Here is a 40,891-nt window from a genome sequence, read left to right on the forward strand (position 1 = left end):
CTCTTTTGGGAGGTGCGATCGCACCTCTTTTTTTTTACTTGCAATTGGGGATTCAGTGTAATGAATTTCTTTGCTTCTATTGCCATGAGTCGATAATCTCTGTATAGATTTTAGGCGGTTGCGGTGCGATCGCATCTTCTTTGCGCCTAACGTACTTCGTACTTCGCTTCGCTGATGCGCGAACTAATATAATCTCAAACAAACAGAGAAAAACTAAACATCAGCCACTATGCAAAAAAAGTAAAAAATGACAAGACCTTATCAAATTATACTAGATACCAACGTACTCCTAGCTGGTCTACGCTCAAAACGTGGTGCATCTTACAAGCTGTTAAGCATACTCAACGATACTCGCTGGCAATTAAATATTTCTACAACCTTAATTTTTGAGTACGAAGAAATACTTAAACGACAAAAAAATCAGTTAACCCTAAATGATCAAGATATTGATAATATTATAGAAGCTATTTGTGCCATATCTAACCAATGTAGCATTTTTTATTTATGGCGACCGATTGCACGCGACCCAGATGATGATTTTTTAATAGATTTAGCTATGGAATGCCAAGCAGACTTTATTATCACTTATAATCAGAAAGATTTACAAACAGCAGATAAATTTGGCATCAAAGTATTAACTCCTAAAGAATTTTTACAACAAATAGGAGAAATATCATGAGTAACTTAAACGTACAAATCCCCGAATCCTTATATAAGCAAATTGAAACCTTAGCAGCCAAAGAGAATATATCCTTAGAACAACTTGTAGCTATTGCACTATCAGCACAAGTTTCCGCATGGATGACCAAAGATTATATCGAAGAAAAAGCCAAACGCGGTAGTTGGGATAAATTCGGGCAGGTTTTAGCTAAAGTTCCTGATGTAGAACCAGAAGATTATGACATTTTACATTAAGAGTGAAAAACATTTCTATTTCTCTAAACAGTTCTGTCAAATTATTTTGTATATATGTAGTAAAGTTAAATTCAATAAAAATTAAATTCTTGTATTTTACTCCTGTTTATTTGATTTTTCGGTTAATAATTTCTCTTCTTCAAGCAAAAAACAGTCATTAGAAGCGAGTTTTGCTAACTCTGAGCGCAAATATTTACGTAACTTACTTTGTTGTCCTTTAGTTAGTCCATCAGGTAATGATTTCTCAAATAATCCTCCAGTGATTCCGGAATGTCCTTTTGCTCCAGGACACTTATTTCTAACAGATTCTTCAAGAAATACCCATATAACATTTAATATCCCTGGGTAAGTTTTTTCTTTGTCAGCAATCCCTACAATTTTACGAATTTCACTAACTGGCAAACGAATAACTAATTTTTTGTCTGAATTAGGTTTATTTTTTAGCAAGAAATTATATGCTTGCTTTGGTGTTGTAAGGAATTCAACCCAAACACTAAGATGGGGAGGAATTGCTCTTCTGTCGTCTGATGAAGGAATAAATATTTCATCTAATTGAATTGGTAAAATTTTCTTTTTTTCTGAAAAATCTTTTGGCGGACGAGCAAGACGTATAACGTAGCAATGTTCTGGGACTGAAGCTGAATTTTTAACACAATTCAGCTTCATAGATAAGTTACCAAGTAAACAATGCAACCTTTTCAATAATTGCGGTAGAGAACTCTTGTCCAACTTTTATATCTTCTCCCCAAACATCATTATTAGTACGGTAAAAGAACTCCACTTCTCCACTGCCAAAGATTTCGCACTCAAGATAGTGTTCTCCTTTTGACCAAGTATACATGAAATTATCGTTGTATCCAGGACAAGCATCAGGTACTTCCAAGCATTTATTTTGAGAAGAAAAGACACTTCTTAAGTTATCCCAAACCTGCTCTGCCTTTTTGAGGACTGACAGTGTAAACTCGGTTTCCTCACCAGCGATTGCTTCCGAGTGCAGAGATTGAATATAATCTAGAAGTTTTTGATGTCTTTGTTGATTCTCCTCTTCAAAGGTATTTAATAATCTCTGAATTGATTCATCACTTTTTAAGTTTTCTGTTACTTGATTAATTTGATCGCTTAACTGCTTTCCCTCTCGCCCCTCAAGTGTAAGTGTTTTTTTGGCTAGATTGCGAACAAATGAGCTATTGGTTGGCGCAAAAGTGAATGTAGCCATTATTTTAACAACTCCCTAGTTTTATCAGTGATACAACCTTCAAATATTTCGTTTTTACGAATACGAAAGGTTTCTAGTAACCTCCAGTGGTCATGCCTATTGCTATCAAAATCAACATCAGCAAATAAATTGATATCCAATAATACAGAAATCATATTATCGGAAGGCGGAATAATTGCTTCTGTCAGGACTAGCATTGCTTCCACATCTTCTTGAGGAATTTGTAATTGCATAAAATAATCACTAAGTCCTTGAGATATCTTAGGAGAGATTTCTGGAACTGTTAGTAAATATTCTTTGAAGTCATTGAAAGGTAATGGTAAATCTAACCGATTAATGTAACGGACAGTTACTCTACTAACTGTTTTTGAATCAGTAGCAATTTGGTATATATCCCATAGTCGTTGTGCCTCATCTCGAAATGGTTCCCATTTTTGATAAGGTGCAAGCCTACTGAATGAAAATCCATCTAAGCGGGCTTGAACAATTTGCTTATCATCAGGAGATAAGAAGCGATATCCCAAAACAGACTGATTGGCAGATGCAAATGTCGCACCTTGCCCAATATTAATTTTGTTCTCAAGGCGAACTATCTCATCCTTCCTGGTATATTCTGCTTGTATCTGATGCCCAAAATTATTAAGCGATATTAGCCCTCCATCAACAGGAGTTTTAATGCGTAAGTCAATAAGAGCTTCAGTAATCGGTATTTTGGTGTAATTTATTTTTGCCTCCATGTTCTTACCTGCTTTAACTGTGAGGCACTAAAACTCATAGTGCCACTATAATTAGTCCCACACCATAATATTACTTTTTATAGACCGTTAAGTGTGATTTAAGTTAATAATTTTATGTCTTGGGTTAATAACTACTAGAATTCCTTCATTAGAGTAGTCATCAAATGCTTGTTGCTGTCCGATTGATACAGTTTTTATGATGTTGATTTATTTTAACAATAAGAAAATTAAATTTATATTATTAATCAAATTCACCATAACTTTGATAGCAACTATCAAATCTTTTTACCTAGATCATATCATAGATGCGTTTATTTGTCAATTTTTTGTAACTTATAAGGCGGTTAGGGGAGTCGAACCCCAGTATGTTTTTATATTTGATTTAAGCTTTCAATTTTTATTGAAACTGTTCATAAAGAACATCCAGCACACGGTAATCACAGACTTACCTTCATCCAAAGATGCGATCGCGCACTTTCTGTCAAATAATTAGTGAATGTACAACAAAAAAGCGGGTGATGGGACTCGAACCCACGACGTTCACCATGGGAAGATGACATTCTACCACTGAATTACACCCGCAACTGATGTTTTGTTTAATTAAGCCACCAATTATAATATCACTATATTCACAAATAAATCATATCTGGGCAGCAAATTTCCAGAAATTCCACCAGGAGTGCGCCATTGGGGGTGATAAGTCCTCTGTTATGGGTGCGATCGCCGTTGAAGATTGAGTGATTTATGTACACCTACAACTTCATAATTCTATATAAATTGAGAAAATATACCTTATGATGATGAGCGAGGCAGAAAAATGGAGAAAAATCATATTTATACCTATCTGAAAACAGATAAATCTGCATTCTCTCTATGAAAACGCAATTTTGAACTGATTAAGATACAAAATTTTATCAATCACAGAAACCATTATGTTCAATGCCACTGAAATTTTAATTGATGCCTTCGTTGAGCAAATTAGGGAAGGTTATCGGCGTACATACGGCTGCTCAAAAAACGATTACCAAGATATTATCGCTTGGGCTGGTAACATGGCGCTAGAAAATATTGCCAACAGTGATGCCCTCTATCATAATGTAGAACATTCTATTTTAGTAACTCTTGTAGGTCAAGAGATTTTACGGGGTAAGCATATCCGAGAAGGTGGCGTTTCTAGTGAAGATTGGCTACATTTTATCATTTCTTTGCTATGTCACGATATTGGCTATGTGAAGGGAGTTTGCCGAGACGATCAGGAGTCAATAAATGTATATGCTACAGCTCAAGATGGTAAGATGGTGACTCTGCATCCTGGGGCTTCTGATGCTGCACTGACACCTTATCATGTTGATAGAGCTAAACTATTTATTGATGAGCGTTTTGGTGGTCACATTTTAATTGATTCTGAGGTAATTAAAAAGAATATTGAATTAACCCGTTTTCCAGTACCCGCAGCAGAGGATCATCAAGATACTACTACCTTTGCGGGTTTAGTGCGTGCGGCTGATTTAATTGGTCAATTAAGTGACCCACGTTATTTAAGAAAAATAACTTCTTTATTCTACGAGTTTGAAGAAACTGGAATGAATGATGTTTTGGGTTATAAAACACCAGCCGATTTACGTAAAAACTATGCTAAGTTTTATTGGAATGGTGTTTATCCTTATATTAAGGATGGATTGCATTATCTATCTTTGACGCAGCAAGGTAAACAAATTTTGGCGAATCTCTACTCAAATGTTTTTGTTGTAGAACATGAAAAAAACCAGGAAGAAAATTTATATTTATTAGAACAATAACATAGTTAGATATTAGTCATTGATGGAATAGACCAGGAAAAAATAATTATGAATTGGTGGCAGAGACTTCAGAAAAATCCTTTGGCGCAATTTGGGGCAATTGTGCTGTTAATTTTTTATGTGGCGGTAATTGCTGCTGATTTTGTTGCGCCTTACGATCCGATTGCTTCACAGCCTAATGGTTCTCTGTTACCACCAACTCAAGTTTATTGGTTTTCACAATCAGAGCCAAGGAATTTTATTGGCCCTCATATATATCCGACGACACAGGGTGATACTGATTTAGAAACTGGCGATCGCCTATTAATTGTAGACTTAGAACAGCCCACACCTTTACGTTTATTTGTCTCAGGGACAGAATATCGATTATTCCAGTTAAAGTTACCCCTCCCACCTCAATGGCAAGAAGTGACTATTTTTCCTGGTATTCCCTTAGATTGGCATTTATTTGGCACTAGAGGGGACGCTTACATTAATATTTTAGGTACTGACGACCAAGGACGGGATCAATTCAGCCGTTTGGTACATGGTGGGCGAATTAGTATGTTTATTGGCATTATCGGGGTGTTAATTACCTTTCCCCTGGGGCTAATAATTGGCGGTATTTCTGGCTATTTTGGCGGTTGGACTGATAGCGTCATCATGCGCTTTGCCGAAGTGCTAATGACTTTTCCCGGAATTTATTTGTTGGTGACTTTGGGCGCAGTTTTACCACCAGGGTTAACTAGTACCCAGCGTTTTTTACTAATTGTGGTGATTACTTCGGTAATTAGTTGGGCGGGTTTAGCGCGGGTAATTCGGGGACAAGTGCTATCGATAAAAGAACGGGAATTTGTGCAAGCAGCCAGAGCAATGGGTGGTAAGCCAATTTACATTATTATTCGCCACATTCTGCCCCAAACTGCTACCTATGTCATTATTTCGGCAACATTAGCGGTTCCCGGTTTTATTGGTGCGGAAGCTGTTTTAAGCCTGATTGGTTTGGGGATTCAACAACCTGATCCTTCCTGGGGCAATATGCTATCTTTAGCGACTAATGCTTCTATTGTGGTGCTGCAACCTTGGTTAATTTGGCCGCCTGCTGCTTTAATTATTCTCACAGTGCTGTCTTTTAATTTACTCGGTGACGGTCTGAGAGATGCTCTTGATCCCCGCAGTTTACGCAGATAAAGAAGGGAGCAGGGGGAGAATCATTTTCGAGTTTTTGCTTTTCCTTCTGGCCTCTTTTCCCCCAACTTGCTTCGGTCATTAGTCTGCCAAAAAAATAGAGACGTTTCATGAAACGTCTCTACAAGGGTTAAACTATTGCTACGGAAACTTTTAAGGAGCTAAAGCGTTACCGCGAATCAGACTACCAATGGTTTTGGCAGTAATTTTGAGTTGTGTAAAGGGATTAGCTGGAACTACGGTTTTATACAGATAGCTATCAAAGGTTAACTTCTGCACATCTAGGTCATCGCACATTTCTACAAATGCTTCGCGGGTAGCGTCGGAACGGTAGAACACGGTTTGCAGAAGGTCGAGGACTTTGTAGGTGAGTCCGTATTTTCTATCCCAGCGTTTTAGGTAAACTTTCAGGTCTTTTTCTGTGGGAATGGTTGCACCACTGTTGGACATTTCCACAATGGTTTCGGCACACATCCGCCCAGACTTAGCTGCAAAATAAATACCTTCACCAGAGGACTTGGTAACGTAGCCAGCAGCATCTCCTACTAAAGCAATCCGACCGACAACACGACGGGGGCGGGGATGTTCAGGGATGGGGTGAGCTTCTACTTTGATGATTTTACCGCCGGCTAGTTTTTCAGAAGCACGGGCGCGGATACCTGCTTGTAACTGTTTGATGCTGGCTTTATTAACTTGCATTGTGCCAGTACCAACGGCTACGTGGTCGTATTTGGGGAAAACCCAGGCGTAGAAGTCGGTGGAAACGTCATTACCGACATACATTTCGGCTAAGTCGTTGTAGTAGTCCATTTTATCCTGGGGTAGGCGGATTCGCTCTTGAAATGCGATCGCATAGTTATAATCCCCAGCATCCATTTCTTTGGCAATGCGAGAGTTAGCCCCGTCTGCACCAATGATTAAATCTACTTTGAGAGTTTTAGTAATCCCCTGTGAACCACCTTCTGTATGGTCAACGTAGTGAATTGTATAAGGATCAGTGTTACTTGTTGGTATATCAAGTTTATGAACGGTGGCATTAATTAAATTTGCCCCTAATTTTGCCGCTCTGTCACGGAGGAAACCATCCAGCACTTCCCGGCGGCACATTCCTATATATTCATCTTCTTTTACTATATTGATATTCACCTCACGATTGGAAGGCGAAATCATTTTCATCTTCCGCACTTGGCGGTCAATAATCTCTGGTGGTAATTCAAATTCAGCCACCATACATAGAGGAATCGCACCCCCACAAGGCTTGGCATTATCTAGTTTACGCTCAAATAAGTAAGTCTCAATCCCAGCTTTTGCCAGCGTTTCGGCGGCGGAGGAACCAGCAGGGCCTGACCCAACAACAGCAACCCGTAGTGTCAAAGGTCTTCTCCCAATAGTTGATAAAAACGTTTAACCCAAGCATCCTATCACGGAGTTTTGCCTGCTTTGGCGCTGTTGTTGCGGATTTTGTGGTAATTGCAATATTCCTTAATATTTCTATACAAAAAGAGGGGGTAGAGCATCGCAAATCGGGACTTGTCAATGGGAATCATAAGCTATTACCTAGTATCTATGGGCTTCTATGGAAATTTCCTCCTTCAACTCCCTAACTAGACAAGTAGGTGTTGCTGCAATTACTGGATATCAAAAACACATCTCCCCCCATAAAGGTTTTGCTTGCGCTCATAGAGTGTTCTATGGGGGTGAATCTTGCTCTCAATATTTTAAGCGGGTGATTATTCAGGATGGTTTCCGGGCGGCGCTAATTCAGTCTCGTGAACGATTCCAAGCCTGTAAGCAAGCTAATGACATTTTGCGGTCTACGTTACTGCGCTTTGCCCAAACCCCAGATAAGAAACGAGAACCGGAAAAACCGCAACCACCTAGCCAAAACCCTGGTAATCAAAGTGTTGACTGTAATGACTGTATTAGTTGTGGCGAGTGTAGTGGTAATTTGGCTGAGATGGTCAATGTTAGCCTTGATTGCAGTGGTGCTGACGGCGCTAACCTTGATTGTACTGCTGCTGACTGTAGCTTTCTCGATTGTGGCAGTTGCGGCTAAAATGTCTGATTCAGAGTCACCTAAACCATCTTAATCTGTGGTATATGTAAAGCACGGTAATCCTAGCAGTAAGCCGTAGACTTACTTGTGGAGGCGCAGCAGCAGTGGGCATAGTAGTTGAGAATGTATCTAAAAATTTTGGTAATTTTCAAGCCGTTGATCAGGTGAGTCTGGAAATAAAAAGTGGTTCACTAGTGGCGTTATTGGGACCATCGGGGTCTGGTAAATCCACTTTATTGCGGTTAATTGCGGGTTTGGAAACACCAGATAGCGGCAAAATCTTACTGACTGGTAAGGATGCTACATATCAAAGTGTGCAAGAACGCAATATTGGATTTGTATTTCAGCACTATGCCCTATTTAAACATCTGAGTGTGCGCCAGAATATTGGCTTTGGTTTAGCAATTCGCAAAACACCTGCGAAAAAGATTAAGGGAAGGGTAGATCAGTTACTAGAGCTAGTGCAATTAAGTGGATTAGGCGATCGCTATCCATCACAACTGTCTGGTGGTCAAAGACAAAGGGTAGCATTAGCCAGAGCCTTGGCTGTAGAACCGAAGGTATTATTACTAGATGAACCATTTGGCGCACTGGATGCCAAAGTCCGTAAAGATTTGCGCGCCTGGTTACGTCGCCTCCATGATGAGGTTCATGTTACCACCGTTTTCGTCACCCACGACCAAGAAGAAGCGATGGAAGTTTCCGATGAAGTGGTAGTGATGAATAGAGGACGTGTAGAACAGGTAGGAACACCCGCGCAAATTTACGATCACCCAGCCAGCGCCTTTGTCATGAGTTTTATTGGCCCTGTGAATGTTTTATCCAACACCTCCAAGATTTTCCAGAGTAGCGGCTTTGATTCGTCCGACAGCCAAGTATATTTACGCCCCCAGGATGTCGTGATTGAAAAAGAGGCTAATGGTACTACTACTCCCGCTACAGTGACTCGGTTGATTCATTTAGGTTGGGAAGTTCAGATAGAATTAACTTTGGATGACGGACAAGTAGTAGCAGCTCATTTAACACGCGATCGCTTCAACGAGTTACAGTTAGAGCCACAAGAACGGGTGTATGTCAAGCCCAAAGATGCAAGGTCTTTTCCCCTGCACTATTCAATTTAGACAGGACTTACGCAAAATTATGAAAAAACTGACCACAAGTGAAGAAGGTTTTAGAGAGTCCTTGCGTAAATTATATGAGACATCTGCACAACTAAAGTAGTTAGGGGAGAAAATTTATATTTTTTCATCTAAATTTATGCTATGTTAGGCAGCCATTACTTTTTAATTACTGACGTTATTTAGAGGCATAGAAACATTGCCCTCTAATTGCTTGACAAGTGCATAGCTTATTCTGTCGTCAAACTTGGATAAAATTGACAGTGTTCAATTTAGAAACTTATACACATCCTATTCTGTTTGTTTTTACCTGATGCTACTATTACCCCTATGTAAACATTGACATTTACATAAATCTGATAGCAAACCATATTCAAAAAGTACATGACTACACTAGCCATCACCAAAAATGTGGTGATTTATACGAAATATGCTACAATATGGCGGAAAAGACTGAAAAATCATTGTATACAGCTTTTTGGAGAAAATTAACTTTCTACATTCAGGTATCTTGCCAGACACAGTTGCGATTTTGTCTAAACTACACTAGTAATTATCACTGATATATTCACTAGTGAAATACCGCCATTAAATCCTTGGTTATTTTCATTTAAGCAAGTTGCGAAAGTTTAAGTTAAATTTTGATTCTTGCTTTGAGGGAACATCGATGATATTTGGCAGAGTTTCACTAAAAAACATGAGTATAAATCCTTGTAAAACTGGTATTGCAATTGATCAGGGTTGAAGTCTGAAATCAGTACGGAAAAGGATAAAGGAAAGCTGAAGAATTTACTGAAATTAGTTTGAAAGAGTCAAAATTCATCTAGGCAAAAGTTGCAGCCAAACTCGGCAATATCTCAGCTTTTGTCCTTTATGTGTTAAAAGTAATAAGTGTTAGCATGGTTGATTCCTGTGTATCCTTAGCAAGGATATCTCTAGCTAATTTTACTTAATTATATTGAAAATCAAGTAAAACTTAATTTTTTTGTATAAAATAAGTCAGCATGAAAATCACTGAAGCTTAACAAAATTGATGTAAATTTTCACACTCCGATTCTCCTTTTTAGTATTTAAAAGAAATAGTAAAATTTACACCTAAAAACCAAGAGAGAGGTAAAAACAATGAAAATAATTTTTCACGTGGCTAGTGCATTGGTAATGCAAGTATTATCTTTGACTGCTATTTCTTCTATGACCATGGCGCAAGAAACTATTCTTGCACCAGAACAACCAACCAGCCAGAGAATTTGCTCTTTAAACGATCCAGTGGCTAATTTATTGCCACCACTATCAAATCAGGAAAATAATACTTTCCTAAATTATCTTGCTGATGAAGGTTTTATTCAGGACGAAGCTGGAGCTTGGGTGTGTTATGTCAACGATCCCAACCAGTCGGACAGATTTTATACCCTGTTTAAGGTACAAGTACAGGATGGAAAACTCATCGGCAGTTCTTTTCTGGAAAACGGTAATTTAATTCAGGGACAAGAAACTCGGATAATTGATTTGTTTATGACCCTAGTGGGGAATCATACGAGTACAAGTCCACAAAATCGTCAAAGTGTCAGAAGGTACTTGGAAAGTTTTGTTTCTTTAGTCCAACAACAGAAGATACAAGCCTCACCCCGTGGGTTTCTTTTTGACCAACCCAACCGAGCATTAGTTTTGTACCACAACCTTTCCGGAGGAGAACTGGAAGGTACAGCCATCACAATTAATATTCAATCACCCAGTAACTTAAATTCTGGATCTGTGATGAGTCAAGGACAAAAATCTTTTTCTTTGGGAGAAAGGTTAAGGCTGAGTCGTTAAATGTCACCCAGTTTTTTAATTATTGCGTTTGGTAAGTTTTATGTGTGGTTTATTGGAGGTGTATCATGTTGAAATCGGCTTTTAAAAGCTTTACACTCTTATTTTCTTCTTTGGCGGTGGTGCTGACGATTTGTGAGTCAGCTACAGCACAGTTACGGCTCAATGAAAGAAATTCTATTCCCAGAGGACAAGAGTCCGAGTTTCTAGAGTTTCAACGCCAGAATAATAGTAATCTGCGCCAGATGCGGATTATGCCTGATTGTACTTTTGGTGATGGTCTCGGTTGTAATAAAACTGGAACAGTCATTGAGCGAATAATTAATCAGTCTAATGGTACTACCTACCAAGACATATTGCTCCGAGCAACTGGCGGTGAAAATAACTACCAGAGATTTGCGGCATTTTACAATAACAATCCTCGACTACCGAATATTCCCTATGCTTCATTTTGGAGAAATGAAGACCCCACCATTGTGGATGGATATAGATACGTTCTGGGGGAAACTGTCAGTCGTACTCCTGTAGCGGGGCTAAGAACTGTTACAGAAAACTTTGCTTGGAATCAACCGTCTAGAGGGAGAGAAATCAGTCCTCGTGATGGATTACTAGATTTAAAATATGCTTACGGACGGGTTCTGTTTGAAGAAGCCGCCAAGGTTCCCAACCTACAAGAGCAGATTAGAGCTTTGAATTTACCCCCAGAGATATCTAAGTTTTATCAGGATAATATCTCTCAAGGTTTAAGTCAGTTAAACCGTGGGAATGAAACCGGACTCAGACAAACTGTGTTAAGAGTGCTTTCTTTTCCCTACACTGAAGGGGATCTGAATGATGGTTGGTTCGGTCGTCAATTAGTTAGTGCTCCAGAGACTATTGCCGCAGTTGAACCTTCGGGAGGGGGTAGCTTTTTTAGTGCGCTTCCACCTGTAGGAGGAAGTTCGGTAATGACTGGGTTTGTACCGCCGATATTTGGGGAAACTTTTGTCCCAGCAGTAACTAGCCCTTGGTGGCCTTATGCTCTTTTACCTCTGATACCTCTGTTATTCCTCGTTGGTGGCGGTGGTGAGTCAGAAGCAGTGGAACCGCCTATTGTTCCGCCTATCGTTCCTCCAGAGGAAGAAACGCCCATTGAACCACCTATCGTTATTCCTCCAGAGGAACCAGAACCGCCCATTGAACCACCTATCGTTCCTCCAGAGGAACCAGAACCGCCTATTGAACCACCTATCGTTATTCCTCCAGAGGAACCAGAAACACCTGAGCGAGTACCAGAAGCCTCTACTTTGTCAGCTTTAATGATGTTAAGTGTGGCCGCCGGCTTATTGAATTACAAACAACGGTTGATTCGGAGTCAGGGATAAAATAAAAAATCCCTCGACTAGTTGGCGAGGGATTTCAAGCTTTAGTACTTTGCACATGAAATGTATCCCACATGAATATTGTATCCAGTGTTTCAAAATTAAGTGTGCCAAAATGGCAATATCAGGCTAGTAATTCCATCAATGACTGCTGTTAATGATTTGTGGCTACCTGTACGGACTAATTTGAGTTTAGTGACAAATGACGTTCATGTTTGGCGGATTAATCTTGATATCCCAGAAGCACAGCAACAAAATTTGCTACTAACTCTTTCTAGTGATGAACTAACTCGCGCCAACCGATTCCATTTTCAGGAGCATCGACAACGGTTTATTGCGGGGCGTGGTATTTTACGGAGTATATTAGGTCGCTACTTGGGTATTGAACCGCAACAAGTTCAGTTTGATTATCAAGAGCGTGGGAAACCAATATTAGCGGATAATTTAGCGAAAAGTGGTTTATGTTTTAACTTGTCCCATTCCCAGGGGTTAGCTTTGTGTGCTGTTAATTATCACTATCCCATTGGTGTAGATTTAGAATATATCCGTCGCCAGTCTGATGTGGAAGCGTTAGCTAAAAGATTTTTTTTACCTAGTGAATATGCTCTCATGCGATCGCTACCTCCTGAGCAAAAGCAAGAAACATTTTTCCGTTATTGGACTTGTAAAGAAGCTTATTTAAAAACAACCGGAGAAGGATTAACGCAGTTGGAGCAAATTGAAATCTCCTTAACTCCCACAGAAACCGCCCAGTTACACACATCCGACAATTGGAGTCTCTTCGAGCTAAGACCTGCTGAAGATTATTTTGGGGCTGTGGTTGTGGCTAACTCTGGTTGTCATTTGCACTGTTGGCAATACTGATAGATGTTGCTACTTATCTTCTTGCATATTGCGGACAATTTTAGTCACTAGTTTCCGGGGTGTGAATCTGACACTTTTTGCCAATATTTGATTAATGACACCGGGAATGACAATGGTTTGGCCTTTCATTAAGGCAGCATAACCAATTTGCGCTACTGTTGCCGCATCCATCATTCTTTTACCCTTCATCAGTTTAGAGTCTGCCATCCCCGTGCGTTCATGAAAAGCGGACTCAGTGGAACCAGGACAAAGCACCGTCACAGTCACACCTGTACCTTCTAATTCATTGGCGATCGCCTCAGAAAAAGATAAAATATAAGCCTTAGTAGCAAAATAAACCGCCATCAATGGCCCAGGCTGAAAAGCCGCCGCCGAAGAAACATTTAAGATTTTGCCATAGCCTTGCTTCACCATATCCTTCAGGAATAGCTTCGTTAAATGAGTCAGACAGACCATATTCACTTGCAGCATTTCCAATTCAGCAGTTAAGTCTGTTTCATGAAATAATCCATAAATACCAAACCCGGCATTATTCACCAGCACATCAACCCGAATATTGATTGCTTGCAACTCCTGAAAAATTTCTTGAGGAGATGTAGAAAAAGATAAATCCTTGACAATAGTTGTCACAAAAATACCAAATTCTTCCTTAAATTTAATGGCAACTTCTTTGAGTTTTAGCTCAATGCGGTCTACCAAGACCAAATTGTAATTATGAGCTGCAAAAATATATGCTAGTTCATAACCAATTCCACTTGCAGCCCCAGTAATCAGAGCAGTTTGTTGATCCTCGACTTGATTTGTTGTGTTCATTTGAGATATTAGTGAATCCATTTTGTTCGATTCGCCTATGACTTTAACTAGGCGTGATCTAATGTGATAATTATGGTTGTAACTACTAAAATTATTGTACTTCCTTAACCTGCGAAATTCTTATATATTCAACTTTTCCACAAAATAAAATAATTATTGAAGTTTGACAGATCATACGAAATGATAACTAATAAAATTTTTTCACCTTTTTTTTATAAAAATTAATAGTAACTTTCCGGATTATTTAGTAGCGTTCAAATATTTTTTTATTAGCAAACCCTACAGATAGTTAGTTTTAATGAAATCCTAAATTTTAGTTAACCCTAAAAACAGAATTATAAAAAAAGTAGAGACGTTTTCAAACATCTCTACCAAAGATTTATATCTTTAATCAATCCTAGTTATAATCAAAACTAGGCAAGAGTTAAAAAACCAGTTTGAATCAAGTAGGAAGTGTAAGTCATAAGTAATTGAGCATCAATTGGGGGACAAACAATCGAACTACCAGAGAGGGCTTTAAGTGTTTGCTGACAGCTAATAATTGGTCTTCTCGCTTGCAGATACAAGTCGGGAATAGTTAATTGTTCATCAGACCAGCGTTCTAGTAAAAAAGGACGCAAAGTGTATAAAGGATTCTCTACAGAAGAGACATTATTGATTAACTGAGATTGCCATTGTTCGTAGGGAATCATCTCTACAGGATAACCAAAAGAGCGCACCCATTCCACTAAATCCTTCAGAGAAATTGGTTGAGGATGTTGTAAATGGAACGCCTTACCAAGAGATTGTTTTTGGCGTGATAGATAAACAATAGCTTTACTGACATAATCCACAGGGGACATATCCAACATATAATCTACATCCGGGAAACTACCCATTTGTAGACATCCCTTTGTCATCAAATTGATAAAATCATGGGTATTACAAATACCAGTTTTGCTATCACCAGAAATTAATGGTGGTCTGTGAATAGTTACAGGTAAACCTCGATCACGAGCCACCTTAACTAACTTTTCAGCCACCCATTTAGTTTGGGAATAGCCGAGATAAATACCTTCCCAATGATCAAACTCATCCTGTTCTTCCACCAAATGACCAGCATAAGCATTGGATTCAAAAACAGCCACACTAGAAACATAATGTACAGGCTTAACTTTAGTCTGACAAGCTAATCTTAAAACCTCTTGAGTTCCTAAAACATTAGCTGTTTTCAGTGCCGAATAGGGATAAACATAATTCAGCAAAGCCGCACTGTGATAAATGACATCAATATTCCCAGCTAAAATGTGGAACTGTTCAGCATCAATACCCAACAGAGGTTGAGCTAAATCACCAACAATAGCAATAATTCGAGAATTAAATTTCTCATCCCAAATTGCATACTGTTCTAAATTCTTTTGCAATTTAGTTTTAGCTTCTACTGTATTAGCTGCGCGGACTAAGCAATATATATCCGCATCCGTTTCTTGGAGTAATTCCCGGATAATAAAAGCACCTAAAAAGCCAGTTCCCCCAGTTAAAAATATATGTTTAGGTTCACCATTAGACACACTAACAGCATTACTAGGATGAATAGATGCATCAAGCACAACTTCAGCAGCCAAATTGACAACTGAAGAATTAACTTGACCATCTTCAACCTCTAAACCTGCTTGTAATTCTTCTGCTAAACGCTGGGAAAGCGCCGCAATATTGGGGTAGTGCCATAGTAAAACTGGAGAAGGTTGAAAGCCCAGCATTTTTTCTAATTTGCTGACCAAAGTCATTGCTTGGGCTGAATCCAAACCATAGGTTTCTAAATTTTCATTTATATCTATCTCATCAGCTTCTAAATCGATTAACTCAGCCAAATTATCCACCAACCAGGCTTGAATATCTGCCGCACTATAGGATGCTTTTAGAGTCATTTTTAAATCTCCAATAATTTAGAATGGTCTGGGCGATACTGACTGTAATCATCGGGAATTTGCATTCCTTGAATTTTCAAGCTTTGAATGCGATATAAAAATGCTGCTCCAGTCATGATGTGATCAGCAACATCAACTACCCGACGATTATTTGGTTCAGCTAAATAAGAACCGCGCACCCAATCATTAAAACTACCCATTGCTGGGCCACACCAAATTTGATAATCTACTTCTCTACCTTTTTCCCCAGAACTAGACCAGCGAGAAGATAATCCTAAATACCAGCGAAAAATTAACGCCATTTTCAGCTTCGGATTATTAACTGCTTTGCCGAGTTTTTCGGGATTTTTCTGGGATAAATAACTCGCTGTTCCTTCCCAGACTTCGGCTAGAGTTTTACGAAAAATTTGTTTTTCTAATTTCTCTCTTTCTGCCAGGGGAATCTCTTCAATGGAATTATAATTGCGGTACAATTCGTACAACTTTTGCGCCCGCATGGGAAACATTGTCCCGCGTTTGAGAACTTGTAATTTCACACCCATTTCAAACATATCGGCGGCTGGAGCCATAATCATATCCGCCATTTCAGCTTGAGCTAGTAATTTTTTGGTGTGATCACAAGCTCCAGATTCAAGGCATGATTGATTAATTGAACCAGTCATAATGTAAGCAGCACCCATCATAAAAGCTGCTAAAGCTGATTGGGGTGTGGCAATTCCACCAGCTACTCCAATTCTAATGGGTTGTTGATATTGAAATTGTTCTTGGATTTCATTCCGCAAACTAATAATGGAAGGTAATAAACAGACTAAAGGACGATTATCTGTATGTCCCCCAGAATCAGCTTCAACGGTGACATCATCAGCCATCGGCACTTTAGTAGCAAGTTTGGCTTGTAAATCAGTAATTAATCCTTGTTCCAGCAGTTCTTTAAGTATTTTCGGTGGTGCTGGTTGGAGAAATTTACTGGCTACTTCTCTCCGGGAAACTTTGGCAATGACTTTGTTTTTAATTTCGATTTGATTGGCATCATTTAAACTTAGTCCGGCAACTCGGTAATAAACTATGTTGGGGGTTAAGTCTAAAAATGCTGAAGCTTCTACGGTTCTTACTTGATATTTGAGGTATAAGTTCACAGCACGGCGTTCAATAGCCATGTCGTTAGGACTGTGAATTAAATTGAAGGCGTAAGGACCATGAGGTAAGGCTGTTTGAATGCGTTTAATAGCTGTTTCTAAACGTTCTGGAGGTAAGCCACCTGCACCAAAGGAACTCAAGATTTTGGCTTTTCCTAATGCAATTACCATTTCTTCGGAGGCTATTCCGCCAGCCATTGCGCCAGTTACATAAGCGTATTTGACACCGTGAGCAGCTAGGAAGTTTGAGTCTCCTAGTTGTTGTAAATTGATTGGGGGAATAAAGGTAAGAAGTTCGGTTTGTACTGTGGTGTTATTTTCTGGAGGACATAAGTATCCTTCGTTTGTTACCCCGATTTTGCCAGCAATTTTGAGGATGTAGCAGGGTTTATCTAATGCTAATAGTTTGTTTTTGATGGCTGATTCTTGGAAGGATATGCTATCTAATGCACCTTTCCACGTGAGGTTTTGACTGTGGGGATTGATGGGAAATTTTAGGCTATTATTGTGTTTATCTGGTAGTGTGTCTACGGGAATCACGGTGGTTATACCTCGGTTTTTTAATGGGGGGTTTTAGTAATTCTGTTTGTGTTTTGAGAGGTACTTTTTTTAACGAACCACGAAGAACGCGAAGAGCGCGAAGAAAGAAGGAAGAAGAAGCTAGTGATTGTTAGCTTGATTAAATCGGAGGCAGTTTCTTTCTACCTTTGCGCCTTTGCGTGATACTAATTCATGATTTCAATAAGTTTTCGGCACAAACTAACTGTAATTGAATGATTTCGCTCATCTGGTTACTAAAGTCTTTTCTGGCTTGGAGGAATGCCGCGTGATTTTGAGTTATTCTGTAATTGTTATCGCTCAGTTTTTTGTACTGAGTTTTGTTTAGTTCCAGCATTCTAATTGTGTTATCAAGTTGATAGTTTGTGGCTGGAGATGACACAATTGGTTGTAGAGTTTGATGTCCCCGGATTGTTGACTCAAAAGATTGTAATTCTTCTGGAGTTTCAAAACCGTGTTCCATGATATTTTTTGTTGGGTCTGCGGTTGGCTGGGTGGGGACGTTGATGTTTTCTAATTCTCTAGAAATTGGTATGTTTTGATGCAGTTTTTCGACTCGATAACTGTTGAGGTTGCTGGCGATATTTTGGAATGTTTGGCGGTTTTCTTCACTTAAAATTGCACCTGCAATTGATTTACCGCCCAAGGTAATTGTTCTTAGGGTTAATTGGTTTTGTTTGTTTGTGGCTGTACTGAGATTGTACAGGGGTGATAAGTCCAAATTGACTCCATGGCTGACAAGTTTCGCTAAGGCTTTGACCATTGATGTGTGGTCATCCATACCTCTACGATTGAGAGATACAGTAATGTGTTCTTGGTTTTCTAAGATTTTGCTAATCCATCGAGAACAAACTCCACCAGCGCCAGCTTCAACAAATATTTTTACGCCATCGTCATAGATACGGTTGACTAATTGGGGAAAGTCAAGTTGTTGGCAAAGTCCGGTAGCTATGCTGTTAGCTATGACATCTCTATCAAGTTTGATGGGTTGGTACTCGGCGGCTGAGTAAAATGTGATGTCTGGTAAGTCTTGGGTAGGTAAGCTATTAACTTTGGCGATTTCTTCGTATTCTGACCGCATAGGTTCGCAATGAATTACGTGGTCGAAGGGTGCGGGGAAGGAGTTACAACCAAGGTTTTTAATTACTCTCTGACAGGCTGTTTTTTCTCCAGCAATTAAGACTTCTTCTGGTGTGTTAATTTGAGTTAAATAAACTCGTGGCTCATGTTTTAAGCATTCTTCCACCTGGGAAGGTGTGGCCATGAGAACATAAGTAGCCCAGAAGTTATCGTCTTGTAATTCTGTTGTATTTACTCCCCAATATTGCCGGACTGCATTTTTAGCACCTGATAATTTATCGCCAAATAAGGGTGATGAGTTGAGGGTATTACTACCGCCTTCAAAATCACTCCAAACTCCTTGGGCTACCATCATACTGGTTTCACCTAAGCTATAGCCAAAGACGCATTTTGGTTTAACTTGAAAGTCGTCTCGGAAAATCGCTGTCATGTATCTAGCGAAGGCTATTTCACTTTCAAACATCCCCAGGGAATCATCTAACAGTTCTTTTTCGAGGGTTTCCAGTTGTCTGGTGGAAAGTTTGGGAAAGCTGCGGGGATAAACTAGTTTCTCTACATCAGCAGCACGGTTATAGAGGTTATTACTCTTCAAGTCCTCAAAGACTTTGGGAAATAAGCGGAAAACTGTCCGACCAATACCGATGTAGGAGTTAACGGCGGCTGGATAAACATAAGCAACACTTGCCGTTTTTCCTAATGGTTTGGCTGTAAAGTAACTTCCTAATGGTGTTAACCAGTCTGTACCTTTTTCAAAGGCTATATTTACGCCTTTACGTGCAGCATCAATTTGTTTGAGGAGTTCTTTTTTGTTACGTCCGGTAATTGCTAAAACATACTTAGCTTCAGGATGTTCTTTAAAAGTTGTGAAGGTCTGACTGGCTGTAGTTGATAGACAAGAACTATCTGCAATAGTTTTTTCCAGGTTATTTAAAACCTCTTGTAAGTTGCTTTGATTTTCAGCTGCTACGGGGAACAGATGAAAAGGCATTTGCTGTAAATATCGACTATCACGTTCTTCTTGGTCTGGGTCTTCGGATAAGATGACATGAGCATAAGTCTCGTCTATACCGATGCTATTGATGGCGGCTATACGACGGTTACGGCCTTTATCGACAAACCAAGGTCTAGACTCTGTAGCTACATAGAAGGGACTACCTGACCATTTTTCTGGAGTCTTTGCACTAGACCATTTCGGAGTGGCGGGAATGTATCTGTAATAGAGGCAGAGGGCGGTTTTGATTAAGCTGGCAATTCCGGATGCTGTGTATGTATGACCGATATTAGCCTTGACACTACCAATGGCACATTGCAGACCATTTCCAGTTTGAGGATAAGCCTGTAATAAACCCGTAATTTCGGCTTCGTCTTGTTGGGGAATACCACTACCAAAGACTTCTACATAGTTAATCTCTTGAGGTTGAATTTTGGCGATTTCAAAAGCTTGCTGACAGGCATCATTTGTGGCTGCTGCAAAACTGACGGCATCAAGTACAGCATATATCTTGTGGTTATCTTGTTGAGCCGTATCATGACGCTTGAGTACAACTGCACCCGCACCTTCGCCGACCATCCAACCATCGGCGTTTTCGTCAAAACTTAAGGTATTGATGCCTTGATTTATTTTGGCTAATTTACTGCGTAATAAGACATTTTCTACACCTCCAGCTAAATCTATAGCACCTAAAACTACAGCCTCCACTTCTCCTGATGCTAGTAGCATTTGTGCGACTTCTAAGGCTTTAAGGGCAGAGTTTTCACCAGCCGTCATTGTGAAAGCGGGTCCGGTGAAATTCCATAAGGCGGAAATTCGACCCGCCATAATATTGGCTATGTGACTCACATACTCGCCGGTTTCGACAGGATTATGAATGCTATCTTTAACTACGCTTTCTAACTGGGAAAGTTCTGCATCTGGTAAAGAGATATTATCCTCTAATAAGCCTTCTTTTACCTGCCAAGATAAATCCCATCTTTGTTGTAACTGATGTACAGAAAGTTCTGTTTCAGCAGCGACAATTACGGCGATATTTCCACCTTCTTTTAGTCCTGCATCTTCAACAGCACGGTTAGCAACTTTTAACAGTAAGAGTTGTTGGGGATTGAGTTTTTCAACTTCGTTGGGAGGAACTTTACAAGCTAAGGTATCAATGTCAAAGTCTTGGATGTATGCTCCAATTGGTGGTTTACCATCCTCTAAACCATACTCTTGCAGTAAGTCTGTTTGCTGGTCTATACCTTGCCATCTGGAGGGGGGTAGAGAAATAAAATGCTGTTTTCCTTCGTAAATACTGCGCTCAAAGGCATCTAATCCGTTACAACCACCGAAAAAGGCATCCATGCCGACAATGGCTATTTTAGCCTGTTCTACAGGTGCATCTGAGCTAATATCTGGGGCTGTATTTCCTTGTTCAATAATTAGGTGGGAATTAGTCCCGCCAAAACCAAAAGCACTGATAGCTGCTCGCTTAATTGCTGTATGTTTTTGAGGCCATGCTGTTGCTTTTCTGACAATATTATCGCTGGAAATGACGTTGTTATCTGAGGCTAAAGGGACATTAACATTAATAGTAGGTGGAATGATATTCTGAGACATACTCAGAATTACTTTGGTCAAGCCTACCATCCCAGCCGCAGTTAATAAATGCCCGACGTTGGCTTTAGCAGAACCGACTAAAGGTGAGGCTTGATGTTGTCCGAAAAAGGTAGCTATAGAGTTGAGTTCTGTGGTATCTCCCAGCAATGTCCCGGTAGCATGACATTCTAGATAATCGATGCTTTGGGGACTGATTTGGGCTTCGTTATAGGCTCGTTCAAAGGCGAGAACTTGTCCTTTGGTATTGGGGCTGAGGAGGTGCTTACCTTTACCATCGTTGGAGAGTCCATTACCGCAAATTGTGGCGAGAATATGATCTCCATCTCTGACAGCATCGCCGTATCTTTTCAGGACTACCATTCCTACACCGTCACCGGGAATTAAACCTCTGGATGTCTTATCTAGGGGGCGACTTGTACCATCTTCGGAAAAGCCTTGAACACCTGAAAAGAGCATTCGCACAAATAGGGAGTCTGCACAACTGATGGCTCCGGCTAACATCATGTCAGCTTTATGGGATGATAGGTAATGAGAGGCTAATTTAATGGCATAAAATGAGGATGAACAGGCAGCATCTAGGCATAAGTTAATTCTAGATAATGATAGGGCTTGAGCAACTATTGATGCTGGTAAGCCAGAAATCATCGCATTGTAAACTGATGCTTTGGTTGTTGTGGGTAAACCAGCTAAATCAAAGTTTTCATCCTGCAAAAGTTCTTTAATTGCGGGTGCGATCGCTTGCTGATAAATAGGGGAGAATAATTGATGGGAAAGTTTGGTTGGGAAGGAGAGATTACCCAGAATTACGCCACATTTTGCAAGGAGGTTTTGATTCCCCCAGTAGCCACTATTTTTAATGGCTTGTTTGGCTGCATACAATGACCATTTGAAGGTATCATCTAAACCTGTTATTAATTCTGAGGGAAGATTGTATTCAGATGCATCAAATTCAAAGTCCCGAATGTATCCACCTTTGAGGGAATAGGTTTTGTCTGCTGTGCCTTTAACTGGGTTGTAAAAAATAGTGGGATCTACACCAATTTCGGCGATGGTGGCTGATGATGTGGCATCTTTTTTGTTAATCAGATTTTGCCAAAATTCTTCAGGGTTTTTAGCATCGGGAAATAGGCTTGATAATCCGATGATGGCTATTTTTTGCATTGTTATATCCTCGACAGTTTTGGGGTATTTAAAAGAAGGCAGGATTTACGCTTTTCCCCAAATTTGAGAATGTGAATGAAATCTTTTCTCGGTTGAGTGAGGTAGAAAAACCCCACCCCCAACCCCCTCCCCGCAAGCGATGAGGGGGCTAAGATGTACCTCTTATCTCTCTGCGCCTCTGCGTGAGAATCAAGGCTAAATAATTAACTTCTGAGTTGTTTCATTGACCAAATAATGGCATGAGCGCCTAGCATTTGGGAATATATTTTTCCCTTATTATCGTGTATAATAAAGTCTGCGATCGCACTGCTACTAGTCTTCGCTTTTACTTCACAAGAAACATAAAATATTTCGTTGTGTGGGGTGGGCGCAAATTGTTCAAATTTCTCGACTTTTCCGGGTAAGCAACCTTCTTGATGAAAGTGTTGTGTCCAAATCCATAAGGCGTGCATACTCAGGTCTGTTATGTAAGGATTCACCCATTTAACTGGGAATTGTCCCTGTTGTTGCGGGCTGATTTCTGTCCACAAACATTCTGTGGTGATTTTCTCAGGCGTAATATTTAAAACTCTTTGGACTTCTTGGAATGAGGGACCATGAAATAAGGTGGCTCCACCATTTTGATAGAACTCTTTCCCTGTGGTGGTAATGATGTTATCTGGATTGAGGTTGATGGCTGCATAATTGGGTGCGGGAGGAATTTCTTTATGCAGGTTGAGTTGGGCGCTAAAGTGATAATGGGTTTTTCCGGCTTGATTTTTACTAAATATTTTGGCTTTGACTATGATTTTTTCGGAGTTGATTTTTTCAACTTCTTCTATTTCTAAAATGTGTTCTTTGGCTAAGGTGTGGTTGAAGGTAATTCCTTTTAAAACTTTGAAGTCTGTGTAATTAAATAGGCGATAACCAGGATACATTTCTTCACAGCAATTAATGATCCATGTCATTGCACAGGTAGCAGGTAATACGGGAGAACCAGCTAAAGCATGATCATGTAAAAAGGGATTAGCTTCCAGTTTCATCTGGCGACGGATGCGATGAGTCCGTAGTTGGGAGTCTAATTCGATGGTGGGGGGAACTAGGGGACTACCAATGACAACTTGTGCAGTGTTACTGTGGGAAGGATGCAATTCGTTGACGAGCATTTGTGTACCCACATCGACGGGGATAATATCAATTCCCCTTTCTGCAAAGGCTTTTTTGAGTTCTGGGGACACCATCCCACTATCCCAAGCGCCCCAGTTAATGGCTACGACGTGACACTGAGGATAGTTTTGTTTGATTAAATGGGCTGATTTGTTGAGAATTTCGTTGGCGATCGCATAATCAGCTTGTCCAATATTGCCGTAAAATCCACTTACGGAGGAGAACAATACTAAATGTTCCAGTTGCTCAGGTTTGACGCAAGTTAGCAGATTTTCTAATCCCTGCACCTTAGCTGTGTAAACTTTCTCAAAATCCTGGTCTGTTTTCTTTTCAATCAGCTTATCAGCTAAGTTTCCCGCGCCGTGAACAATTCCGGTAATTGCACCTACAGTCGCTAATTTTTGCTGTAAGTCTGCAACATTAGTGACATCTACACTAATATATTCCGCTTGCGCGCCTGTTGCTTGAATAGTTGCTAAAGTTTGCTGAATTTCTCGACTGGAAACAATCTGATTATATATCTTCGATACACTCATGGGAGTTGGTTTTTCCCCCTGAGCCAGAAGATTCTCCATGATGCGTTTTTTTAAAGCTGGTTCCTCGAAACAATCTTGAGCAAATGCTGGTTCGGTTTCTAAAAGTTCGGAACGACCCAGGAGAATGAATTTACAAGGCTGGTGTTGCGCCATTTTAATCGCACATTGGGCTGTGATTCCTTTTGCGCCACCACTTACAACAAAAACTGATGAAGGACGAACCTGTGTCTGTGTAGTCATATTTTTTTATGATTAAAGAGGAACGTTCGCGCAGCGTGCGCGCAGCGCATACCGCCAAGTCGCCAAGAACGCCAAGAAAGAGTTTTTTAGGTGTCACTATAAAATTTGCGCTCTTAAACTTTGCGCCTTTGCGCCTAACGCACTTTGTGCTTCGCTTCGCTGATGCGTGAGACATAAAATAATTCTGAAACGCAGAGGGAGATATGCTGATACCTCCCCTTATTCAACTTATTTCTCGACGGAACCAACCAAAGTCACACGTCCCTGTGAACCGTAAGCAACTTCGCTAATTTGCAGGTTGGGGTCATGCAGTTCGGCGATAATATATTCTGCTGACTGTTGGGGATTTATACTTGGGTTTAAATCAATGGCGCGAGTAAAGACTTTTGGCCATTCCCATTTCAGCGATTTGGTTAATCCGAATAATCCTGCGCCAATGGCTGGGAAGTTTACCTGATTTTCTAATCCGAAAGCACCATCTAAATGATTGACTGTGAGGAAATAACTGCGTTCGTAACGCGCTACTTCGTTGAGAGTTGATTTCAGGTGTTTGGCTATGAAGAAAATGTGTTTGACAATTTCTTTTTCTTGTGGTAAGTAGGCAGGTGTTTGAAGTGTGTCAAATACGGGATGGATATGGATGAAGCCCCCGATAGTACCGAAGTGAGTGGCGATCGCAGATAATTTATGTTGAAGTAATTCTTCTGTCATATCTGCGAGGGCTACGCGATTCACTCCGGTGGGTAAAGGTGATTGTTGGGGAACTACTGCGGGGGGAAAGCTGAGAACTACGACTTTTTCACCGCGATAGGTTAAGGCTTGCGCTAGTTGTGAGGTGGTGAGGGACCCATCATCAGTAATGACAGTGACGTGTCCCTCCGGTAAAGCGAAATCTAAACTATCGGGGGGTGGGAGAAATTGCAGTTTAGCTGGTCGCCGTGTAACACCCTCAATTACCTGGACTGGCTGGTAACTAAACTCCTGCTGGGGCTTTTTTTTTTCACCTCCAGCCAACTTCTGGAGATAATCAACTATTTGACCGATGGTGCGGAGGTCGCCCAGTTCTTCAATATTCGGTTGCGGTAAATTGGGGTACTTATCTTGCATCGCTCCCAATATTTCTACCCGCTTGATGGAGTCAATTCCTAAATCAGCCTCCATGTCCATATCCATCTCTAGCATTTCTACCGGGTAGCCAGTCTTATCGCTGGTGATGCTTAACAGGGTTTGACCCAGGTCTGCATAATCATCAGTGGTTGCTATTTCTGTTTCTGGAAGATTAGGGGTAGAGACAACCGGGTCGGTCGTCTCTACGGGACTGGGGATCTCGTTGCCCCCTATGGGGATAAGGGGCAAGGGGGATTGAGTAGATTGTAGCACAACTTTTTCATTAGTTGTTGAGGTTGCTATTTCCACAGCACTACCACCAGACACATGGGATTGCAGATATGCTACAACTTCGCCAATGGTGCGTTTTTCAGATAATTCTTCTAAGTTTGGCTTAGGTAGTTCGGGGTACATATCCTGTAATGCGCCCAATATTTCTACTCGTTTGATGGAGTCAATTCCTAAGTCAGCCTCCATGTCCATATCCATTTCCAACATTTCCACTGGGTAGCCAGTTTTATCGCTGGTGATGGCTAATAAGTTGTTACCTAAGTCGGTTAGGTCAATATTAGAAGTAGGTGCAGGTGCGACTGGTTCAGGTACAACTACAGGTGCTGCTGCTACTGGTTCGGGTGCAACTACAGGTGCTGCGACTGGTTCAGATACAACTACAGGTGTTACTGCTACTGGTTCCGGTGCAACTACAGGTGCTGCTACTGGTTCAGATACAACTACAGGTGCTGCTACTGGTTCGGGTACAATTACAGGTGCTGCGACTGGTTCCGATACAATTACAGGCGCTGTTACCTGAGTAGAAATAATTTGAGAATATTCTTGTTGTATGAGTTGGAAAAACTTTTTAGCGTATTCTAACTGTTCCAGGAGATATTTTTCATGGATGCGTAGGGTTTCACCTTGTTGGCTGTGAAACTGCATCATTCCCCGTTCTATACTTTCTTTGACAACTAGCTGTAATTCTGCTGCTTCCGCCTGAGATTTGCTGTTGCTAAATACAGTATTTTGTTGCTCCATCAATTGGAAAAACGCTTTGGTATATTCCATTTGATGTTGTAGATAAGTCCCGTGGACTTGTAAATTGTCAGTTTGATTTTGCTGGAACTGTGTGAGCAGATTTTCTAAACTTGCTAACGCCCGTTGGTAATTTACAGCTTTTTCTGGTGTTGGTTGCATCATTGTCTCCTGGGCTATTTCCGACTGCGGTGCAGAATTAGTAGAGTTATGTGAAAATTCGGGCTGACTATCTATAGGATGGGGGACACGTCCATTAGTGGTGTTTTCTGTCACTGGTGGAGTGGTGGTGATAACTTCCGAAAACTCAGGTGTAGAAGCGGTGGGTAAACTAACTTGATGTCCGTTTTCCAAAGCTTCATTAAAGGCGTTTTTGGTTTTTTCGGAGACATAGTTAATGCCTTTTAAACGCACATTTAAGGCTTTCTTCTTCTCTGCTGGGGGTAGTGCAGGTTCAACTAGGTAAGGGTCGAGGTTTTTTAAAGGTACGCCCACTACACGCAACTGTACTGCTGCTTCTTTGAGGGAGCGATCGCTGTTCTTTTGGGTGCTGGGATTTAAGGAGATGGTAAGATGGGGGCGATCGCCTAAAATATCTTTTACCAAGTTGCTCAAAATCCGTCGGGGGCCAAATTCCACAAAGCAGTAACCACCCGCAGCATAGATATTTTCGATTTCCTGTTTAAACATCACCGAATTAGCGAGGTGAGTTTCCAGAATTTTTTGAATCCCTTGGGGTTCTTGGGGATAGGATTTACCTGTGACATTGGTAAACACAGGAATTTGAGGCTGATTGAATTTAACAGACTTAGTGGCGATCGCAAAAGATTTTTGAGCAAAAGCAATCATAGGAGTGTGGAAAGCAGCAGACACAGGTAACACCACAGCAGTGCAACCTTGCTCATGTAAAGCCTGCTTCACCTTCGCAATTTCCGCCGTTGGTCCCGCCAAAACAATCTGTGTCGGAGAATTAAAATTAGCAATAGTCACCAGAGGAAAACTCCGCAGCACCGCCGCCACCTTACTCATTTCCTCCTTCACCGCCAGCATACTTCCAGCATCGTGGTCAGGGTCTTGAGGCGCAGCCATAGCTTGACCTCTAGACTTCACGAGGAATAAGTAATCTGCTTCACTCAAAACCCCCGCAGCCCACAAAGCAGTTAACTCACCAAAACTGTGTCCCGCCACAAAATCGGATTTAAACCCAGCTTGTTGAAATATAGAATACAAACCAGCGCTAAACACCCCAATCGCAGGTTGGGCATACTCTGTCCGTTGCAGCGCCGCAATTTGAGCATTTTTTTCCGCCTCATCAAACACAGGACGGGGGAAAACAATTTCCGAAACTGGCTGCAAATTATCCTTAAGTAACAAACTATCCATACAGCCATGTAAACGGCGCATCGTAGGAAAGTTCATCACCACATCCCGCCCCATTTCCAGGTATTGAGAACCCTGTCCAGAGAAGAGAGAAACCACCTTTCCGCCCAACTCCATCCCAGAGGAACGGTAATAAATCCCTTGGGGATGTTCCCAAGATGTAGCACTAGCCTTGTGTTTCAGCCAATCAATACTCACCTGCATCAACTTACAGGCTTCTGGGAGATTTTCAGCCACAAACCCCAGCCTAGCAGCAACCAGAGGAATTTCCACTGATTGGCACTCTTTAACCAAAGCCGCAAAATGTCCTTCACCGCCATCACCTTGCAACTTATCCAGAGTTTCTGCACACTTACTCAGCAACTCCGCCGGATTATTTGCAAACAACAGCACCTCACGAGCCGTACCATGTAAACGGTAAGGAACATTCTCTGAAGTTTCGTATTCTTCTAAAACCACGTGATAATTTGTCCCTCCAAAACCGAAAGAACTTACCCCAGCCCGTCTTGGCGCTTCACCTTCCGCCTTTATCCAAGGTCTGGTTTGGGTATTCAAATAAAATGAGGAATTTTTGATATCCAGCTTAGGATTTGGTTCAGTAATATTGATAGTTGCAGGTAAAACCTTGTGATGCAGAGCCAAAGCTGTTTTAATCAAACTTGCAGCACCAGCCGCCGCCTTAGTATGTCCAATTTGAGATTTCACACTACCTAAAGCAATATGCTGTCTTTGGGAATCATGTTTGCTAAAGTAATCCTTGAGAGAACCAAATTCAGTGGGGTCTCCAGCCATTGTCCCAGTCCCGTGGGCTTCCATTAACCCCACAGTCGCCGGAGAAAAGCCAGCATCATCATAAGCCCGTTCCAAAGCCTTCACTTGGCCTTCCTTCCGGGGAGCATAAATACTCTTGTAGCGACCATCGCTGGAAGTACCAATCCCTTTAATCACCGCGTAAATTTTATCATTGTCCCGTTCCGCATCTTCCAGGCGTTTGAGAACATACATACAAACCCCTTCACCCAACATCATCCCATCAGACTTAGCATCAAAAGGTTTGACATTTTCACCAGGAGAAACCGCCGGGGTTTTGCTGAAAGAGATGTAAGCCATAATGGTGTTATCGGTATCAACACCACCAGTCAGCATCATATCAGCCCGATATTCCACCAGTTCGCTGATAGCCATTTTCAAAGCACCAAAGGAACTAGCGCAAGCCGCATCCACCACACAATTAGTACCACCAAAGTTCAAGCGGTTCGCAATGCGTCCCGCCACCACATTCGCCAACATCCCAGGGAAAGCATTTTCATCCCACTTAATGTAAGCGCTTTTGATTTTCTCGATAATTTTTTGGGTATCTTCATCAGAAAGACCACTGCTTTTCAGCGCCTTTTCCCAAACAGGATACTCTAACCTAGCTGAAAGTGGCATTCCCAATTGCTTGGCCATAGCCACCCCTAAAATTACCCCCACATTCTCCCGGCTAAACTCGGAAGATTCACCATAGCCAGCATCTTCCATTGCTTCTTTCGCTATCACCAAACTTAATAGCTGAGAAATATCTGTAACTTCCAAAATACTGGGAGGAATACCAAACTCCATTGGGTTAAAATCAACCTCTGGAATAAACCCACCCCGTTTACAATAGGTTTTATCTTCCGTGGTTCTGGGGTTGGGGTCATAATAATCCTTAACGCTCCAGTGGGAATCAGGAACATCAGTAATACAATCAATTTTGTTAACGATATTTTGCCAGTATTCCCGCAAGTTGCGCGCTTGAGGTAACAGAGAAGCCATGCCAACGATAGCAATGGGATTTTGTTGTAATTTTCTATTAATCTTGTTAACTGACATTGGTGTTTCCTTATGCAAGTTTTTTTCCTCTATGGAGCTAATCAAAGTTTTCTCAACACTTTTGATCAGGCTCTCTAACTCTGCCAAAGCCGTATCAATTGAATAAGCAGACATAGGGCATATACTGTTCTTAATTACTGTGGATGATCATGGGTTGCCTACCATAGCCAGAGCTACAGCAATTTCTGTCTCCACTGAAAATGAGTTATTTGGGCTGAGAATAGCTACTTGCTACCAATTTGTAATTTGTAATTAACAAGTCAGATGACATCTGGTTGGAGAGAATTGGTAAAATTTATCTGCTTGTTTCTCAGCAACACCACAGGTTGCTTACTGCTTTTACACCCTAATTAATTGGGGAATAATCTTATACAACACTAGATTCTTGATATTGCGGTAAAAGGTCAATCACGTTGTTGAAACTAGAAAAATAGTCTCGGAGTACGTTAGCAGCTTGACCTGTAAATTCCATCCACTCGTAATGGTAGAGATTTTGAGCAATTGTATCCCACTGGATTAAGGGAAACTGAGGAGTAGCTACTAGGACAGAAACGCTTTTTTCTCCCAAACTAGTTTGAGTATCTAGCCTAACCGCAGCAACGTAGCTGGTGTTAATGACAACGTTCTGTATCTTGATAAATGCCATAGCCAGTTTCAGCGTCCAGGATAATTTATTTTAAGGAATTTGACCCAGAAAAGTTGACAACTTCGTTACAGAAAAAACATTCCCTTAATTGCGAATTTATGCACTTTTCTGAAGAAATACTCACACACTCACAGGTTGATGCCAAGATGGTTAAGTTGAGTTTTGCTGTTTCCAAGTTACACAAAATAACTAATTTCCTTGGCCGATTTCAAAGGTTTGAATTAATAAAAACAATAGCATGATTCACAGAAACTAAATCATTTATTTAAAGTCTTTTTATAAATAAGCTGAATTATTGCTGGTAGCAATTGGGCAAAAGATGCGGAATACAAGTATAGCTAATTACTAAATTAATAAACTGTTTTGGGGCTGAATTGCTGTGTCAAACTGGGTTTTTATTTCAGTACGGATATTTCATTGAACTAGATTAAATTTAATTCATACATATCTGCAATCTAGAACAATTTAGCTGATTTTTCAGCAGAACATCATAATTAAAAGCAAAAAATACCTATATAAACAAATGGTAATTCATAAAGCAAATGTTAATTTACAAGTTAGTGCATAATAAACAAAATTCATTTGTGATGAATATTTTAAACTTACAACTCATTTATTAATATCTGACAAAGCAGTTACAGATTTAGAAATATCTTTGTGAGTCATGACTTCCTATTTCGGTAAGACTAAGACACTAAGCCCATTTTCTCAGCCACTTTACCACTCCATTGCTGCCAGCGCAGGAGTCCCCGATTTACTAATGAAGGGTTTTCATCGCCAACAAAACAGATGCGCCCCATGCGTTCACAAGCAATGAGAATTTCACCATTACCCATAAAGGGAGCAATTACAAAATTATTGGGATGGGTATATAAATTAATTAAGTAGTTGACAATACCTTCTACGCCATCAATATTAATGGGTGTCTGGGGTTGAGGTATGGATTGGTGAGAAAAAATGCCTATGTAAATATTACCCAGAATTAATTCATATTGAAAGGGCATTTGGTTTTGGCGATAAAAGTTATAAATATGACCCTCAGAACGCAACACCGCCACCACTCGCGCTTCATCTACCAAGTAATTATGCTCCCACGTTTCCGATAGGGTGGCGATCGCCAAAGCCGCATTTGATGGTAAAAGATTTCTAAACTGAGAACTCGCAGTATGATCACAATACACTAAATGCCGTCCCAACATCCATTCTTCACCCACTCTCACCCTCAGTTGATCACCAGCAACAGATACTTCTGGCTGACGTTGACCTTTTTTCAGCGCCAACTTAGCCTCCCTCTGTGCCATAACACTGTTGTACGCTAAAATCTGTAACTGTTTTTGCTGCGCCCTAGCTGAAACCATCACCTCAGCTAACCTAGATAATTCCTGCTCATCGCCCGTTCCCTGGGCTAACTCCCAAGCCCGTTGAGACTCTTCCGCCAACATACGTTCCTTACTCCCAGCCCTAGCCACCTTCAGCAGTGCTGTAGGACTATCTGCAATTGGCGAACCCTTAATAATTTCTTTGACTTCTGGATGAATACTTTTAGCAATTTGCTTACCGTGCTGAAAGGTGCGTTCAGAGTAGCCCACCTCTCTAGCTAACTCCGCAGTTCGTTTCAGAGGTAGTGAAACCGTTTCACCACCTTTAACAGTATATTGATTATCACCAACCTTAGCCCGAAACCCCATTCGCTCCAAAATCTGGTCACGCTCCAACCACAACTCCGAACGCTCTAAAGGTTCTAACTCATTGCGAATCAAATTTTCATCAATTTCCGCCAAACGGGACTGGTCGGAGTTTTCATAATTCACAATATGACACTCTATCGCCTCCAGCCCCAAAAGCCTGCAAGCCGTCAACCGATGCAAACCCGCAATCAAATTTAGCTCCTTATCCACCGTAATCGGGTTTAACAAACCATTAGTGCGAATCGACTCCTGCAACTCCTTCACCTTCTCGCCCTTCACCGGACGACGGTTAAAACCAATCCGAATTTGGTCTATGGAAACTATAGCCATAATTACTAAACTTCCGTGCAATCAGTCAAAGATACATCTCAATATATGGCATCAGCAGACTTAATGGCGAGTCCCAAAATCAAGTTACCTCACGCAGAGCCGCAGAGAATAAGAGTTGAGAAGATGAGTATTGGAAACTAAAAATCTTTCCCCCACACTCCCCACACCCCGCACACTCCCCACACTCTGCCATAATTAGCACGCCACAAACCCAATTGACAAGATCATCATTTTTTGCAATACTCAATCAAAAGGTTCCCTGCGCTGCGACCATCTGCAAGATTTAATTTTCCCCACTGGAAATATCGTATTTTACGCTACTGGATGAGCTGTCAAATTAGGATAAAACTAAGGAAGATTTGCAGTGACACCACCATTAAGTTTGCAGTTCATCTAGTAATTTAAGGCGGCTGCACAGGCATACAACAATTTATATAGAACTAATTAGACCTCTCAAGGTACTCAAGGTAAAGCCAGAGAGCCAAAAGCCTCTTGGTTAATTTGCAGATGATATGGCCATTTAGGCTTTCCCCTGGCATAACACAATTTGGAATAAAAATATGGCAGCAAACAAGAAACGCCTGTTACTCACAAAACACCTCAGTCGGTGGCGGATAATTTTAGCAGCATCTATCACATTAACCACCGGATTAGTATTGATTTACAGCTTTTCACAAAATCGATTCAGCCAGCCAGTTGCAACTCCGTCAGAGAATTTATCCCAGGCTAACGCAACTACTACACCTACACCTGCACCTGCAAGAGTAGCTGTGACAGCTTTGGGACGTTTGCAACCTAGTGGTGAAGTCACTAATTTATCTGCACCCAATTCAGTCAACGGTGTGCGGGTAGAAAGAACTTTGGTGACGGAAGGAGAAGAGGTTAAAGCCGGGCAAGTATTGGCATATCTAGAAAATTATCAACGTGCCACAACTGCTCTACAACAGTCTTTAGACCAACTAGAAATTGCTAAAGCTAGATTAGCACAAGTTGAGTCTGGGGCGAAATCCGGAGATATTACCGCTCAAAAAGCTGCGATCGCCGGTTTAGAGTCACAATTAAAAGGAGACATTGCCGCCCAACAGGCCACCATCAATCGTATCCAAGCCGAAGTAGACAACGCCGCCACCGAAAACAACCGATATCAGCAGTTATTCAAGGACGGTGCTATTTCCGCCTCCGTAGCAGATAGTAAAGCCCTGCAACTCAAAACTGCACAACAACAACTCAAAGAAGCGCAAGCCAGCCTCAACCGTACTCAGTCCACCCTCCAAGACCAACTCAAAGAAGCCCAAGCCAGACTTAAAAGCATTAGCGAAGTCCGGACTGTGGATGTAGAATTGGCAAAAACCGAAGTTAATAGTGCTGTAACAGCCGTCAAACAAGCAAAAGCCGACCAAGAATTAACCTATCTCAAATCTCCCATAGAAGGGCAAATCTTAAAAATTCACGCCAAAACCGGAGAAGTAATTAGTAACAACGGATTTGCTGAGATAGGTAAAATCTCTCAAATGTATGTAGTTGCAGAAGTTTATCAAACAGATATTCAAAAAGTCAAAGTAGGACAGACAGCCACCATTAGCAGCAGCGCTTTTGCCGACACAATAAAAGGCACAGTCAGCGAAATTGGTTGGCAAGTTAGCAGACAAAGCATCTTCAGTTTAAACCCCGCAGCAGATACCGACCGTAGAATAGTAGAAGTAAAAATCAGCATCAACGACCCCGCAGACATTCAACGAGTAGCCCGTTTAACCAACCTCCAAGTAGATGTCGCCATTCAAATTTAATATAGCCTTTCCCCCCACTCCCTACTCCCCAATAAAGCATCAAATTTAACAACATTATGGTATTAAACCATGAATTTTAAAATTCCTTTAGCATGGCTACAGCTCGCCCAGCAAAAAGTTAGATTTGTCGTAGCTGTAGCTGGAATTGCCTTTATAGTCCTACTGACATTTATCCAACTCGGCTTTCAAGATGCCCTTTATTCTAGCGCCACAGCACTGCATCAAAACCTCCGAGGCGACTTATTTTTAGTCAGTTCTCAATATAAATCTCTCACCGCAACTCAAAGCTTTTCCCGGAGTCGTTTATACCAAACCTTGGGTTTTGCAGGTGTAGAATCAGTTAGCCCCCTATATTTGCAATTTGCCAAATTAAAAAATCCCGACACAGGAGAGAAATATTCCATCTATGTCATTGGTTTTGACCCTGGACAGTCTATATTTAACATCCCCGAAGTCACCGAAAATATAGACAAACTCAAAATTCCGGATATTGTCCTATTTGACCGCATTTCCCGGCCAGAATTTGGACCTATAGCCGATAACTTTACTGCTGGAAAGACTGAACAGACCATTGAAATCTTCCCCTTTGATGCACCCATTGGCTACAGAGTCAGAGTTGGTGGTTTATTCAGCTTAGGGCCTTCCTTTGGTGTTGATGGTAACTTAATTGTTAGTGATTCCACCTTTCTGAGGATAAATCCTAATACTCGTCCCGCAGAAATGATTGATATTGGAGTTATCACCTTAAACCCTGACGCAAATAGAGATGTAGTTTTGCAAAACTTGGTTGCTAGTTTACCTAATGATATCCAAGTTTTTACCCGTGAAGGATTTATTGATTTTGAGAAAGAATACTGGGCTGTGAGAACTCCCATTGGCTTTATCCTTAACCTGATGCTAACTATGGCTTCGGTTGTGGGTGTGGTAATTGTTTATCAAATTCTCTACAGCAATATTGCTAATCAATTAATTGCCTACGCCACTTTAAAAGCTATTGGTTATGCCAATGGATATCTCTTAAATGTAGTTTTTCAACAAGCATTAATCCTGGCTTTATTAGGTTACATCCCCGGTTTTTTGTTTTCCATAGCCTTATATAGTTTTGCAATGGATGTAACGAAGTTACCCATCATGATGACTGCTAATAATGCGATTATTGTCTTAGTCTCCGCAGTGCTGATGTGCATAACTTCTGGGTCGCTGGCTATTAATAAACTGCGTTCGGCAGACCCGGCGGATATTTTCTAATTATAGCAATTACCATGCAAGTGAGGTACAAGCCGTAATTATTAAACGCAGATGGACGCGGATAAACGCAGATAGTTTTATATCAGTATTTTAGTTAATCAGGTTGCTACTACCATAATCTAATTTACCCATCACTCATATTTCTATGAATCTACAAAATAAAACTCTCTTGATTACTGGAATTGATGATTTTATCGGTTTGCGCGCAGCAGAATTAGCTGTAGCTCAAGGAATGAAAGTTAGGGGAATACAAAATGCTGCTGATGTCAAGGAAAAAGTCAGAAATTTGGGTATTGAAATAGTTATTGGTAGTGTGACTGATGCTAATTTTGCCCAAAAAGTTTGCCAGGGTGTAGATATCGTTTTACATAATGCTGAAATTGCTCAAGAAGCTGGCGCAATTAAGGAATTTCGCGCCGTAAATGTGGGCGGTACGGTCAATATGGCTAAAGCTGCTAAAAATGCTGGTGTGAAAACTTTTGTCCATCTTTCTAGTGTGATGGTCTATGGCTTTAATTATGCCGATGGTGTGAGTGAATCTGATCCTGTTTCTGGTGATAATAATCCCTACTGTCAGACGAAAATCGAAGCAGAAACTGAACTTTTACCTCTCAATTCTCCCCCTGACTTTGGTGTAATTGTGATTCGGGCGGGAGATGTCTATGGCCCTAATAGTATGGCTTGGGTAGTGCGACCAATTTCGATGATGCGTCAAAAGTTATTTGCCTATGCTAATGATGGTCAGGGAGTGATGAATCATGTCTATATAGATAATTTGATTGATGCTATTTTTCTAGCAATGGAAAAAGAAACCTATGGGGAAGTTTTTAATATTACCGATGGTCAAGGAACTTCCTGGAAAGAGTATTTTCTCCGTTTAGCAGCTATGGAAGGTTTGGCTGCGCCTATGTCTTTGCCTAAAGAGGAAATGAAGTTATTTCTGAAACTGCGCGCCCAAGGACAAAAACTATTTCGGAAAAAAGCAGATATTCTGCCAGAGTCTGTTGATTTTATGAGTCGTCCTTATGCTTATTCTATTGCTAAGGCACAAACTCTCTTAGATTTTAAACCAAAAATTGACTTGGAAGATGGTTTAAGACTCACTCAAGCATGGCTAGAAAAAACTGATATTTCTCGGCTAGATAAATAATTTGCCAGGTTCACTCAAAATTATTTGATATGCCTCAAAATACCCCAAGGTTAAGTATTGGATTGCCTGTATATAATGGCGAGAAATTTATCAAGTTTGCCCTTGACGCACTTTTAGCTCAGAGTTTTACAGATTTTGAGTTAATTATCTCCGATAATGCTTCTACCGATAAAACTGAAGAAATTTGTCGAGCTTATGCCGCGCAAGATCAACGGATTCGTTATTATCGTAATCAAAGTAATCTTGGTTGTTCCGGTAACTTTAATCGGGTGTTTGAGTTGTCTGTAGGTGAATACTTTAAATGGGCTGCTTATGATGATTTACACGCTCCAGATTTCTTAATTAAATGTGTGGCGGTACTTGACAATAATCCCTCTGTGGTGTTGTGCCATTCTCAGGCATATTTCATTGATGAAAATGCTCATCTTCTCCAAAACTACAGTATTGAACTGAAAACAGATTCAGAAAAACCCCAGGAGCGTTTTCACGAATTACTTAGTAAGCATCTCTGCTATCAAATGTATGGAGTAATTCGCTCTAGTGCTTTGAGAAAAGTACCTCCTATGGGTAGTTACGGAACTGCGGATGGAATTTTGTTATTAAGACTGGGTTTGTTGGGTGCATTTTATGAAATACCAAAATACTTATTCTTTCCCAGAATCCATTCTGAGCAATCATTGAGTATGTTTTTTCCTGACTATCGTTTGGTGACGGAAGAGAAGGGTAAATCTACTCCGGGTATTTTTCCAGATTTTTATGCTTATACGGTTTGGTTTGATTCTGCTAAGAAAGGTAAGTTGTTATTTCCACATTGGCGAATACTTTGGGAATATATGCTTTCTATATGGCTGTTTGATTTGAGTCTTTATCAGCGTTTATGTTGTCATTTTAGTATTTATCAACAGTTGCAAGGAGCGGAATATTTGTTGTTTAAAGATTTGTTGATAGCGGCTCAAACTATATTACGGAAATGGTGCCAACATGATTCTATGAAATCAACACTTTTGCCTTAAAAGTAATGGCTGTAAGGTGTGATGAATAAGTAAAACTAGTAGTTGAAGTGAGGATAATATGTGGAAATCTAGGTTTTTTAGTCGTCTGATAGCGAGTGCTTTATTAAGTATGAGTTTTGGTAATACTCTGAATGCTGAAACTACTACAAAACTGACGGTTGTAGTGGAGGGTATTAAAAATCAAAATGGTGAGATTTGTATGGGTGTTTATTCTAGCTCTAAAGGTTTTCCCATGAGTACCGATGATGTAATTAAAAGTGCTTGTATGCAGCCTACAAAGGATACTGTAACTCATGTTTTTTCTGGTTTGAAACCGGGGAGTTATGCGGTGGCGGTAGTGGATGATCAAAATGGCGATCGCAAACTAAATAAAGACTTTCTCGGCATACCTAAAGAAGGGTTTGGAGTTTCCCAAAATCCCACTGTTTCAGTATTCACTGGTACACCTAAGTTTAATGATGCCAGTTTTTTACTCACACCAAATCAAAATACTACCATCAACATTTTGATGAAATATTCCCTTGATTCCTAAAGGGGAAATCGAGATTAATCGCAACTCGCTATTACACAAGGCAAAATCTGCCGGAGACGATATATGAAAGAGTTGACGATATTCATTACTCAGTCTTTGCTGGGTTGGCTGGGTATTCAGATGATTCTAGCGCTGGTTTTTTTATTTTACGTGCGATCGCCCCAAGCACAAAATAGATTAGCCGATGACCAGTTACCAAAAACCGCAGTAATTCTGTGTTTACGGGGAGCAGATCCCTTTTTACCTAACTGTATCGAGGCGTTATTAAATCAGAATTACCCAGACTATGACCTCAAGGTAATTGTTGATAGTCCAGCAGACCCGGCTTGGGAGGTTGTGAATGAGATAATTAACACCCAAGCAGCCAGCAACATCCAAGTTAGCCCTCTAAGGATTATTCGGCATAACTGTAGTCTCAAGTGCAGTTCCCTATTGCAAGCAGTTTCTGACTTAGATGAATCTTATCAGGCGATCGCCCTAGTTGATGCAGATACCATCGTACATCCTAACTGGCTCCGAGAATTAATTATTCCTCTAAATAATCCCAAAATCGGAGTCACAACCGGGAACCGTTGGTTTGTACCCACAGATAAATATTGGGGTTCCCTAGTCCGCTATATCGGGAACGTCTCCACAGTCGTGCAGATGTTTCTATTTCAAGTTCCCTGGGGAGGGAGTTTAGCCATTAAAACCCAAGTCCTACACCAAACAGGTTTATTAGATAAATGGGGACAAGCCTTTGGCGAAGATTATCTAATTCATAACATTCTCAAACAACATGGGATGCGAGTTAAACTTGTACCTTCTCTGATTATCCTCAACCGGGAAGAGTGCGACTTACTAGGCTTTTTAGAATCTATCAAGCGAGTCCTATTCTATTCTCGACTTTACCATCCCCGTTGGATAGCAATGATTAGTGATGCAATTTCCAGCATTCTATTTCCTTGTGTAGCTATTTTGCTATTTCTCTTCGCCCTTTTAGATGCACAATGGAACATAGCATTTTTATTGTTATCCACCTATTGCATATATACCGTGGGACTACTCTTACTCACCCTAATTTTAGAGTTAGGTATTAGTCCCATAATTCGCTCTCATGGTCAGCCAACAACCAAACTATCACCAGAGATGATCGGCAAAATATTAATTGCTATACCCCTGACACAATGGGTATATGGATTAGCCCTAATCAATTCTCTACGGATGACCACCGTTAAATGGCGTGGGATTGTCTACCGCATCCAAAATCCTTGGAATATCCGATTAGTAGAATATCATCCCTACGACTTATTGGATCAACCCATTGATGGTAAAATTTCCCTCTAAAAAATTACCAATGATCGGCTAATCATAGAAATCAGAGTAGAGGAATAGCCAAAAATCCCCACTCCCTACTCCCCACCTATATTTATATTTTCCAAACTGATATTTTTGCGTATATCCAATCGGACTTCGGGAATCAAGTTGTCAATCTGGAAGAAAAGCTGTATTTGGTGTCACGAAAAACAGCATCAACACACTCACCTTTTACTGAATACTCATCCAAAAAATTACTTGATTTATGAACAAGCAGCCACTTCGCATTGCACTGTTTACAGGATTGTATACCCCTTTTTTAACCGGGGTTTCAGTTGCAGTACACCAACGGGTACGCTGGTTACTAGAACAAGGGCATGAAGTATTTCTTGTTCACCCAGCCATGAACAATAAATATCCGAAAAATGTCGGCAAACGTCCGATGGCCGGACTAGAAGAATTACAGCCTTTTCCTAATTTTTCTGCTTATGCTTTCCCGACACAGCCACTGATTTTTTACAAGTCTCTACCCCAACCTCTGCACTATCATCATTGGAGTGATACCAAATTATTACAAAAGTTCTGTCCTGATATTATCGTAGTAGAAGAAGCGCCACAAATGCGCGGTTTTTACTCTATGTTTTTGCAGGGTTATGGTCGCCCCATTGGAGTTGACTATGCTAAGAAAACAGGGACTCCCATTATTTCAATTTTCCACACAGATATTGTTGCTTATATCCAATACTACTTGGGTAATAATGTTTTCAATTTGATGCGTCCGATTATTCCCATGTTAGTGAAGCAATCTACCGAAGTTTATGACCGGAATTTATTTTCTTCTCAGGAACAACTTTTCAAGTACCAGAGGTTGAATTGCCAACGGGGTGAATATGTACCATATCAAGGGATTGATTGCCAAAAATTTCACCCCCGCAATATTATTCATAATCCCATTCCTGAAGATGATCGACCAACTATCGTGTTTGTGGGAAGGATTACCGCAGAAAAAAATGTCTTGCAACTAATAGAGATGTTTCCATTCATTGCTGCGAAAATCCCTGATGTCCATTTGGTGATTATTGGTAGTGGGCCTTTGGATAAAGAATTACGTCGCCAAGCTGAAAAGTTTCCCTCTGGAATTACTATTTGGGGTGAGTCTCATGGTAAGGAACTTTTGGGATGGTTTGCGCGTGCAGATGTGTTTGTTAACCCTTCTGTGACTGAGAATTTCTGCACTACTAATAATGAGGCTTTGGCTTCTGGTACTCCGGTGGTGACAGTGGTTGCACCTTCTACTTCTGAGCAAGTTTTTCCTGGTTATAACGGCTTTTTGGCTAAACCGAATAATCCCCAGGATTTTGCCCACAAGGTGGTGGCGATTTTGCAAAATCCTCAATTGCACGCCACAATGACTGAACAGGCGCGTCCTTCTATCCTCAAATATGATTGGTCTGCTTGTACCGAAAAGTTTGAGGAGAAATTGTATGAAATCATTGAGGCTGCTGGTAGCAAGGTAGAAGCTAACAAGGTTTGTTAGTGAGGCTGGGGACTGGGGACTGGGTATTGGGGACTGGGGACTGGGTATTGGGGACTGGGGACTGGGTATTGGGGACTGGGGA

General features: G+C 40.7%; 28 protein-coding genes and 1 tRNA gene. 16 read left to right on the forward strand and 13 right to left on the reverse strand.

Translation table 11 applies throughout. The features are described from left to right. Nucleotides 1-247 precede the first annotated feature (247 nt). Nucleotides 248-679, forward strand: coding sequence for a putative toxin-antitoxin system toxin component, PIN family (locus ACM0OP_RS12595; protein ID WP_414528755.1), 432 nt, complete (start codon nucleotides 248-250; stop codon nucleotides 677-679). Beyond that, nucleotides 676-915, forward strand: a complete 240-nt coding sequence (locus ACM0OP_RS12600) for a hypothetical protein (protein WP_414528756.1) — start codon at nucleotides 676-678, stop codon at nucleotides 913-915. Before ACM0OP_RS12595 ends, ACM0OP_RS12600 begins: the two co-directional genes overlap by 4 nt. Nucleotides 916-1,011: 96 nt before the next feature. Here the strand turns inward: ACM0OP_RS12600 and ACM0OP_RS12605 are convergent, their stop codons facing one another. The 4 genes from ACM0OP_RS12605 to ACM0OP_RS12620 all read right to left on the reverse strand — a co-directional run bounded on the left by ACM0OP_RS12605 (nucleotide 1,012) and on the right by ACM0OP_RS12620 (nucleotide 3,450). Next, nucleotides 1,012-1,581: a hypothetical protein gene (locus tag ACM0OP_RS12605; RefSeq protein WP_414528757.1), complete on the reverse strand. Its 570-nt coding sequence runs from the start codon at nucleotides 1,579-1,581 to the stop codon at nucleotides 1,012-1,014. 7 nt (nucleotides 1,582-1,588) lie between these two features. Further along, on the reverse strand, nucleotides 1,589-2,131 hold the full coding sequence (locus ACM0OP_RS12610; RefSeq protein ID WP_414528758.1) for a hypothetical protein: 543 nt from the start codon (nucleotides 2,129-2,131) through the stop codon (nucleotides 1,589-1,591). Next, entirely contained in the window at nucleotides 2,131-2,868 is a 738-nt protein-coding gene (locus tag ACM0OP_RS12615; protein WP_414528759.1) for a TIGR04255 family protein, read from the reverse strand. Before ACM0OP_RS12615 ends, ACM0OP_RS12610 begins: the two co-directional genes overlap by 1 nt. Before the next feature lie 510 nt (nucleotides 2,869-3,378). Then, a tRNA-Gly gene (locus ACM0OP_RS12620) sits at nucleotides 3,379-3,450 on the reverse strand. A gap of 350 nt (nucleotides 3,451-3,800) precedes the next feature. On the opposite strand from ACM0OP_RS12620, the gene ACM0OP_RS12625 reads away from it, so the two are divergent. Together ACM0OP_RS12625 and ACM0OP_RS12630 are read left to right on the forward strand one after the other, a co-directional pair. Then, on the forward strand, nucleotides 3,801-4,667 hold the full coding sequence (locus ACM0OP_RS12625; protein ID WP_414528760.1) for an Npun_R2479 family HD domain-containing metalloprotein: 867 nt from the start codon (nucleotides 3,801-3,803) through the stop codon (nucleotides 4,665-4,667). A gap of 48 nt (nucleotides 4,668-4,715) precedes the next feature. After that, a complete protein-coding gene (locus ACM0OP_RS12630) occupies nucleotides 4,716-5,837 on the forward strand; it encodes an ABC transporter permease (RefSeq protein WP_414528761.1) in 1,122 nt (373 codons plus the stop codon). A 150-nt stretch (nucleotides 5,838-5,987) separates the two neighbouring features. Here ACM0OP_RS12630 and chlP read toward each other — a convergent pair whose 3' ends face one another. Continuing rightward, a complete protein-coding gene (gene chlP, locus ACM0OP_RS12635) occupies nucleotides 5,988-7,208 on the reverse strand; it encodes a geranylgeranyl reductase (RefSeq protein WP_414528762.1) in 1,221 nt (406 codons plus the stop codon). 202 nt (nucleotides 7,209-7,410) lie between these two features. On the opposite strand from chlP, the gene yidD reads away from it, so the two are divergent. The 5 genes from yidD (at nucleotide 7,411) to hetI (ending at nucleotide 13,042) form a co-directional block, all read left to right on the forward strand. Then, entirely contained in the window at nucleotides 7,411-7,890 is a 480-nt protein-coding gene (yidD, locus tag ACM0OP_RS12640; protein ID WP_414528763.1) for a membrane protein insertion efficiency factor YidD, read from the forward strand. Between the two features lie 104 nt (nucleotides 7,891-7,994). Then, nucleotides 7,995-9,011, forward strand: a complete 1,017-nt coding sequence (locus tag ACM0OP_RS12645) for a sulfate/molybdate ABC transporter ATP-binding protein (protein WP_414528764.1) — start codon at nucleotides 7,995-7,997, stop codon at nucleotides 9,009-9,011. Nucleotides 9,012-10,130: 1,119 nt separating this feature from the next. Next, nucleotides 10,131-10,820, forward strand: a complete 690-nt coding sequence (locus tag ACM0OP_RS12650; RefSeq protein ID WP_414528765.1) for a hypothetical protein — start codon at nucleotides 10,131-10,133, stop codon at nucleotides 10,818-10,820. 65 nt (nucleotides 10,821-10,885) lie between these two features. After that, nucleotides 10,886-12,181, forward strand: a complete 1,296-nt coding sequence (locus ACM0OP_RS12655) for a hypothetical protein (RefSeq protein ID WP_414528766.1) — start codon at nucleotides 10,886-10,888, stop codon at nucleotides 12,179-12,181. 141 nt (nucleotides 12,182-12,322) lie between these two features. Beyond that, nucleotides 12,323-13,042 carry a 4'-phosphopantetheinyl transferase HetI gene (gene hetI, locus ACM0OP_RS12660; protein WP_414528767.1) on the forward strand — a complete coding sequence of 240 codons (720 nt, stop codon included), beginning with the start codon at nucleotides 12,323-12,325 and terminating at the stop codon, nucleotides 13,040-13,042. Nucleotides 13,043-13,051: 9 nt separating this feature from the next. Here hetI and ACM0OP_RS12665 read toward each other — a convergent pair whose 3' ends face one another. From ACM0OP_RS12665 to ACM0OP_RS12700, 8 genes are all read right to left on the reverse strand, one after another. After that, a complete protein-coding gene (locus tag ACM0OP_RS12665; RefSeq protein ID WP_414528768.1) occupies nucleotides 13,052-13,855 on the reverse strand; it encodes an SDR family NAD(P)-dependent oxidoreductase in 804 nt (267 codons plus the stop codon). Nucleotides 13,856-14,268: 413 nt separating this feature from the next. Next, nucleotides 14,269-15,762, reverse strand: a complete 1,494-nt coding sequence (locus ACM0OP_RS12670; RefSeq protein ID WP_414528769.1) for a thioester reductase domain-containing protein — start codon at nucleotides 15,760-15,762, stop codon at nucleotides 14,269-14,271. A gap of 2 nt (nucleotides 15,763-15,764) precedes the next feature. Further along, on the reverse strand, nucleotides 15,765-17,438 hold the full coding sequence (locus ACM0OP_RS12675; RefSeq protein WP_414528770.1) for a PfaD family polyunsaturated fatty acid/polyketide biosynthesis protein: 1,674 nt from the start codon (nucleotides 17,436-17,438) through the stop codon (nucleotides 15,765-15,767). 190 nt (nucleotides 17,439-17,628) lie between these two features. Next, entirely contained in the window at nucleotides 17,629-22,290 is a 4,662-nt protein-coding gene (locus ACM0OP_RS12680; protein ID WP_414528771.1) for a PfaB family protein, read from the reverse strand. A gap of 203 nt (nucleotides 22,291-22,493) precedes the next feature. Then, a complete protein-coding gene (locus ACM0OP_RS12685; RefSeq protein ID WP_414528772.1) occupies nucleotides 22,494-24,212 on the reverse strand; it encodes an SDR family NAD(P)-dependent oxidoreductase in 1,719 nt (572 codons plus the stop codon). A 228-nt stretch (nucleotides 24,213-24,440) separates the two neighbouring features. After that, nucleotides 24,441-29,696: a beta-ketoacyl synthase N-terminal-like domain-containing protein gene (locus ACM0OP_RS12690; protein ID WP_414528773.1), complete on the reverse strand. Its 5,256-nt coding sequence runs from the start codon at nucleotides 29,694-29,696 to the stop codon at nucleotides 24,441-24,443. A gap of 253 nt (nucleotides 29,697-29,949) precedes the next feature. Continuing rightward, nucleotides 29,950-30,228, reverse strand: coding sequence for a hypothetical protein (locus ACM0OP_RS12695; protein WP_271922445.1), 279 nt, complete (start codon nucleotides 30,226-30,228; stop codon nucleotides 29,950-29,952). 686 nt (nucleotides 30,229-30,914) lie between these two features. Further along, nucleotides 30,915-32,246, reverse strand: coding sequence for a ParB N-terminal domain-containing protein (locus ACM0OP_RS12700; protein ID WP_414528774.1), 1,332 nt, complete (start codon nucleotides 32,244-32,246; stop codon nucleotides 30,915-30,917). 560 nt (nucleotides 32,247-32,806) lie between these two features. Between ACM0OP_RS12700 and ACM0OP_RS12705 the strand changes: the two genes are divergently transcribed. The 7 genes from ACM0OP_RS12705 (at nucleotide 32,807) to ACM0OP_RS12735 (ending at nucleotide 40,809) form a co-directional block, all read left to right on the forward strand. Beyond that, nucleotides 32,807-34,033 carry an ABC exporter membrane fusion protein gene (locus tag ACM0OP_RS12705; RefSeq protein WP_414528775.1) on the forward strand — a complete coding sequence of 409 codons (1,227 nt, stop codon included), beginning with the start codon at nucleotides 32,807-32,809 and terminating at the stop codon, nucleotides 34,031-34,033. 69 nt (nucleotides 34,034-34,102) lie between these two features. Next, a complete protein-coding gene (gene devC / locus ACM0OP_RS12710; protein WP_414528776.1) occupies nucleotides 34,103-35,281 on the forward strand; it encodes an ABC transporter permease DevC in 1,179 nt (392 codons plus the stop codon). Between the two features lie 145 nt (nucleotides 35,282-35,426). Then, nucleotides 35,427-36,431, forward strand: coding sequence for an NAD-dependent epimerase/dehydratase family protein (locus ACM0OP_RS12715; RefSeq protein ID WP_414528777.1), 1,005 nt, complete (start codon nucleotides 35,427-35,429; stop codon nucleotides 36,429-36,431). Nucleotides 36,432-36,460: 29 nt separating this feature from the next. Continuing rightward, the gene (locus ACM0OP_RS12720) at nucleotides 36,461-37,444 is read left to right on the forward strand and encodes a glycosyltransferase family 2 protein (RefSeq protein ID WP_414528778.1); all 984 of its coding nucleotides are present in this window, start codon (nucleotides 36,461-36,463) and stop codon (nucleotides 37,442-37,444) included. Nucleotides 37,445-37,502: 58 nt separating this feature from the next. Next, nucleotides 37,503-37,976 carry a DUF2141 domain-containing protein gene (locus ACM0OP_RS12725; RefSeq protein WP_414528779.1) on the forward strand — a complete coding sequence of 158 codons (474 nt, stop codon included), beginning with the start codon at nucleotides 37,503-37,505 and terminating at the stop codon, nucleotides 37,974-37,976. 63 nt (nucleotides 37,977-38,039) lie between these two features. Beyond that, nucleotides 38,040-39,302 carry a glycosyltransferase family 2 protein gene (locus ACM0OP_RS12730; RefSeq protein WP_414528780.1) on the forward strand — a complete coding sequence of 421 codons (1,263 nt, stop codon included), beginning with the start codon at nucleotides 38,040-38,042 and terminating at the stop codon, nucleotides 39,300-39,302. 235 nt (nucleotides 39,303-39,537) lie between these two features. Then, nucleotides 39,538-40,809 (forward strand): glycosyltransferase, encoded by a 1,272-nt coding sequence (locus tag ACM0OP_RS12735; RefSeq protein ID WP_414528781.1) that lies wholly within the window; start codon nucleotides 39,538-39,540, stop codon nucleotides 40,807-40,809. The last annotated feature ends 82 nt before the right edge of the window (nucleotides 40,810-40,891 follow it).

The sequence above is a fragment of the Nodularia chucula CCY0103 genome, assembly GCF_963923915.1.
Lineage (GTDB): Bacteria > Cyanobacteriota > Cyanobacteriia > Cyanobacteriales > Nostocaceae > Nodularia > Nodularia chucula.

Coding starts and splice junctions, on each gene's coding strand:
- ACM0OP_RS12595 (WP_414528755.1), top strand. CDS start 248: ATGACAAGACCTTATCAAATTATACTAGATACCAACGTACTCCTAGCT.
- ACM0OP_RS12600 (WP_414528756.1), top strand. CDS start 676: ATGAGTAACTTAAACGTACAAATCCCCGAATCCTTATATAAGCAAATT.
- ACM0OP_RS12605 (WP_414528757.1), bottom strand. CDS start 1,581: ATGAAGCTGAATTGTGTTAAAAATTCAGCTTCAGTCCCAGAACATTGC.
- ACM0OP_RS12610 (WP_414528758.1), bottom strand. CDS start 2,131: ATGGCTACATTCACTTTTGCGCCAACCAATAGCTCATTTGTTCGCAAT.
- ACM0OP_RS12615 (WP_414528759.1), bottom strand. CDS start 2,868: ATGGAGGCAAAAATAAATTACACCAAAATACCGATTACTGAAGCTCTT.
- ACM0OP_RS12625 (WP_414528760.1), top strand. CDS start 3,801: ATGTTCAATGCCACTGAAATTTTAATTGATGCCTTCGTTGAGCAAATT.
- ACM0OP_RS12630 (WP_414528761.1), top strand. CDS start 4,716: ATGAATTGGTGGCAGAGACTTCAGAAAAATCCTTTGGCGCAATTTGGG.
- yidD (WP_414528763.1), top strand. CDS start 7,411: ATGGAAATTTCCTCCTTCAACTCCCTAACTAGACAAGTAGGTGTTGCT.
- ACM0OP_RS12650 (WP_414528765.1), top strand. CDS start 10,131: ATGAAAATAATTTTTCACGTGGCTAGTGCATTGGTAATGCAAGTATTA.
- ACM0OP_RS12655 (WP_414528766.1), top strand. CDS start 10,886: ATGTTGAAATCGGCTTTTAAAAGCTTTACACTCTTATTTTCTTCTTTG.
- hetI (WP_414528767.1), top strand. CDS start 12,323: ATGACTGCTGTTAATGATTTGTGGCTACCTGTACGGACTAATTTGAGT.
- ACM0OP_RS12665 (WP_414528768.1), bottom strand. CDS start 13,855: ATGAACACAACAAATCAAGTCGAGGATCAACAAACTGCTCTGATTACT.
- ACM0OP_RS12670 (WP_414528769.1), bottom strand. CDS start 15,762: ATGACTCTAAAAGCATCCTATAGTGCGGCAGATATTCAAGCCTGGTTG.
- ACM0OP_RS12680 (WP_414528771.1), bottom strand. CDS start 22,290: ATGCAAAAAATAGCCATCATCGGATTATCAAGCCTATTTCCCGATGCT.
- ACM0OP_RS12685 (WP_414528772.1), bottom strand. CDS start 24,212: ATGACTACACAGACACAGGTTCGTCCTTCATCAGTTTTTGTTGTAAGT.
- ACM0OP_RS12690 (WP_414528773.1), bottom strand. CDS start 29,696: ATGTCTGCTTATTCAATTGATACGGCTTTGGCAGAGTTAGAGAGCCTG.
- ACM0OP_RS12695 (WP_271922445.1), bottom strand. CDS start 30,228: ATGGCATTTATCAAGATACAGAACGTTGTCATTAACACCAGCTACGTT.
- ACM0OP_RS12700 (WP_414528774.1), bottom strand. CDS start 32,246: ATGGCTATAGTTTCCATAGACCAAATTCGGATTGGTTTTAACCGTCGT.
- ACM0OP_RS12705 (WP_414528775.1), top strand. CDS start 32,807: ATGGCAGCAAACAAGAAACGCCTGTTACTCACAAAACACCTCAGTCGG.
- devC (WP_414528776.1), top strand. CDS start 34,103: ATGAATTTTAAAATTCCTTTAGCATGGCTACAGCTCGCCCAGCAAAAA.
- ACM0OP_RS12715 (WP_414528777.1), top strand. CDS start 35,427: ATGAATCTACAAAATAAAACTCTCTTGATTACTGGAATTGATGATTTT.
- ACM0OP_RS12720 (WP_414528778.1), top strand. CDS start 36,461: ATGCCTCAAAATACCCCAAGGTTAAGTATTGGATTGCCTGTATATAAT.
- ACM0OP_RS12725 (WP_414528779.1), top strand. CDS start 37,503: ATGTGGAAATCTAGGTTTTTTAGTCGTCTGATAGCGAGTGCTTTATTA.
- ACM0OP_RS12730 (WP_414528780.1), top strand. CDS start 38,040: ATGAAAGAGTTGACGATATTCATTACTCAGTCTTTGCTGGGTTGGCTG.
- ACM0OP_RS12735 (WP_414528781.1), top strand. CDS start 39,538: ATGAACAAGCAGCCACTTCGCATTGCACTGTTTACAGGATTGTATACC.